General features: G+C 70.2%; 44 protein-coding genes and 3 pseudogenes (1 of these 47 running past the window's edge). 24 read left to right on the top strand and 23 right to left on the bottom strand.

Going from position 1 to position 57,671, the window contains the following annotated elements:
- The 3 genes from ACFY0P_RS38060 to ACFY0P_RS38050 form a co-directional block, all read right to left on the bottom strand.
- Nucleotides 1-5,173 carry the 5' portion of an SDR family NAD(P)-dependent oxidoreductase gene (locus tag ACFY0P_RS38060; RefSeq protein WP_388924066.1) on the bottom strand. The gene continues 1,691 nt to the left of window position 1, outside the view, so the window shows 5,173 of its 6,864 coding nt (coding positions 1-5,173); it begins with the start codon at nucleotides 5,171-5,173; the stop codon falls past the left edge of the window.
- Between the two features lie 528 nt (nucleotides 5,174-5,701).
- Entirely contained in the window at nucleotides 5,702-8,182 is a 2,481-nt protein-coding gene (locus tag ACFY0P_RS38055) for a beta-glucosidase (protein WP_388924064.1), read from the bottom strand.
- 332 nt (nucleotides 8,183-8,514) lie between these two features.
- A complete protein-coding gene (locus tag ACFY0P_RS38050) occupies nucleotides 8,515-9,120 on the bottom strand; it encodes a CGNR zinc finger domain-containing protein (protein WP_388924061.1) in 606 nt (201 codons plus the stop codon).
- A 329-nt stretch (nucleotides 9,121-9,449) separates the two neighbouring features.
- Here ACFY0P_RS38050 and ACFY0P_RS38045 point away from each other — a divergent pair, with 329 nt between their 5' ends.
- Nucleotides 9,450-10,508 (top strand): hypothetical protein, encoded by a 1,059-nt coding sequence (locus ACFY0P_RS38045; RefSeq protein WP_388924058.1) that lies wholly within the window; start codon nucleotides 9,450-9,452, stop codon nucleotides 10,506-10,508.
- 240 nt (nucleotides 10,509-10,748) lie between these two features.
- Here ACFY0P_RS38045 and ACFY0P_RS38040 read toward each other — a convergent pair whose 3' ends face one another.
- Complete coding sequence (locus ACFY0P_RS38040; protein WP_388924055.1) at nucleotides 10,749-11,408, bottom strand: DUF1707 domain-containing protein; 660 nt, start codon at nucleotides 11,406-11,408, stop codon at nucleotides 10,749-10,751.
- A 458-nt stretch (nucleotides 11,409-11,866) separates the two neighbouring features.
- On the bottom strand, nucleotides 11,867-13,744 hold the full coding sequence (locus tag ACFY0P_RS38035) for a ricin-type beta-trefoil lectin domain protein (RefSeq protein WP_388924052.1): 1,878 nt from the start codon (nucleotides 13,742-13,744) through the stop codon (nucleotides 11,867-11,869).
- Nucleotides 13,745-14,156: 412 nt separating this feature from the next.
- Here ACFY0P_RS38035 and galU point away from each other — a divergent pair, with 412 nt between their 5' ends.
- Complete coding sequence (gene galU / locus ACFY0P_RS38030) at nucleotides 14,157-15,107, top strand: UTP--glucose-1-phosphate uridylyltransferase GalU (protein ID WP_388924049.1); 951 nt, start codon at nucleotides 14,157-14,159, stop codon at nucleotides 15,105-15,107.
- Between the two features lie 104 nt (nucleotides 15,108-15,211).
- Here the strand turns inward: galU and ACFY0P_RS38025 are convergent, their stop codons facing one another.
- On the bottom strand, nucleotides 15,212-15,649 hold the full coding sequence (locus tag ACFY0P_RS38025; RefSeq protein WP_089105668.1) for a DUF4442 domain-containing protein: 438 nt from the start codon (nucleotides 15,647-15,649) through the stop codon (nucleotides 15,212-15,214).
- A 176-nt stretch (nucleotides 15,650-15,825) separates the two neighbouring features.
- Between ACFY0P_RS38025 and ACFY0P_RS38020 the strand changes: the two genes are divergently transcribed.
- Nucleotides 15,826-16,842, top strand: coding sequence for a hypothetical protein (locus ACFY0P_RS38020; RefSeq protein WP_388924046.1), 1,017 nt, complete (start codon nucleotides 15,826-15,828; stop codon nucleotides 16,840-16,842).
- Between the two features lie 84 nt (nucleotides 16,843-16,926).
- Nucleotides 16,927-18,255, top strand: a complete 1,329-nt coding sequence (locus ACFY0P_RS38015) for an MFS transporter (protein WP_388924042.1) — start codon at nucleotides 16,927-16,929, stop codon at nucleotides 18,253-18,255.
- Here the strand turns inward: ACFY0P_RS38015 and ACFY0P_RS38010 are convergent.
- Both ACFY0P_RS38010 and tuf read right to left on the bottom strand, forming a co-directional pair.
- A complete protein-coding gene (locus tag ACFY0P_RS38010) occupies nucleotides 18,217-19,062 on the bottom strand; it encodes a spermidine synthase (protein WP_388924039.1) in 846 nt (281 codons plus the stop codon). The genes ACFY0P_RS38015 and ACFY0P_RS38010 overlap by 39 nt on opposite strands.
- A 213-nt stretch (nucleotides 19,063-19,275) precedes the next feature.
- A complete protein-coding gene (gene tuf, locus ACFY0P_RS38005) occupies nucleotides 19,276-20,445 on the bottom strand; it encodes an elongation factor Tu (protein ID WP_351961252.1) in 1,170 nt (389 codons plus the stop codon).
- A 312-nt stretch (nucleotides 20,446-20,757) separates the two neighbouring features.
- Between tuf and ACFY0P_RS38000 the strand changes: the two genes are divergently transcribed.
- Entirely contained in the window at nucleotides 20,758-21,522 is a 765-nt protein-coding gene (locus tag ACFY0P_RS38000; RefSeq protein WP_388924036.1) for a TVP38/TMEM64 family protein, read from the top strand.
- Between the two features lie 111 nt (nucleotides 21,523-21,633).
- Here ACFY0P_RS38000 and ACFY0P_RS37995 read toward each other — a convergent pair whose 3' ends face one another.
- Entirely contained in the window at nucleotides 21,634-22,806 is a 1,173-nt protein-coding gene (locus ACFY0P_RS37995) for a thiolase family protein (RefSeq protein WP_388924033.1), read from the bottom strand.
- Between the two features lie 103 nt (nucleotides 22,807-22,909).
- On the opposite strand from ACFY0P_RS37995, the gene ACFY0P_RS37990 reads away from it, so the two are divergent.
- On the top strand, nucleotides 22,910-23,380 hold the full coding sequence (locus ACFY0P_RS37990; protein ID WP_388924031.1) for a winged helix-turn-helix transcriptional regulator: 471 nt from the start codon (nucleotides 22,910-22,912) through the stop codon (nucleotides 23,378-23,380).
- Nucleotides 23,381-23,400: 20 nt separating this feature from the next.
- On the opposite strand, the gene ACFY0P_RS37985 is transcribed toward ACFY0P_RS37990, so the two are convergent.
- A complete protein-coding gene (locus tag ACFY0P_RS37985) occupies nucleotides 23,401-24,330 on the bottom strand; it encodes a PmoA family protein (protein ID WP_388924028.1) in 930 nt (309 codons plus the stop codon).
- Complete coding sequence (locus ACFY0P_RS37980; protein ID WP_388924025.1) at nucleotides 24,327-25,484, bottom strand: Gfo/Idh/MocA family protein; 1,158 nt, start codon at nucleotides 25,482-25,484, stop codon at nucleotides 24,327-24,329. Before ACFY0P_RS37980 ends, ACFY0P_RS37985 begins: the two co-directional genes overlap by 4 nt.
- A gap of 297 nt (nucleotides 25,485-25,781) precedes the next feature.
- Between ACFY0P_RS37980 and ACFY0P_RS37975 the strand changes: the two genes are divergently transcribed.
- The 3 genes from ACFY0P_RS37975 to ACFY0P_RS37965 all read left to right on the top strand — a co-directional run bounded on the left by ACFY0P_RS37975 (nucleotide 25,782) and on the right by ACFY0P_RS37965 (nucleotide 28,321).
- Nucleotides 25,782-26,657, top strand: coding sequence for an undecaprenyl-diphosphate phosphatase (locus ACFY0P_RS37975; RefSeq protein WP_388924022.1), 876 nt, complete (start codon nucleotides 25,782-25,784; stop codon nucleotides 26,655-26,657).
- Nucleotides 26,658-27,012: 355 nt separating this feature from the next.
- Nucleotides 27,013-27,171 carry a transposase gene (locus ACFY0P_RS37970; protein ID WP_388924020.1) on the top strand — a complete coding sequence of 53 codons (159 nt, stop codon included), beginning with the start codon at nucleotides 27,013-27,015 and terminating at the stop codon, nucleotides 27,169-27,171.
- Nucleotides 27,172-28,156: 985 nt separating this feature from the next.
- A complete protein-coding gene (locus ACFY0P_RS37965) occupies nucleotides 28,157-28,321 on the top strand; it encodes a transposase (RefSeq protein ID WP_388924017.1) in 165 nt (54 codons plus the stop codon).
- Here ACFY0P_RS37965 and ACFY0P_RS37960 read toward each other — a convergent pair.
- From ACFY0P_RS37960 to ACFY0P_RS37950, 3 genes and pseudogenes are all read right to left on the bottom strand, one after another.
- On the bottom strand, nucleotides 28,313-28,792 hold the full coding sequence (locus ACFY0P_RS37960; RefSeq protein WP_388924462.1) for a hypothetical protein: 480 nt from the start codon (nucleotides 28,790-28,792) through the stop codon (nucleotides 28,313-28,315). The genes ACFY0P_RS37965 and ACFY0P_RS37960 overlap by 9 nt on opposite strands.
- Nucleotides 28,793-28,871: 79 nt before the next feature.
- A pseudogene (locus ACFY0P_RS37955) lies at nucleotides 28,872-29,522 on the bottom strand (recombinase family protein); the annotation flags it as partial.
- Nucleotides 29,519-31,354, bottom strand: a complete 1,836-nt coding sequence (locus ACFY0P_RS37950; protein ID WP_388924015.1) for a type I polyketide synthase — start codon at nucleotides 31,352-31,354, stop codon at nucleotides 29,519-29,521. The gene ACFY0P_RS37950 and the pseudogene ACFY0P_RS37955, both read right to left, overlap by 4 nt.
- 338 nt (nucleotides 31,355-31,692) lie before the next feature.
- On the opposite strand from ACFY0P_RS37950, the gene ACFY0P_RS37945 reads away from it, so the two are divergent.
- Entirely contained in the window at nucleotides 31,693-32,121 is a 429-nt protein-coding gene (locus tag ACFY0P_RS37945) for an SRPBCC family protein (RefSeq protein ID WP_388924012.1), read from the top strand.
- Nucleotides 32,122-32,134: 13 nt separating this feature from the next.
- Here the strand turns inward: ACFY0P_RS37945 and ACFY0P_RS37940 are convergent, their stop codons facing one another.
- The 3 genes and pseudogenes from ACFY0P_RS37940 to ACFY0P_RS37930 form a co-directional block, all read right to left on the bottom strand.
- Nucleotides 32,135-32,392, bottom strand: a complete 258-nt coding sequence (locus tag ACFY0P_RS37940) for a hypothetical protein (protein WP_388924009.1) — start codon at nucleotides 32,390-32,392, stop codon at nucleotides 32,135-32,137.
- A gap of 27 nt (nucleotides 32,393-32,419) precedes the next feature.
- Nucleotides 32,420-33,157 carry a PP2C family protein-serine/threonine phosphatase gene (locus ACFY0P_RS37935; protein WP_388924006.1) on the bottom strand — a complete coding sequence of 246 codons (738 nt, stop codon included), beginning with the start codon at nucleotides 33,155-33,157 and terminating at the stop codon, nucleotides 32,420-32,422.
- Nucleotides 33,158-33,780: 623 nt separating this feature from the next.
- Nucleotides 33,781-33,873: pseudogene (locus ACFY0P_RS37930) on the bottom strand (transposase); the annotation flags it as partial.
- A gap of 115 nt (nucleotides 33,874-33,988) precedes the next feature.
- Between ACFY0P_RS37930 and ACFY0P_RS37925 the strand changes: the two are divergent.
- Nucleotides 33,989-34,984 (top strand): GNAT family N-acetyltransferase, encoded by a 996-nt coding sequence (locus ACFY0P_RS37925; RefSeq protein ID WP_388924437.1) that lies wholly within the window; start codon nucleotides 33,989-33,991, stop codon nucleotides 34,982-34,984.
- Between the two features lie 130 nt (nucleotides 34,985-35,114).
- On the opposite strand, the gene ACFY0P_RS37920 is transcribed toward ACFY0P_RS37925, so the two are convergent.
- Nucleotides 35,115-35,606 (bottom strand): hypothetical protein, encoded by a 492-nt coding sequence (locus tag ACFY0P_RS37920; RefSeq protein WP_388924004.1) that lies wholly within the window; start codon nucleotides 35,604-35,606, stop codon nucleotides 35,115-35,117.
- An 87-nt stretch (nucleotides 35,607-35,693) separates the two neighbouring features.
- On the opposite strand from ACFY0P_RS37920, the gene ACFY0P_RS37915 reads away from it, so the two are divergent.
- Nucleotides 35,694-36,020 (top strand): transposase, encoded by a 327-nt coding sequence (locus tag ACFY0P_RS37915; protein WP_388924000.1) that lies wholly within the window; start codon nucleotides 35,694-35,696, stop codon nucleotides 36,018-36,020.
- 137 nt (nucleotides 36,021-36,157) lie between these two features.
- Nucleotides 36,158-36,445: an IS3 family transposase gene (locus tag ACFY0P_RS37910; RefSeq protein WP_388923997.1), complete on the top strand. Its 288-nt coding sequence runs from the start codon at nucleotides 36,158-36,160 to the stop codon at nucleotides 36,443-36,445.
- A gap of 132 nt (nucleotides 36,446-36,577) precedes the next feature.
- Here the strand turns inward: ACFY0P_RS37910 and ACFY0P_RS37905 are convergent.
- Nucleotides 36,578-36,907, bottom strand: a pseudogene (locus ACFY0P_RS37905) (DDE-type integrase/transposase/recombinase); the annotation flags it as partial.
- 502 nt (nucleotides 36,908-37,409) lie between these two features.
- Between ACFY0P_RS37905 and ACFY0P_RS37900 the strand changes: the two are divergent.
- The 4 genes from ACFY0P_RS37900 (at nucleotide 37,410) to ACFY0P_RS37885 (ending at nucleotide 46,078) form a co-directional block, all read left to right on the top strand.
- Nucleotides 37,410-43,664, top strand: a complete 6,255-nt coding sequence (locus ACFY0P_RS37900) for a DNRLRE domain-containing protein (RefSeq protein WP_388923994.1) — start codon at nucleotides 37,410-37,412, stop codon at nucleotides 43,662-43,664.
- 7 nt (nucleotides 43,665-43,671) lie between these two features.
- On the top strand, nucleotides 43,672-43,965 hold the full coding sequence (locus tag ACFY0P_RS37895; RefSeq protein WP_388923991.1) for a hypothetical protein: 294 nt from the start codon (nucleotides 43,672-43,674) through the stop codon (nucleotides 43,963-43,965).
- 284 nt (nucleotides 43,966-44,249) lie between these two features.
- Nucleotides 44,250-44,972 (top strand): RHS repeat-associated core domain-containing protein, encoded by a 723-nt coding sequence (locus tag ACFY0P_RS37890; protein WP_388923988.1) that lies wholly within the window; start codon nucleotides 44,250-44,252, stop codon nucleotides 44,970-44,972.
- Nucleotides 44,969-46,078, top strand: coding sequence for a hypothetical protein (locus ACFY0P_RS37885; protein ID WP_388923985.1), 1,110 nt, complete (start codon nucleotides 44,969-44,971; stop codon nucleotides 46,076-46,078). Before ACFY0P_RS37890 ends, ACFY0P_RS37885 begins: the two co-directional genes overlap by 4 nt.
- A 792-nt stretch (nucleotides 46,079-46,870) precedes the next feature.
- On the opposite strand, the gene ACFY0P_RS37880 is transcribed toward ACFY0P_RS37885, so the two are convergent.
- A complete protein-coding gene (locus ACFY0P_RS37880; protein WP_388923982.1) occupies nucleotides 46,871-47,791 on the bottom strand; it encodes a hypothetical protein in 921 nt (306 codons plus the stop codon).
- 605 nt (nucleotides 47,792-48,396) lie between these two features.
- The gene (locus ACFY0P_RS37875) at nucleotides 48,397-48,795 is read right to left on the bottom strand and encodes a hypothetical protein (RefSeq protein ID WP_388923980.1); all 399 of its coding nucleotides are present in this window, start codon (nucleotides 48,793-48,795) and stop codon (nucleotides 48,397-48,399) included.
- A gap of 171 nt (nucleotides 48,796-48,966) precedes the next feature.
- Here ACFY0P_RS37875 and ACFY0P_RS37870 point away from each other — a divergent pair, with 171 nt between their 5' ends.
- Both ACFY0P_RS37870 and ACFY0P_RS37865 read left to right on the top strand, forming a co-directional pair.
- Nucleotides 48,967-49,641: a response regulator gene (locus ACFY0P_RS37870; RefSeq protein WP_388923977.1), complete on the top strand. Its 675-nt coding sequence runs from the start codon at nucleotides 48,967-48,969 to the stop codon at nucleotides 49,639-49,641.
- On the top strand, nucleotides 49,638-51,539 hold the full coding sequence (locus ACFY0P_RS37865) for a sensor histidine kinase (RefSeq protein ID WP_388923974.1): 1,902 nt from the start codon (nucleotides 49,638-49,640) through the stop codon (nucleotides 51,537-51,539). The genes ACFY0P_RS37870 and ACFY0P_RS37865 overlap by 4 nt, the downstream gene beginning before the upstream one ends.
- Before the next feature lie 35 nt (nucleotides 51,540-51,574).
- Here ACFY0P_RS37865 and ACFY0P_RS37860 read toward each other — a convergent pair.
- A protein-coding gene (locus ACFY0P_RS37860) for an IS5 family transposase (RefSeq protein WP_388923971.1) occupies nucleotides 51,575-52,391 on the bottom strand; the annotation gives its coding sequence in 2 pieces (ribosomal slippage) (nucleotides 51,575-52,048 and nucleotides 52,050-52,391; 816 coding nt in all).
- Nucleotides 52,392-52,474: 83 nt separating this feature from the next.
- Between ACFY0P_RS37860 and ACFY0P_RS37855 the strand changes: the two genes are divergently transcribed.
- Nucleotides 52,475-52,909, top strand: a complete 435-nt coding sequence (locus ACFY0P_RS37855; RefSeq protein ID WP_388923968.1) for a DUF6228 family protein — start codon at nucleotides 52,475-52,477, stop codon at nucleotides 52,907-52,909.
- A 312-nt stretch (nucleotides 52,910-53,221) separates the two neighbouring features.
- Nucleotides 53,222-53,755 (top strand): NUDIX hydrolase, encoded by a 534-nt coding sequence (locus ACFY0P_RS37850; protein WP_388923966.1) that lies wholly within the window; start codon nucleotides 53,222-53,224, stop codon nucleotides 53,753-53,755.
- On the opposite strand, the gene ACFY0P_RS37845 is transcribed toward ACFY0P_RS37850, so the two are convergent.
- Complete coding sequence (locus tag ACFY0P_RS37845; protein WP_388923963.1) at nucleotides 53,733-55,073, bottom strand: hypothetical protein; 1,341 nt, start codon at nucleotides 55,071-55,073, stop codon at nucleotides 53,733-53,735. The two genes, ACFY0P_RS37850 and ACFY0P_RS37845, sit on opposite strands and share 23 nt — an antisense overlap.
- A gap of 113 nt (nucleotides 55,074-55,186) precedes the next feature.
- On the opposite strand from ACFY0P_RS37845, the gene ACFY0P_RS37840 reads away from it, so the two are divergent.
- The 3 genes from ACFY0P_RS37840 to ACFY0P_RS37830 all read left to right on the top strand — a co-directional run bounded on the left by ACFY0P_RS37840 (nucleotide 55,187) and on the right by ACFY0P_RS37830 (nucleotide 56,984).
- Complete coding sequence (locus tag ACFY0P_RS37840) at nucleotides 55,187-55,429, top strand: hypothetical protein (protein ID WP_388923961.1); 243 nt, start codon at nucleotides 55,187-55,189, stop codon at nucleotides 55,427-55,429.
- A 195-nt stretch (nucleotides 55,430-55,624) separates the two neighbouring features.
- Complete coding sequence (locus tag ACFY0P_RS37835) at nucleotides 55,625-56,077, top strand: glycine-rich domain-containing protein (RefSeq protein WP_388923958.1); 453 nt, start codon at nucleotides 55,625-55,627, stop codon at nucleotides 56,075-56,077.
- Nucleotides 56,078-56,147: 70 nt separating this feature from the next.
- A complete protein-coding gene (locus ACFY0P_RS37830; protein WP_388923955.1) occupies nucleotides 56,148-56,984 on the top strand; it encodes a protein kinase in 837 nt (278 codons plus the stop codon).
- Nucleotides 56,985-57,671 lie beyond the last annotated feature (687 nt).

Below are 57,671 nucleotides of genomic sequence, written 5' to 3'. Positions count from 1 at the left end.
CGTCGTCCAGGGTCTCCGCACCGCCCGCGATCCCCAGCCGCTTGGCCAGCTCCCCGGCGATCTCGGCCCGCTTGATCGAGTCGATGCTCAGGTCGGCTTCCAGATCGAGGTCGGGCTCGATCATGTCCACGGGATAACCGGTGCGCTCGCTGATGATCTCCAGGACGACCCGCTCGACGTCGGCCGTCGCCTCGGGCTCGACCGCGGGTGCGGGTGCGAGAGCGGGTGCGGGCTCCGCCGACTGCGGCTGCGGTACGACCGCTTCGGCCGACGGCAGCTGCTGGAGCACCGGCGCGGCCGGGGCCTGCACCTGGGCCGCCCCGAAGTAGGTGAGCAGTACGTCGCGCTGGGCGGCGATCATCTCCCGGCTGGTGCGCAGGAACTCGGAGATCAGCGCGTCCTGGTCGGCGGGGGCGCCGTGCGGCTGGTTCGTCGTCACAGTCGTCGTCTCCACGACTCGTCGGGCCGGTGCGAGGGCACCGGGCAGGAGTTCTCCGGCGGCGGTGCGCACGAGCTGTCCGTCGACCGTCCAGCCCGGCCGTTTCGGCGCGGGAGTCCGCAGCGCGTCCACGGCGTCCCGGCCGCGCAGCAGCCAGGCGGTGCGTACCGGTGCGCCGGCCACGGCCAGCCGGGCCAGCGCGTCGAGCCAGCCGCGCAGTCCGCCGCCCGCACGGGGCTCGCAGGCCACGGTGGTGTGCGGGCGGTCGCCGAGGATCTGCCCGACGAGCCGGGTGAGGACGGTCCCGGGCCCGGCTTCCACGAAGACCCGGGCCCCGGCCTCGTACATCGCCTCGATCTGGGCGGCGAAGGCGACGGGTGAGCCGATCTGGGCGGCGAGTTCGGCGCGAACGGCGTCGGCGTCCGGCCGGTAGGGGGCCGCCGTGCGGTTGGACCACACCGGGAACTCGGGCGGTCGTACGGCCGTGTCCGCGAGGACCTCCGCGAACCGCTCACCCGCCCCGGCGACGACCGGGCTGTGGAAGGCGCAGGCCACCGGGATCCGCTTGGCGCCGAGGCCCGACTCGCGCAACAGCCTTACGGCTTCGGTCACTTCGCCGGTGGGGCCGGAGATGACCGTCTGCCGGGGCGAGTTGTGGTTGGCGACGACCACGGAGGGCGGAGCCCCGGCCGTCCGCAGCGCGCGCTCGACGTCGTCCGCCGTGCCGGACACGGCGGCCATGGTGCCCGGTTCGTCGCCCGCGGCGGCCAGGATCGCGGCCGCGCGTTCGGCGCTCAGCTCCAGGAGGGTCTCGGGAGCGAGCGCGCCGGCCGCGCTGAGGGCGACGAGTTCGCCGTAGCTGTGTCCGGCGGCCATGTCGGGGCGCACGCCGGCCGCCGTCAGGAAGGCGTGGGCGGCGAGGCCGGTGATGCCGAGGGCGGGCTGGGCGGCCCTGGTGTCGGTGAGAGCGGCCCGGCGGCGCTCGCGGGTGTCCTCGTCGAAGGCGGCGGGCGGGTACAGGGTGTCGGCGTGGGCGCGGCCGAGCCGGAGGTAGTGCTGCAGCTCGGGGAAGGCGATGAGGACGTCGGCGAGCATGCCGGGGCGCTGGCTGCCCTGGCCGGGGAAGAGGAAGGCGACCTTGGCGTCGGCGTCCGGCTGCGGGTCGGTCAGGTGGATGCCGGCGGCCGGGTCGTGCTCCCCCGCGAGGACGCGGCGCAGTTGCCCGGCGAGCCCGGTCACGTCGGTCGCGACCACCGCGGCCCGTACCGGCTCGTGCGAGGCGTCCGCGCGGCGGGCCGCGGCGAGCGCCAGGTCGCGCAGCCGCCAGGACCCGCTCCCGGCGGCCCGCAGGATCTCCTCGACGCCCCGGTGGGCGGCCTTCTCGTCCCGCCCCCGGAACACGAACAGCTCGGCGGGCCAGGCGTCCAGCCCCTGCTCGGGCGGTACGGCGCTGTCGTACGCACCCAGCACCACATGGAAGTTGGTCCCGCCGAACCCGAACGCACTGACTCCGGCGACCCGTTCGGCTGGCGGAGCCGCCCAGGGCCGGGCCTCGGTGTGGAAGGCGAACGGGCTGTCCTCCTCCTTCCAGGCGGGGTTGGGGCGGTCGAGGTGCAGGGTGGGCGGCCTGACGCCGGTGTGCAGGGCGAGGGTGGTCTTGATCAGCCCGGCGAGACCCGCGGCACACTTGGTGTGCCCGATCTGGGACTTGACCGACCCGAGGCCGCAACCGCCGTTCGCCGCGCCCGCCTCGGCGAACACCTCGCTGAGGATGGTGAGTTCGGTGCGGTCGCCGACGACGGTGCCGGTGCCGTGCGCCTCCACCAGACCGACCTGCGCCGGGGAGATCCCGGCGTTGCGGTACGCGCGGAGCAGCGCGGCCCGCTGGCCCTCGGGGCGCGGCGCCGTCAGGCCCAGGGAGCGGCCGTCGCTGGACGAACCCAGTCCCTTGATCACGCCGTAGATCCGGTCGCCGTCGCGCTCGGCGTCCGCCAGCCGCTTGAGGACGACGCAGGCCACGCCCTCGCCGAGGGCGATGCCGTCGGCGGAGCCGTCGAAGGCGCGGGAGCGGCCGGTCGGGGACAGGGCGTGCACCGAGGAGAAGAGGACGTAGTCGTTGATGCCGTTGTGCAGGTCGGCGCCGCCGCAGAGGACGACGTCGCTGGTGCCGGCGGTGAGTTCCTTGCAGGCGACGTCGACGGCGGCCAGTGAGGAGGCGCAGGCCGCGTCCACGGTGTAGTTGGCGCCGCCCAGGTCGAGGCGGTTCGCGATCCGCCCCGAGATGACGTTGGCCAGCATGCCCGGGAAGGAGTCCTCGGTGAGCCGGGGCAGCTGGTCCTCGAGGCCGTCGGGGACCTTGCCGTAGTAGGAGGGCAGTACGGCACGCAGGGTGGCCGCGTTGGAGAGGTCGCTGCCGGCCTCGGCGCCGAAGACGACGGAGGTACGCGACCGGTCGAACTCCCGTCCCTGTGCGCCGTATCCGGCGTCGTCCAGGGCGCGCCTGGCGGCCTCCAGGGCGAGCAGCTGGACGGGCTCGATGTGGCCGAGGGAGGCGGGCGGGATGCCGTAGCCCAGCGGGTCGAAGGGGATCGGTGGCAGGAAGCCGCCCCACTTCGAGGTGGTGCTGCCGTCGGCGTGGTGCACGGCCGGGTCCCAGCGCTCCACCGGCACCTCGGTCACCGCGTCGTGTCCGGCGACCACGTTCGCCCAGAAGGTGGCGAGGTCGGGGGCCTCGGGGAACATGCAGGCCATGCCGACGATCGCGATGTCGAGCGGGGCGGGGGCGGGAGGCTGGACCGGCCGCGCCACCGCCGTCGTCCGCCGCGCCAGGAAGTCGGCGGCTCCGCCGGTCACGGCGTGGTGCAGGGCGGCCACCGTGGTGGTCGCCGAGCGCAGGACGGCGACCTCTCCGGCCATGAACATGCCTTCGGAGAACTGGCGTTGCTCATCCACGGGCGCCAACGCGCCGTCGGCCGACCGGTCGACGGCCTTGCTGGCGATGCGCAGCCGGCCGACGTTGAGCCGCTCCAGCTCCTCCCACACCTGCCGGTCGGACGCCCCGCTGTCCCGCAACTCGGCCTCGCGTTCACGGTAGTTGAAGGTGAACGGGCTGGGCACACAGCGGGTGGCGTGGCCGGGTGCGGTCTCCAGGAGGGCCGTGGAGGCGGCCGCCACGACCTGGCGCTGGAAGAGCGGCTGGATCGCGCCCCGGTCCACGGCCTCCTCGGTGAAGAGGTAGGCGGTGCCCATGAGCAGGCCGACGGCGGCGCCCCGGGCGGTGAGCGGCGCGGCGAGCGCGGCGACCATCGCCGCCGAGCGTTCGTCGTGGATGCCGCCCGCGAAGAACACCTCAAGACCCTCGGCGTCCGGGAAGTCCTCGAGGACGGCGAGCTGGGCCTCCCAGAGCGGGAAGCTCGCGCGCGGTCCGACGTGGCCGCCGCACTCGGAGCCCTCGAACACGAACTTCCGGGCCCCGGCCTCCAGGAACTGCCGCAGCAGCCCGGGCGAGGGCACGTGCAGGAAGGTGCTGATCCCGGCCCGCTCCAGCGCCTCGGCCTGCGCGGGCCGGCCGCCGGCGACGACGGCGTGGCTGGGCCGCAGTTCCCGGACCGCTTCGAGCTGGGCGTTCCTGAGCTCCTCGGGCGCGAAGCCCAGGACGCCGACGCCCCAGGGCCGTCCGTCGAGCGCGGCCTTGGCCTCGGTCAGCATCTCGCGGGTGCGGGCGCCGTCGGCGAGGGCCAGCGCCAGGAAGGGCAGCGCCCCGTCGTCGGCGACGGCGGCGGCGAAGGCGGCCCGGTCGCTCACCCGGGTCATCGGGCCCTGCGCGACGGGCAGCCGGGTGCCGAGGGCACGGCTCATGGCGGAGGTTCCGGGGCGCAGTGCCCCGCAGGCGTCCGCGTCCACGCGTATCGCCGCCGTCAACTCCCTCACGGTCCGCCGCACATCGCCCCACCGCTCGGCGAACCGTGCGGCGAGGAAGCCGTCCTGGCCCACCGGGAGCAGCTGGGTGCGCAGGTCCTCGGCGCCGAGCAGCGCGGCCGGATCGCCGGCGGGCGGGCGCACGGCGTCCGGGCCGCGGCGGTGCAGGACCCGGTGTCCGGCCACGACGGCCGTCTCGGAGCCGTCCAGGGAGCGCAGTGCGGCCGCCGTCGCCTCGGGGAGCCGGGACTCGGCGAGCAGGGCCAGTTGGCTGTCGAGGACCACCCCGGCCGCGCCGCCGGCCACCGCGGCCGCCGCCGTGTGCGGTCCGATGCCGCCGGCGGCCCAGACCGGCACGTCCAACTCGGTTGCGCCGAGCAGCTGCTGGAGAAGCACGAAGGTGCTCAGTTCGCCGACCCGGCCGCCGCTCTCGGCGCCCCGGGCGACCAGTCCGTGCGCTCCGGCCGCGACCGCCGCGCGCGCTTCGGCCAGATCGGTCACCTCGGCCAGCACGCGTGTGTGCGGGGCGAGTTCGGCGATGGTCCAGGGTGCGTCGGGGGCCCGCACCACGGTGTCGGGCGCCGGGCCGAGCTCGTCCCGGGTGAGGGCGCAGCCGGCGGCGACCCGCACGCCGTACGGTCCCGGGGCGGCCCGTCTCAGCCGGGCCAGCGCCTCCCGGGCTCTTCGGTCGCCGCGGCCCAGGTCGAGGACGCCGAGTCCGCCGGCGGCACAGACCGCTGTGGCGAGCCTGACATCGGGTTGTCCGAAAGGGGTGATGCACATGATCAGGTCGACGGCACGCACAGGGGACGTCATGACGCTCCGAATAATCGGGAGGACAGCACGGTGGGGGAGGTGTGCGGCGGAAAGCTCGTGGTGAGGCCACCGGAAACTAGCGAGTTCATTACTCGCGGGTCAATAACGGAGGGGACCCGTCACGTCCGGTAGTATTGATTCGGCCAGCGGGAGGAATTCACCGCAAGAGCCGAAAACCCTGGCAATCCACTGCGGATCGGCGGCCGTTCAGCAGCCGGATCACTGGCGGCACACCATCACAAGCCCGTCAAAGCACCCTGGCGATTCACCCGGCACTCACCACGACGCAACGCGCCGTGCGGCCGCGCCGAGCTCTGTAAATTCGGGATGACTTCGGTCCGCTGGCTCGATCGTGGCACACCGGAAACCCGCGGCGAACGCCGCTGCGTCAGCCCTCACCCAATCCTGACAAAAACCTGTCGTCAACCACATCACTTCAAATGAAACACACGGCGGGGAAAATTCTTGTAAACCCTTGAAGTAAACGGCCGGAAAGCCCTTGCTCGCCGGCCGTTCATTGACAGGAATTCAGCGGTGGCCGCCGCCTACCCGCGCGCCGGTGCGCAGCCTGAGGTCGCCCGCCGAGGCGCCGACCCAGACCGTCCGCCGCCCGGTGCCGAGCGTCCAGCGATGGTGCCGCGCGTCCCAGGACGACAGGGTGCGCGCGGAGACCCGCACGGTCACCCGTCGCCGCTCCCCGGACCGCAGCTCCAGTCGCCGGTAGCCGCCCAACACCCGTACCGCCTGGTCGAGCCGGAGATCCGGCGAGGGCCCGACGTACACCTGCGGCACCGCGATCCCGGCGCGACGCCCGGTGTTGCGCACGGTGAACGCGACCTCCAGTCCGCCGCGTGTCCACCGCGCCTCCGGGTCGGAGTACGCGAAGGAGGTGTACGACAGCCCGTGCCCGAAGGGGAACAGGGGCCGCACGCCCTGCGCGTCGTACCAGCGGTAGCCGGCGTGGATGCCCTCCGAGTACTCCTCCACCCCGTCGACGCCGGGGTAGCGGCGTGGGTCGCCGGCGACGGGGTGGTGGTCGTCGTCGGCCGGGAAGGACTGGGTGAGACGTCCGCCCGGGTCGCTGTCGCCGAAGAGGACCGCGGCGGTGGCGGCCGCGCCCTCCTGACCGGGGTAGTACATCTGCAGCACGGCTCCGGTCCCCGCCAGCCACGGCATCGAGGTGCATGACGAGGTGTTGAGGACGACGGTGGTGCGCGGGTTGGCCGCCGTCACCGCGCGGATCAGCTGTTCCTGGTGGCCGGGCAGGGCGACGGTGGTGCGGTCGAGGCCCTCGGTGGCGTCCTCGTAGGCGAACAGCACGGCGTGCCGGGCGGCCCGGGCGGCGGCCACCGCCTCGGTGACGTCCTGGGCGCGGGTCGCGCCGGTGATGCGGCGCAGCCGGAACAGCAGACCGGAGTCGCCGCCGTCCGCGGAGATCTTCAACGTGTGGGCGCCGCGGGCGAGTCGGAGTGTCTTGCGGCGGACGCCCAGGCCGTCGGGGGCCGCGGCGACCAGGCCGCCGGAGAAGTACTCGCCGTATCCGGCCGCGAGCGGGAAGAGCTCCTCGCCGTCGAGCAGGACCTTGGGGCGGGCGGTGGCCGCGGAGGAGAAGTGGAGTACGAAGGTCCACTCGTCGTCCTCGGCGACGGTGAGCGTGCCGTCGTACGCCCACGGCTTTCCGGCGCCCACCTGCTGTCCCTCGCTGGTGAAGCCGGGGCTGAGGGCGTCGGCGGGCAGGGCCTTGCCGAACAGGTCCTCGCCGAGGGTGTAGGTGACCGGGCCGCGGATCCGGGCCTTGATGGCGTCGAGGGGACTGTCGGCGTGGTCGGGGACGACATGGGCGCTGCCGCCGCCGCTGACGAAGGGCAGCGAGCCGGTCGGTCCGATCACCGCGACGCTGCCGCCGTCCAGGGGCAGGGTGCCGTGCTCGTTGCGCAGCAGGGTGGCGCCGGCCCTGGCGACCTCCAGCGCCACGGCGGCGCCCGCCGCGGCATCACGACCCGGGCGGGGCGGGGCACTGCCGTCGAGGAGGCCGAAGCGGTCCATCACCGCGAGGATCCGCCGTACCGCCCGGTCGACGTACCGCTCGGGCACGCCGCCGTTCTGCACCGCCGACTTGAGGGCCGCCCCGAAGTACGTGCCGTCGGGCATCTCCATGTCGAGGCCGGCGGTGATCGCGGCGACGGTGCTGTGGGCGGCGAACCAGTCGGTCATCACCCAGCCCGCGAAGCCCCACTGGCCGCGGAGGATGTCGGTGAGCAGGGTCTTGTTCTCGCAGGCGAAGGTGGAGTTGACCCGGTTGTAGGAGCCCATGACCGCGCCGGTGCCGGCGTCCACCGCCGCCTCGAAGCCGCGCAGTTCGAGTTCGTGCATGGTCTGTTCGCCGGCGTGCACGTCGATCGTGTTGCGGTCCTGCTCCTGGTTGTTGAGGGCGAAGTGCTTGACGGTCGCGATCAGGCCCTCGCCCTGGATGCCGCGGATCTCGGCGGCGACCAGGTCGGAGGCGAGCAGCGGGTCCTCGCTGAACGTCTCGAAGTTGCGGCCCGCGTAGGGGGTGCGGATGAGGTTGACCATCGGGGAGAGCAGCACGTCCTGACCGAGGGCGCGGCCCTCGCGGCCGATCACCTGGCCGTAGCGGCGGGCCAGTTCGGGATCGAAGGCGGAGGCGAGCAGGACGGGGGCGGGCAGCGCGGTGGCGTGCTCGGTGATCCGGACGCCGGCCGGGCCGTCGGCGAGTCTGAGGGGCGGGATGTTCAGGCGAGGGACGCCGGGCAGGTAGCCGGCCTGGCCGAGCGAGCCGGGGTCGTCGGCCCCGTGCAGCAGGGAGATCTTCTCGTCGAGCGTGAGACGGGCGAGCAGCCTCTCGACGCGGGGACCCGCCCCGGCCTCGGGTCTGTCCGCCGCCGCGGCGGCCGTGAGCGGGATGAGTCCGCCGGTGGCCGCGGCGGCGACCGCGACGGCACCGGCCGTGAGGCGCAGGGCGGATCGTCGGGAGACGGTTTCGGGCATGAGCCGTCACTCCTTCGGTGTGCGGGCACGACGATGTGGACCGCGAAGACGCCGAAGGCGACTGCGGAGCGCGTTCGGCCTGTGAACGCATCAACCGCCACAGGACCTTGACGAGCCGTCAGTCGTACCACCGGCGCGTCGGAAACGTAGATCCGGTGGTGACTCGTGTCAACGATCTGAACAAGAAAAGGGCCCGACGCCGACAAGAACCGAAAACAGCGGGCTGATCCTCCGGGACCGGGGCGCTCGGCCGTCCGCCGGGACGAGACCGTGGCGCTCGGCCGTCCGCCGGGGCGGGCTGGGCCGAGGACGGTTCGTGGGGGCTGCGGCCGTCAGGCCCGGTCCGCGCCCGCCCGCTTGCGCGCACGGTAGTTGCGCAGGTTGGCCGCGTTGCCGCAGACGTGGACGTCGTGCCAGACGCCGCTGTTGTTGCGGGAGCGGTCGTAGAAGGCGGTCTGGCAGCGGGTGTTGCGGCAGGACTTCAGGCGGCGCAGCGTGTCGGTGCACTGCGCCTGGTAGACCTCCGTCAGGGCGAGTGAGGCCACCTGCCGCCAGCCCGTGCCGCGGGGCTCGGCGTGCACGACACCGTGCTCGTCCAGCCGCAGGGCCGTGGGCAGGGTCAGCACCGAAGCCCCCGGGCGGGGCTCCGCCGCCGGGTCGCCGTGCCGGGCGTGGAGGCTCTGAACCAGGTCATGACGGAAGCCGCGGAGGCCCTCCACGTCCTCTGCCGTCAGTTCGATGCCCGGTGCGGGCCGGTGGGTGACGCCGCTCCAGCTCCGCAACGCCTGGTCGAGCCAGGCACGGGCGTCGTCGGCGGTCTGCAGCAGGTCGAGCTCGCGCGGCTTGCCGGCGGACAGCGTGTTCAGCAGGTCCTGCACGAAGGCGAGCCCGCCCGGTGCGGGCTCCAGGCCGTATCGGGCCGTGGCGGTCCAGGACATCGGCGAACCCCTCTCGATGAGCGGCGCCGGGCGGCAGATCCTCGGTCTCGACCGGGGATCGACGACGCTACGCGAACACTTCAGTAAATGACACAGCCAAATGATATATGCCCATGTCGTGAAAGTGACACTCATCCCGCCCCCCGGCAGTATCCACATGGCTGCGGCGGCGTCCACCACCAACGGCCGAGGTCAGCGTCACACCAGGGCGAAACAACCGACGGGCATACACTTCTGTCGTGTGGGCGTTATGTCCGACGGCAGATGTTCGACACCGCCACGCAAGTGCCGCCGCCGTCGATCCACCACCAGTCATGGAGAAACCCGGAGTGCATCCCCAGCCCCGCCCCCCGCATCACCGGCGCCGCCGTCCCGTCCGTGTGTGGCTGCAGCCGTTCCTGATCGGCCTGGTCATCGTCTCGGCATTCGTCAGCTGCTACGTCGGGCTCATGCGCGATCCCCAGCCCCACCGGATCCCCGTGGCGGTCACCGGCGCGAAGCTGGCGGACGAGGTCCAGCAGGCCCTCGGCGACTCGGTCGACGTCCGGCGCGCCCACTCCGCCGCCGAGGCACGCGACGCGCTGCGCCACCGCGACGTCGTGGCCGTACTCGGCAGCGGCCCGCACGCCCCTCACGCCCCTCACGCCCCTCACGCCCCTCACGCCAAAAGCCTCGAACTCGACGTCGCCAGCGCGAACGGCCTGTCGACGACGACCGCGGTCACCAAGCTCGCCACGGCGTACGCCCACGGCGCCGACCGGCACCTCAGCGTCTCCGACATCGTGCCGCTCGACCGGTACGACGCCCGCGGCCTGGCCGGGTTCTACGTCTCCTTCGGAGTGACCCTCTCGGGCTTCGCCCTCGCACAGAACGTCGTGGGGCTCAGCGGCCTGCTCCGGCTGCGGCACCGCTTCACCCTGATGGCCGCGTTCGCCGCGGCGTCCGGCCTTGTCGCGGCCGCCCTCGCCGGCCCCGTCCTCGGAGCCGTCCCCGCACCGTATCTCCCCCTCGCCTTCGTCCTGGCCCTGCTGGCCGCCGCCGCGGCCTTCGCCACGAAGATGCTGGCCACCTACATCGGCCCCCTCGGCATCCCGCTCGCCACCCTGTTGCTGCTGACCGTCGGCAACTCCACCAGCGGCGCGACCATCGGCACCAACCTGATGCCCGGCGCAGCGCGGCCCCTGTCGGAGCTGCTGCCCCCCGGTGCCGCGGTGCGCGCCATCGCCGACCTCAGCTACTTCCGGGGCTCCCACGTCCTCGGCCCGCTGGCGACACTCGTCCTGTGGGCCGCGGGTTCCGCAGTCCTGCTGGCCTTCCGCACCACCGAGCAGAGCCCGGCCGCCTCCCCCGCCGCACTCGACGATCCCGTCCGAGGCGCGAGCTCGTAGCGGACCGCGACTCCGAACGTCGTGGCGGACGGCGACACTGATCTACTTCCGGGCAACGGTCCGCTCAGCGAAGAACCGAGTTCGACGAACTGGAACGCCGCGGAATCGATCCGTGGGAGGACGAGATCCCTGCGAGTTCCGCGACGACCGCCGGCCGACCCGGGCAGGCCGGGGCCAGCCGGGAAGGGGCGGATCGCCCGCTCCGCGGTGCGTGAACGGCTGCGGTTCACGACGATGGGGTCAAGCACCCTCGGGACGGGCCGTGGGCCTGCGCAGCAGCCACTGCGCGAAGGTCCGTCGCGCGGGCCGCACCACCACGCGGCCGTGGGCCTTCTGGCCGACCAGTTCCACGCGCAGAGTGGGCGGCGTTGCCGGACTCGCCGGCGCCTGACGGTACTTGACCTTGGTGTGCACCAGGTGCAGACCGTCGGTATCGACCACGATGCCCGGCCTCGTGATCAGCGTCAGCGCCTTCCCCGTCATGGCGACGTCGATCCGCAGGGTGTCGTGCGTGATCACCGCGTCCGTGAAGTCGAGCGTCACCTCGCAGTACGTCACCGCGAGCTCCAGCCTGCGCGGTACCACCCAGCGCCCCACGCGCTCGACCGCCCCGCTGTGGACCTGCTCGATCCGGACCACGTCCTTGACTTCCGCCCCAACCGCCCCCACCGCGGTCGAGATGGGCGGCAAGTCGGAGGTGAGCGTGGCCAGTTCGCCCAGAGTCCGTGCCGACAGGGCGGCTTCCAGGCGCTCGTCCAACTCGTCCGCGGTCAGCAGGCCGTCCCCTGCCGCGATACGCAGCACGTCCACCACCCGGTCCCGGTCGGCGTGCGAGGCCCGCAGCGCGGGCGGCGAGCCGGGACCGGAGCCCTTCCCGGTCGGCGACAACTCTCCCGGCATGGTTCCCGTCCTGGTCCTGTCGAACGTGTCCGCGCGACGCGGGCAGCGGCGCGAGTAGCAGACTGACGCTGTACCGCGACACCGATCCCGCCCTGGACCCGCCGCGAGGGAGGGTCGGTCAGTCGGCGATGTCACGGTGACGCAGGGGTGCGGCATCCATCATGCCGAGGCCCGGCAAGTGCAACAACCGCTTCCCAGCGGCTGGTTGCTGCGGCGGCCGCCCCCGAGCCCGGCCCCGAGGGGACCACGAGAGGACGGTTTCGAGCTGCCGGGTGGGGTCGTCGTCCCGCTCTCGTCGTCCCGCTCTCGCCTTCCTCGCTCATGACACTCCAGGGCACGTGCCCTGGACCTGCGGCTCACCTCCAGGCCACGGTGCCGGATGGTTCCGCCGGCCTACGGCCAGGTCGCCACCGACCGCCGACGCTTCGCCACGCCCGACCGACCGATCCCACCCGGCGTCAGCCGAGCAGCACGCCCACCCCGCTCGCGACGTCCGGAACGGAGTCCAGCGTGTCCGTCACGGTGGCCGGTACGGAGTCCAATGTGTCCGTCACGGTGGCCGGTACGGAGTCCAGGACATCACCGACCGCGCCGACGACCGGTCCCGAGTCCGTGCCCACGGGCTCTCGGGGCGCGGCCGGTGTGACGGCGACGGGACCTCGGCGCGCCCCGGCCTGCGCGACCCGCGTGCCGTACGGCTCCCGCGGCTCGCCGGACCGCTCCCGCGGAACGGGCGGAGGCGCGGGGATCCCCGTCGGCTCGCCCTTCCCCGGCGCGGCCGGCTCGGAGGGCGTGGTCACCGGCGTCACCGCACCGCCGTTCCCTGACTCCAGTTCCCACCGCTGCCGCACCGACCCGTTCCGCCCGGCCACGACCACACGCGTGCCGTCCGCGGCCAGCGCGAGGTCCTTGTCCCAGCGGAGCAGGAGCTCGCCGCGCACCGTCAGGTCGTACGACACCTCCCCCGCGTGCACCAGGCAGCCGGCGACCAGGACACTGCGCGCACCGGGGTCGGCGGCGAGGCAGAGGGTGGGGTCGAGCGCGCTGCGCACCATGCCGTCCTCCTGGTACGACCACTGCTGGGACCCGGCGTCCGAACACCGGCCGAGCCGCAGTTCCGCCCCGGTCCGCACCCGGCCCCCGCGCACGTCGACGCAGCGCCCGGAGTCGGGGCTGCGCAGTCTGCCGTGGGCGATCTCGACGGGCTCGCCCACGGAGGCCGGTGACGGGGAACCCGTTGCGGGCGGGAGCGTGGCGGGGCCGGACCGGGTGGCGTCGCCGCTGGGGGCTCCCCAGGTGGTGGTGCCGGTGCGGGGCAGACCGTTGTCCTCGGACCAGCTCCTGGCCACGAGCACCGTGGCGAGGAGGGCGAGGGAGACCAGGCCGGCGCCGGCCAGTACGGCCTTGCGCCGTCCGCTCCCGGTCGCGATGCGGTGGCGTCCGCCGGGCACCGCCGCGGGGCCCGCGGGTGCGTCTCCGGCCGGCCATGCCTCGACGACCGCGCCGTGTCCGGGCCGCGAGTCGAGATAGCGGCGGGCGCCCCAGCCGAGCACGGTCTCGGCGAGCAGCACCTCCAGGCCGCCGTCGAAATGGCTGAGTTGTTCGGCGGCGTGCCGGCAGTACCGGCACTCGGTCAGATGCCGCTGCACATCGGGGAGCAGACCGCCGCCCCGGCGCATGGGGACGTCGAGGAGCCGGTTGTAGAAGCGGCATTCCTTCGAGGGCGCGAGTTCCCGGTGGGCGCGCACCAATCCGGTCCTGAATTGTTCGCGTGCCTGGTCGAGGGCGGCGGTCGCGGTAGCGGTGTCGACACCCAGCAGACCAGCGGGTATGTTTATGGGTTCGGCCTCGACCTCGGTGTGCCAGAGGAGGCATTGCGAGGCTCCCGGAAGGGCCTGGAAAGCACGTTCGGCGAGTTGCCGCCTTTCGGGGGTGCCGGGTCTTGCGGCGCTGAGTCCGCGACCGCCGGTGGTCTTGCGCAGTTCCGGTGCGACCACCGAAATGGCTTCGTCGGCGGCCCACGCGCGGACGGTCTCCCGAACCGCCACGAGCAGCTGGGGACGCAGAGCGCCGCCCACCGCGCCGCCGGCCAGCCGGCCGAGGACCCGCTCGAAGGCGGCGCTGGCGACGAGCTGGGCGGTGGGCGTGACGGAGGCGAGGCAGACCACGGCGTAGTCGCAGGTGGCGCGCCAGTGCCGGGCCAGCAGCAGGGCGACGGCATGATGTCTGGCCGCAGGCGGACCGGTGAGCTGGGCGATGAGATTGCGGTCGGACTCCCCCGGGGTCGAACCGGGGCGAGGCGGGTAGGGCGGGCGTGGGGGGTAGGGGGATTGCACTGAACCATTTCCTTCCGGGCCGCAGGACGGCACGCGAAATGGCGCCCTGACGGAATGCAGTGCTGATTGGTGCGTACCTTTTGGGGTCCATAACGGCCGGCCTGTCGGCCGTACCGATCTGTGGGCCCTCCCGCGGGGTGGCTCACCTTTGCACACAGGCCTCACAGGAAACAAGAAGTTGAGGTGACTCAAGTTCAAAGAGGCGGGAATTCAGATAAGTTACCGGCGGTATCGGCAGTCGGCCCGGATTCAGCGGTCGCACAGGTTCAACTTGTGTCCGCCGCGGACCCGATGGCACACGAAATCTTCAACTCCGGACGGTCGCGGTCCCCATGGCGGAACGCCGAGTTCCACAGCCGCCTCCCACGGTTCTCCCGGCCCCCTCTCATCCCGGTGGGCCAGCATGTGCCGCATGATCGCCCCCCACTCCTCCCCCGTCCCCCCGTCCCCCCGGCCGGTCCGCAAGGCAGTCGTCCCGGCCGCCGGGCTCGGTACCCGGTTCCTGCCCGCCACCAAGGCGACACCGAAGGAGATGCTGCCGGTCGTCGACAAGCCGGCCATCCAGTACGTCGTGGAGGAGGCCGCCAAGGCCGGGCTCGACGACATCCTCATGGTCACCGGCCGGCACAAGCGGGCCATCGAGGACCACTTCGACAACGCCTTCGAGCTGGAGCAGGCACTGGCCGCCAAGGGCGACACCGTGCGCCTGGACGCCGTACGCGATCCCGCACGGCTCGCCGACATCCACCACATCCGCCAGGGCGACCCCCTCGGCCTCGGCCACGCGGTGCTGTGCGCCAAGCACCACGTGGGCGACCAGCCCTTCGCGGTGCTCCTGGGCGACGACCTGATCGACGCCCGGGAGACCCTGCTCAGCCAGATGCTGGACGTCCGTGACCGCTACCGGGGCAGTGTCGTCGCGCTGATGGAGGTCGACCCGTCACAGGTCCACCTCTACGGCTGTGCCGCCGTCGAGCCGACCGGCGAGGACGGCGTGGTGAGGGTGACCGGCCTGGTGGAGAAGCCGTCCCCGGACAAGGCCCCCAGCAACTACGCGGTCATCGGGCGCTACGTCCTCGACCCGGAGGTGTTCGACGTCCTGGAACAGACCGCGCCCGGCCGCGGCGGCGAGATCCAACTGACGGACGCGCTGCAGGACCTGGCCGCGGCAGGCACGGTCCACGGGGTGGTCTTCGACGGACTGCGCTACGACACCGGCGACAAGGCCGACTACCTGCGCACGGTGGTCCGGCTCGCCTGCGAACGCCCGGATCTGGGGCCGGAGTTCACGGCGTGGCTCAGGGAGTTCGTGACGGCCCTGGAGGAAACGGCGGCCGGGCGCGAGGAGAGCCGCGCCGCCTGAGCGGCCCCCGGCACAGGACGGGGTGCGGGCCCAGCGGCCCGCACCCCGTCCGACGTGTGACGCCGACGTCCGACACCGGTGGATGACGGTGTCGGGCCGGTCGGTCAGCCGTTGGGGCGCAGCGTCCAGACGACCGTCATCTCACCGGTGACCGCGCCGTCCTCGCGCGTGATGGCGACGGCGACCGGGAACTCGGGGCGCTTGCCCTCGTCGAGTTCGGCGACGACGTCGGCGATCGGGCGCCCCAGGGTCGCGGTGGCCTTGACCGGGCCGAGGGCGACCTTCTTGTAGGCGATCTCGGCGCTGACGGCGAGCGGCACGGCCCGGGAGAGCTGGTCGCCGAAGGCGGCGAGCACGATCGCGCCGCTCGCGGACTCGGCGAGGGTGAACATCGCACCCGCGTGCGGGCCGCCGATGTGGTTGTGGAAGTCGCCCTGGTCCGGCAGGGACAGGACGGCCCGCTCCGGAGTGGTCTCCAGGTACTCCAGGTTGAGGGTCCGCACCATCGGGACCGTGGCGGCGAGCATCTCGCCGATCGACATCTGGTCAGTGCTCATGACGGACATGTTACTCGCGAGTAGCCGAACCTGACCAGGGCGCTGCGGTGATCCTTGCCACCGGGTGGCCCCGCGGGACCCCCGCGGGCGGCGGAACAGCCGCCGCCGATCAGGACCGGCCCCGTCACCTCGTACCCCGGCCGGCACTAGGGTTACGAGCCATGTGGCCAGAACAGCAGCCGCCAGGGGGCGAGCAGTACCCGCAGCACAACCCGTATCAGCAACCGGGTTACCAGCAGCCGAATCCGTATCAGCAGCCCGGCTACCAGCAGTATCCGCAGCAGGGCGGGTACGGGCAGCAGCCGCAGTGGGGCCCGCCCGGGCCCGCCGGCGCACCGCAGGCACCGCAGGGCGGGGGTGGTGGCGGCGATCGCACGAAGCTGGTCGCGATCATCGCGGCGACGGCTGTCGTGGTGGCGGCCGGGGTGACCGGGTTCCTGGTCCTCGGCGGCAAGCAGGACGACAAGGCGGACACCGGCAAGAACCAGCAGGTGAGCCACTCGCCCACCGTCACCACCTCCACCTCCGCCGCTGCCTCCGCGTCCACGGACGACAACCCGCGCGGTGACGACGAGACCGAGAAGCCGACGATCGCGGGCTGGAAGACCGTCGTGAACCCCAAGTGGGGCACGGCCTTCGACGTGCCGGCCGACTGGGAGGTCCTCACCTCGGGGACGTCCGTCGGCTTCGAGGACAAGGACGGCAAGCCGATCATCACGATGTCGGCGCCCGCCCAGTACAAGTCGAAGTGGTGCACGAGCGACGACGACAAGGACGGCAGGACCGAGGACACGGCCCTGGCGGCGGTGGGCACCAAGGGCGAGAGCGGCGCGAAGACCCCGGGCGACGCGGCCGTCCGGGAGGTCCCCTGGTGGGTGTACGGCGGCTACACGTACCCGGACAAGAAGACCATCACCTACGACAAGAAGGCCACCGCTTACACCACCGCGTCCGGCCTCAAGGGCGCCTACGCCTGGGCGCGTTCGACGAAGAGCCCGCAGAAGGGCAAGTGCGCGAGCGACGGCAAGGCGATCACCTTCGGCTTCGAGAACTCGGCCGGCGACCTGGTGTCGTGGGACTTCTACGGCGCCGAGGGAGTGAACGGCGAGGTCCCGACGGCGACGATCATGAAGATCCTCAGCACGGTCCGGCTGCACGGCACCCCGACCGGGGGCTGACCGCGGCCAGGGACCGGATGCCCGGGCATCGGGTGCCCGGGAATCCGGTTGGCAGGGCGGGCTCCCGGCGGGGATAGTCGGGCGGTGACCTCCGCCTCCGACTCCCCCGGCCCCTCCGACACCCCCGGCGCCGCCGCCCGCCTGCGCAGACCCGCCTGGGCGGGCCGCAACTACAGCCTGCTGACCGCGGCGACGATCGTGACGAGCCTGGGCGCCAACGGCTCCCTGATCGCCGCCGCGTTCGCGGTGCTGGACGCGGGCGGCGACGCCGGGGACGTCGGTCTGGTGGCAGCCGCCCGCACCTTCCCGCTGGTGCTGTTCCTGCTCGTCGGCGGCGCGGTCGCGGATCGTTTCCCCCGCCACCGCGTGATGGTCGCGGCCAACACCCTCAACTTCCTCTCCCAGGGCGCCTTCGCCGTCCTCGTACTCACCGGCGACCCCCGCCTGTGGCAGATGATGCTGCTCACCGCGCTGGGCGGCACCGGTCAGGCGTTCTTCAGCCCGGCGGCGGAGGGCATGCTGCTGTCCTCGGTGAGCGGCGAACAGGCGGGCCGTGCGTTCGCCGTGTTCCGGATGGCGATGCAGAGCGCCGCCCTCGGGGGCGCGGCTCTCGGCGGCGCGCTGGTGGCGGCGGTGGGGCCCGGCTGGGTGCTGGCGGTGGACGCGGCGGCGTTCGCGGTCGCCGGTACGCTGCGTTCGTTCCTCGACGTCAGCCATATCCCGCCGCGCGTCCCGGGCGGCGGGATGCTGGCCGATCTGCGGGAGGGCTGGCGGGAGTTCACGAGCCGTCCCTGGCTGTGGGGGATCGTCGTGCAGTTCTCGATCGCGAACGCTGTGGTGGGCGCCGCCGACTCGGTCTACGGCCCGCTGGTCGCCCGTGACAGCCTGGGCGGAGCCGGCCCCTGGGGCCTGGCACTGGCCGCGTTCGGCGCGGGTACGGTGGCCGGCGCCCTGATGATGACCCGCTGGAAACCCCGGCGGCTCCTCTTCGTCGGCACCCTCTGCATCTTCCCGCTCGCGCTCCCCTCCGCGGCCCTCGCGGTGCCCGCCCCCGTGGGGGTCCTCTGCGCGGTGATGTTCGTGGCGGGCACGACGGTCGAGGTCTTCGGCGTCTCCTGGATGACCGCGCTGCACCAGGAGATCCCCGAGGAGAAGCTCTCCCGGGTCTCGGCGTACGACTGGTTCGGCTCCGTCTCCCTGCTGCCCCTGGCGATGGCGCTGGCGGGCCCCGCCGAGCAGGCCTTCGGCCGGAGCGCGGCCCTGTGGGGCTGCGCCGGCCTGGTCGTCGCCGTGACGGCCGCGGTGCTCCTCGTCCCTGACGTGCGCAACCTCACCCGCCGTACGATCCCGGTCGCCACCCAGCCGTCGGCCCCCTCACCCGATCCCGAACGCTCCCCCGGGGGGCTCGGGTGACGGCACGGCGTCCGCGTCCCCGACCGGCCGGGCCGCACCGACGAACTCGCGCAGCGCGGGCCCGTGTTCGACCCGCGCCGGGAAGGCGTCGGCGGCCGTACGACGGGCCAGCGCGCCGGCGTCGATCGGCCGGTGCGAGGCGATGAGCACCGCGTTCCCGAACCGCCGCCCACGCAGCACCCCCGGCTCGGCGATGAGCGCCAGCTCCTCGAAGACGGCGGCGAACGTGGCGAGTTGAGAACGCAGGAAGCCGAAGGGCGCCGAGTCCGCGAGGTTGGCCAGGTAGACCCCGTCGCCCCTGAGCACCCGCTCGGCCTCCCGCGCGTAGCCCAGCGAGGTCAGATGCGCGGGGATCCGGGACCCGCCGAAGACATCGGCGACGATCACGTCGGCCGAGTCCCCGGGCGCCGCTTCCAGCCAGCCCCGCGCATCGGCGGCGTGCAGGACGATGCCGGTGCCGTCCGCCAGCGGCAGATGCTCGGTGACCAGCTCCAGCAGCTCCCGGTCGGCGTCCACGACATCCTGCCGGGACCCGGGCCGGGTCGCCGCCACATACCGGGGAAGCGTGCAGGCACCGCCACCGAGATGCAGCACGTCCAGAGGCACGCCGGCCTCCGCCACGGCGTCCAGCACATACCCGAGCCGCCGGGCGTACTCGAACTCGAGATGCGTCGGCTCGTCGAGATCCACATACGACTGCGGCGCCCCGTCGACGGTAAGCAACCAGGCCCGTTCCCGATCGACATCGGGCATCAGCTTGGCGGTCCCGCGCTCGGTGACCCGGACGACGGGTATGGATTCGTTCACTTCTCCATTGTGCGACGCCGATGCCTGCCCAGGGGCGCGGGCGCCGCCGGCGACACCCACGCCCGCTCTCACGCCAACGGTGACACCCGCGCCCCGAAAGGGCCGCTGGGGGTACCCCCGGCCGAAGGCTGGGGGAGGAACTGCGCGACCGGCCCCACCGGCCCGCAGTCCCCCACACACCGCAACCTCACTCCACGGAGGTCACGGCCCCCCTCACTCCACGGAGGTCACGGTCCCCGCCCCCACGGTCCGGCCGCCCTCACGGATGGCGAACCCCAGCCCCGCCTCCAGCGGAACGTCCCGCCCCAGCTCCACGGTCATCTCCACCGTGTCCCCGGGCCGGGCGACCGCCGTCTCGCCGAGGTCGACGTCCCCGACCACATCCGCCGTACGGATGTAGAACTGCGGCCGGTACCCCGTCGAGACCGGAGTCGTACGACCCCCTTCGCGCCCCGACAGGACGTACACCCGCGCCGAGAACCGCCGGGCCGGCACCACACTCCCCGGCGCCGCCACCACGTGCCCCCGCCGCACCGCGTCCCGGGGCACGCCCCGCAGCAGCAGCGCCACGTTGTCCCCGGCCTGCGCCTCGTCCATCGGCTTCCCGAAGGTCTCCAGGCCGGTGACCACCGTCTCGACGTCCGCGCCGAGCACCTCGACCCGGTCCCCGACCCGCACGGTCCCCCTCTCGACCGCACCGGTCACGACGGTCCCGCGCCCGGTGATCGTGAGCACGTTCTCCACCGGCAGCAGGAACGGCGCGTCCAGATACCGCTCCGGCATCGGCACGTACGTGTCCACCGCGTCGAGGAGCGCCTCGATCGACGCCGTCCAACGCGGGTCGCCTTCCAGCGCCTTGAGCCCGGAGACCCGTACCACGGGCACGGAGTCACCGCCGTAGCCGTGCGCGCTGAGCAGCTCGCGGACCTCCAGCTCGACGAGTTCGACCAGCTCCTCGTCGGCCGAGTCCGCCTTGTTCAGCGCGACCACCACGTGGTCGACGCCCACCTGCCGGGCGAGCAGCACGTGTTCGGCGGTCTGCGGCATGATCCCGTCGAGCGCGGAGACCACGAGGATCGCGCCGTCCAGCTGCGCGGCCCCGGTGACCATGTTCTTGACGTAGTCGGCGTGGCCCGGCATGTCCACATGGGCGTAATGCCGGGTGTCGGTCTCGTACTCGACGTGCGCGATGTTGATGGTGATGCCGCGGGCGGCCTCCTCGGGGGCCCGGTCGATGCGGTCGAACGGCACGAACGTGCCGGTGCCGCGCTCGGCGAGGACCTTGGTGATGGCGGCGGTCAGGGTGGTCTTGCCGTGGTCGACGTGGCCCATCGTGCCGATGTTGAGGTGCGGTTTGGTGCGGACGTATGCCGTCTTGGGCATGGCTGTACCTCGAAGCTTGTCCGTAGAAGAGCGGGGACCCCGGGCAGCTGGCCGACCCTCCCCCTGCGGGGTCCGCCGGACTTTCCGGGGAGGGTCAGCTTCGGGCGCCGTCGACAGCGGCCGCGAGAACGGGAACGGCAGCCTTCGGCGCATCCGCGACTGCGGATGCTGCGACGAGGAAGGCGAACCGGAACATGACACAGATCATGTCCGACGCGTCGCCCCACGTCGAACGGTTTTCCACGGCCCCGATTCACTCAAGGGACGGGAACCATACGGCGATCACACATCCGCTTCGGTTAGTGTCGCCGAATGCTCGATGCCAACCGCTCTGGCACCGCCACGGCCTCTCCCCGGGTCGCCGCCAAGGAGCTGACGATCACCGCGCCCGCTCCGATCGGCTTCGGCGCACGCTGCACACGCGTGCTGCTGTCGCCGTGGTCCCGGCTGTCCCTGCTCGTCGCCCTGCTGGCGGCAGCCGGCGCGTCGGTGCTGCTCTTCGAGCCCCAGAAGCTGATGACACAGGGCTGGCCGCCCCACGTGGCGGGCACCACCGCGGTGGTGGTCTTCGCCGTGGCGTACGGCCTGATCACGGTGGCGTTCGTGCCCCGGCCGATCCTGAACCTCGCGGCCGGCGCGCTGTTCGGTTCGGCACTGGGCATGGGCGCGGCCATGGCCGGCACCGTGCTCGGGGCGTGGCTCTCCTTCGCGCTCGGCCGGATGCTCGGCCAGGAGGCCCTGCGCCCGCTGCTGCGCGGCCGGCTGCTGAAGGCGGCCGACAACCAGTTCAGCAAGCACGGCTTCCGCTCGATGCTGGCGGTACGCCTGTTCCCCGGCGTCCCGTTCTGGGCCGCGAACTACGCGGCCGCCGTCTCCCGCATGCGCTGCACCCCGTTCCTGGTGGCCACGGCCCTGGGCTCGATCCCGAACGTCGCCGCCTACGTCGTCGCAGGCGCCCGCGCCTCGACCCCGACGTCCCCGGTGTTCCTGATCTCGGTGGCGGCGATCGTCATCCCGGCGGTGGCCGGAGCAGTGGTGGCCTGGAGAAAACGCCACCACCTACGCCCCAAGCGCTAGCGCCCGATCACTGCAGCGCCCCGCCAGGGGCGCGGGGAACTGCGCGACCAGCCCCAACGGCGCCGCAGCCGCCCACCAACACCACGCGGCACCCCATTAGGCACCCGCTCCTTACCTCACCGCTTCCAGAATCATCGCGTTGGCCAACCCACCCGCCTCGCACATGGTCTGCAACCCGTACCGCGCCCCACGCTCCCGCATGGCATGCACCAGCGTCGTCGTCAGCCGAGTCCCGCTCGCCCCCAGCGGATGCCCCAGCGCGATGGCCCCGCCGTTCACGTTCACCTTCGCCAGATCGGCCCCGGTCTCCTGCCGCCAGGCCAGCACCACGCTGGAGAACGCCTCGTTCACCTCGAACAGGTCGATGTCCTCGATGCCGAGCCCGGCCCGCCGCAGCACCTTCTCCGTCGCCGGGATCACGCCGGTCAGCATGAGCAACGGATCGGAGCCGGTGACGGCGAACTCGTGCAGGCGGGCCAGCGGCCGCAACCCGAGCCTCGCCGCGGTCTCACCGGAGGTGATGAGCACCGCGGACGCACCGTCGTTGATCGGGCTCGCGTTGCCCGCCGTGACGTTCCACTCGATCTGCGGGAAGCGCTCGGCGAACCCGGGGTCGTAGTAGGCGGGCTTGAGCCCGCCGAGGATCTCGGCGGTGGTGCCGGGCCGTACCGACTCGTCGCGGGCGACGCCGTCCAGCGGAGCGACCTGCGCGTCGAACAGCCCCGCTTCCCACGCGGCCGCCGCCTTCTGGTGTGAGGAGACCGCGAAGGCGTCCATCTCCGCGCGGCTGATCGACCACTTCGCGGCGATGAGCTCGGCGCTGATGCCCTGCGGGACCAGGCCCTCCGGGTAGCGCGCGGCGACTCCGGGCCCGAAGGGGTCCTTGCCGGCCGGCACGTTGGACCACATCGGCACCCGGCTCATCGACTCGACACCGCAGGCGATCACGATGTCGTAGGCCCCGGACATGACGCCCTGCGCGGCGAAGTGCACGGCCTGCTGGGAGGAACCGCACTGGCGGTCCACGGTGGTCGCCGGGACCGTCTCGGGAAGGCCGGCGGACAGGACGGCGTACCGGGTGGTGTTCATGGCCTGCTCGCCGACCTGGTCGACGGTGCCGCCGATCACGTCGTCGATGAGCGCGGGGTCGACGCCGGAGCGCTCGACGAGGGTGCGCAGGGTGTGGGCGAGGAGCTCGACGGGGTGGACGTGAGCCAGGGACCCGTTCGGCTTGCCCTTGCCGACGGGGGTGCGTACGGCTTCGACGATGACTGCGTCACGCATCTCGGGGACCTCGATTGCCAGTCTTGATTACCGGTGAGTAGGAAATCCGAACCCACCATAACTCCGTGAGTTTGAAAATCCAACCCTCCACTAGACTGACCCCATGGCCGCCCCCAAACAGCCCCGCCCATGCTCGATCGCCGACGCCCTGGCGCTGGTCGGCGAGAAGTACTCCCTGCTGGTCCTGCGGGAGGTGTGCCTGGGCAACGGCCGCTTCGACCAGCTGGTGCGCAACATCGGCGCACCCCGCGACATCCTGGCCACCCGGCTGCGCCGTCTCGTCGACGCCGGGATCCTCACCAAGCGCGTCTACAGCGAGCGGCCGCAGCGCTTCGAGTACCGGGCCACGCAGGCGGGCCTCGAACTGGAGCCGGTCCTGTTGACCCTGATGGCCTGGGGCGACCGCCACCTCCATCCGGACGGCGACCGCCCGATGGTGATCGAGCACGGCTGCGGGAAGACCCTCACCCCCGTCGTCACGTGCGCGGCCTGCGGCGACCCGGTGCGGCACGGGGACTCGACGGCCCATCCGCAGGCACCGGGCTGGACCGTCACCGGACCGGAAGCCGCCTGAGCGGGGCTACTCCCCCTCGCTCACCACGGGTGCGTCTCCAGGTACTTGGCGATCTCCGCGCGCTCCCAGGCGCCGTCGGCCACGACGACCCGGTAGCGGCGCCGGAGGGTGTCGCCGGGGGCCAGTTCCAGCTCGTCGTGGAAGGCCCAGGAGGGGGCGATGCCGGCGAACGGGTCGTTGCGCACGAACCAGTGGGCGGGGTGGCCGCCGTGAGCGCCCAAGTGGTCGTTCTCCGGCGCGTGTTCGAAGACGACGGTGGCATGGCCGTCGGCGCCGTCGTGCTCGCCGGACAGGGCCAGCCAGGGGGACTGGGAGCCCATGGACTCCGGGCCCTCCCCCTCGGGGCCGACGATCCGGCCGTCCCGGAAGGCGCGGGGGCCGCGCCAGAACAGGCCGGTGTAGCCCGCCAGTTCACGCCCGGCCGTGGTCGGGCTGCCGAACAGCAGCGGTTCGGCACGGCGGTTGGTGATCGCGCTGGTCCAGGTGAGCGCCCAGGAACGCGCCCCGGGGTCCACGTCGTGGACCTCGATGCGGCGCCGCTCCTCCGCCCACAGCGTCCCGTCGTACGGATGCCAGGTCAGCCGTTCCGCGACGACCAGGCGGCCGTCGGCCGACGACAGCTCGTCGAACCCGGCGTGCCGCATCGAGCCGACGCGCTCCGGAAGCGCCACGTAACCCTGGCCGTGGACATAGGAGTTGCCGCCCCACAGGTTCGCGCCCGACAGGTGCGAGGCGGTCAGGGAGATGCCCTTGTGCCAGCGGTGGTCGTTGGGCCGGTAGTCCGTGACGACGTCCCCGGCGAGGGTGCGCACCGGGTGGAGGTAGGGCCTCGGCGCCTCCCAGGCCGCCTCGGGCCGGTAGACGTACGAGAAGAGCTGCACCCCGGTGACCGGCTCGGTCACGGTGACCCGGTCGCCGTGGGTGTGCGTGATCCGCAGCTCGCCGCTCACGCGGACACCTCCTCGCGCGCGGCCGGCGCCCAGCCCGGGGCTCCCCCGTGCAGGGCCGTGTAATAGGGATCACCCGGACCGATCTCGCCCGCGCGGACGGTCGTGTCGGTGAACGCCGCCTTGTACAGGGCGGTGATCAGCTCCAGGCTGGTGCGCCCGTCGGCGCCACTGCTGCGCGGCCGCTCCCCGGCCCGCATGGTGGCGATCAGCTCGCGCAGCTGGGCCAGGTGCGAGCTGGGCACGTCCGGGCCGAAGTCCCGCCAGGCCGCCGCCTCGCCGGCGGGGACGTCCGGGGCCGGGGTGATGCGCCAGTTGTCGTTGGCGTGACCGTAGAGATGGGTCAGTTCGACCGTCGCGCGCTCGCAGTCGATGCGGATGCGGCTCACCTCGTCGGGGCTGAGCACGCTGTTCACGATGGTGGCCAGGGCGCCGTTGGCGAACCGGACCAGGGCGGTGGAGACGTCCTCGGTCTCCACGTCGTGCACCAGCCGGCCGGCCATCGCCCGCACCTCGCTCCACGGCCCGAGCAGGTCGAGGAGCAGATCCATCTGGTGGATGCCGTGGCCCATCGCCGGGCCGCCGCCCTCGGTCGCCCAGCGGCCCCGCCAGGGCACCGCGTAGTAAGCGGTGTCCCGGTACCAGGTGGTCTGGCAGTGGGCGACCAGCGGGCGCCCCAGCGCCCCCTCAGCCAGCAGCCTCCGTACCTGGGTGGAGGCGGAGCCGAACCGGTGCTGGAAGACGATCGAGGCGTACGGCCCGCCGTCCGTCCCCTCCTCCGCCTCGACCGCGTCGAAGTCGGCGAGGCTCGGCACGGGCGGCTTCTCGCACCACACCCAGGCGCCGGCCCGCAGCGCGGCCACCGTCTGGTCCCGGTGCAGGGTCGGCGGGGTGCCGATGGTGACCAGGTCGGGCCGCTGTTCGGCCAGCATCCGGTCCAGGTCGGTGTAGGCGTGCGGGATGCCGGCCTCCGCGCAGAACGCCTCGACCGCGCCGGCATCGATGTCGACGGCGGCGACGACCTCGGTCTCGCCCTCCGCGGCCAGCTGGGCGAGGGCGGGCAGATGGGAGCCGCGCCCGATGGCGCCGGCGCCGACGACGGCGGCCCGGATGCGGCGGCCGGCGAAGGGGGCCGTGGAGCGGGGGGAGCGGGGCATGGACGTGATCAGCACTCCTCGGGCGTGTACCGACGATGGGCGAACTCCCGCCCGAAGCGCGCCGCACACGCACCCCGATGTGCGGAGCAAGCGCTTTCTCCTGCAGAAACGTAAGCGGCGGCACCTTGACCGGTCAACACCCCGTAGCCGCCCGTCCACCTGCCGAACCCCTGTGCCCCCGCTGCCACCCCGGCCCGCTACGCTGCGGTTGCACGCGCATGATCATGTGCGCCCGTGTGCTCACGGGCGCCCACGCGACCGCCAGCCCCTTCCTCACCCCTGGGACGCCGTACCTTCATGTCTTGGTTTGAATCGCTGGTCCTCGGCCTCGTCCAGGGGCTGACCGAGTTCCTGCCCGTCTCCTCCAGCGCGCATCTGCGACTGACCGCGGCCTTCTCCGGCTGGAAGGACCCGGGGGCCGCCTTCACGGCGATCACCCAGATCGGCACGGAGACCGCGGTGCTGATCTACTTCCGCAAGGACATCGGGCGGATCGTCTCGGCCTGGTTCCGCTCGCTGTTCGACAAGGCGATGCGACGGAACCACGACGCCCAGATGGGCTGGCTGGTGATCGTCGGCTCGATCCCGATCGGCCTGCTGGGCGTGACGTTGAAGGACCAGATCGAGGGCCCGTTCCGCGACCTCCGCATCACCGCGACCATGCTCGTCGTCGTGGGCATCGTCATCGGCATCGCCGACCGGCTCGCCGCCCGTGACGAGACGGGCGGCAAGCACCGCGCCCCCAAGCAGCGCAAGACCCTCGAGAACCTCGGCATCAAGGACGGCCTGATCTACGGCCTCTGCCAGGCCTGCGCTCTGATCCCCGGCGTCTCCCGTTCGGGCGCCACCATCAGCGGCGGCCTGTTCATGGGCTACAAGCGCGAAGCGGCGGCCCGCTACTCCTTCCTGCTCGCCATCCCGGCGGTGCTGGCCTCCGGCGCCTTCGAGGTCAAGGACTCGGTGGGCGAGGGCCAGGTGGCCTGGGGCCCGACCCTGTTCGCGACGGTGATCGCGTTCGCGTCGGGTTACGCGGTGATCGCGTGGTTCATGAAGTGGATCTCCAACAAGAGCTTCATGCCGTTCGTCTGGTACCGCATCGCCCTGGGTATCGTCATCATCGCCCTGGTCAGCGCAGATGTGTTGAGTCCTCATGCTGCCGAATCGGCGAGCTAGGCGCTGCGCTGGGGAGGCGGGAGAGCGGCGCCATCGAGCATTTCCTAGCGCCTGAATGCATCACCACGCCATGATCATCTCCCACTCGTCTCCCACCCGGGAGCCGGGACGCACCCGCCTATGAGGTCGATGGAGATCTTGGGTTCTGGCCCTGCCGCGTCAGCGGCAGGGCCAGACTCGTCATGTGGCGATGAGTGAGGGGTCGGCGGGATGGTCGGGCCGGGATGTATGGGAAGACGTGTCGGGATCTGATCCCGGCAGGGAGTGTGTTCGCGTTCCTGGCCGAGCATCGCGCCGAGCTGTTCCCGGCTGGGATGTTCGCGGACATGTACCCCTCGGCGAACGGGCGGCCAGCTTGCCGCCGCAGATCCTGGCCACGGCGGTCACGCTACAGGCGCTGCACGGACTGTCGGCCTTCGAGACGGTCCAGGAACTGCGGTGCGACCTGAGGTGGAAGGCCGCCTGCGGGCGGGGCCTTCACGACACGGCCTTCGACCCGTCACTGCTCGCCTGATTTCGCCGTCGGCTGGCCCGTTCCGCCCGCCCGAACCGGGCGTTCGAGGCCGTGCGCGAGGTGGTGAAAGCCACCGGCGTCCTCAAGGACAGTCACCGCCGGGCGCTGGACCCCACCGTGCTGGACGATGCGGTCACCACCCACGACACCGTCACCCAGATCGTCAACGGAAGTGGTGAACGCCACACCCCAGCGGCAGCGCGATGCTGCCAGGCGTCAGGGCCATGCACATGCACGGACCGGTAGGGCCAACCCACACGGACATACCTTGCCGTACTCACAGCGCCTTCGCAGCTCAGACACTTGGAGGTACAGCCGCAGGCCGAACAGTCGGCGCATTTCATCTGGTCGTACTCCCCCGCACAGCTGCCCATTCCCGCTGGTGTCGAACCCCGGCCAAGTCCGCGACTCTTGCCGAGGACGAGTCAGTCGGTCCGTGCGGCACCCTGCCGGCCACACCAAGTCGACGGGGGCCGGCGTCGCGTGCCTCCAGGACGGTGTCCGCGGCGCCTCCCCTGCGTGACGGCGGCTCGCCATTCCACACGGCGACCAGGCGCTCGGCGAGCTGGAGCATGGCGCGGTTGGCGTCCTCATAGGCGGCCCGGTTCGCCGTCTCGTTGTCGAGAGTGAGGACCTTGTCTGCGGCGTCGATGAGCCGGCCGAGGAACGCGTCAGCCGCCCAGGACGCCGTCGACGTAGTCCTGCACCGGCCCGTACAGGCCGCGCGGAACCAGCACGCGGACCATCGCCCTGCGAGGCCCAGACGACCCCTGCGACTTCCCTGACGCTCACCGGGGCGTTTCCGTGTGTGCGCCCAGGTCGGCGCAGGACGCCTGTGTCGTCGTCTGTCCGTTCGGGGATGCACCGCGCAGCCTGACCCTCATCGGTGGAGAAGGTTCCAGGGAGCCGTTCCGGGGACGTACGCATCTACGGGCGGCCTTTGAAGATCACCGGGTGTTGGATCATGGTGGGGTGATACGCCGTCATGAACTCACTGACCAGAAGTGGGAGTTACTCGCTCCCTCACATACCGCGAGCGGCGACGGGCTGGCCGCGAGTGTCGGACCGGCAGATTATCCACGGGGTGGTCTACAGGATCCGGACCGGGATCTCCTGGCGTGACCTGCCCGAACGCTACGGCTCATGGTAGGCGGTCTGCACCCGCTTCCGCCCCTACGCCCTGAACGGCGTGTTCACCCGGGCACGCCAGCAGATCCAGGCCCGCACGGACGCGGCCGGCTACCGTGGCCAGCGTCTCGACCACCGCGGGCTGCCGGTCCAGCATCAGATCCTCCCAGGCCTTGGCACAATCTTCGGCGGTCACGATGTCCACCAGGATGCGCGCCCGCTGCAGGCACGCCATCTGCGCCTCGACGTCAGCCAGCCGGGCCTTGATCCTGCGGGTAGCGGCCTTGAATCCGGCGGCGTCCGCATCGTCGTCATCCGCGAACGCGTCGGTCAGAACCCTGATTCGGGACCGCAAGGCAACGGCCTTCGCCCGCAGCTCCTCCGTCCTCGGTGCACTCTCGTCGACGAGGAGATCGACGGCGTCGGGGCGCGACAGGCGCCGGATCACGTACTCCTCGACGGTGAGGTCGATCGGTTCCGTACCGCGCGCCAAGCGCTTCGTCTTCCCGGTGCAGCTCACCGCGGTACTGACGCAGCCCTGCGTAGCGCTCGTTCAGGAGTACGCCGCGGATGGCCTTGTGTGACCAGGGTTTGCCGTTGCGGTTGAGGATGCCCCGCTCATTGAGGCCGGCGGCCATGCCGGACAGGCTCGCTCCGGCGAGCAGCGCGTGAAAGCAACCCTTGACCTCGGCGGCCTCGTCTTCGACGAGCTCCGCGCCGTCTGCGGTGTACCCGAAGCAACGCGGCCCGGACGGCGGCAGGCCGCGCTCGACGCGCTGGCGCATCTCCCGCTGCTCCCGCTCCGACATCTGCTCGACCTCGAACGTGTCGACCTCGCCGAGGAGGCCGGCGAGGAGGCGGCCAGCGGCCGTCGTGAGGTCCAACTCGGGGCCCTTGACGCACAGCACGGACACCTCGCGCTTGCGGAGGATCTCGATTCCCGCGGCCCGTTCGCGCCGGCTCCGCCAGAGCCCGCCGAGCATGTAGACGATGATGACGTCGACTTCGCCGCGCTGTACGGCAGCCATGAGGAGTTCGTACTGGGGGCGGTGCTTGCCGTGGGTGGCCGACTTGTCGTTGTCCCGGAAGCGGCGCCCCTGGAGGGGGATTCCGCGCCGTTCGGCCAACTCCGCGGTGTCCTCGCCTTGACGGATGACACCGTCTTCGTCGCCCTCATCTGCCTTGCTGATGCGCTCGTATGACGCATCCTTCGTGTACTTCACCAGGCCGTACTCAAGGTGCCGCCCGCGGCAGGGACCCCGGCCGTCGAGCCCGACGGAGAGATCCGTGACGGGGCCTGGTCCTTGAACAGCAACTGCTTGAGCGGCACGAGAAGTTCGGGGTCGAGCAGTTCGGCGCACCGGTCGAGGGCTTCGGCGAAGGCCGGTTCGGTGCCGTACAACTCGCGGGCCATGCCGGGGTACTGGGCGCCCTGGCCGGTGAAGACGAAGGCGGTTTTGGCGGGTTTCGCCGGGTGGCCGCTGGTGACCGACGGGGAGGTGCGTCGGGTCCGCCACAGTCGCAGGTCGTTGGCGAGTTCGATGCCGCCGCGTCCGGTCACCGCGAGGCGGTGGCGGTGGGCGGCGCGTCCGGCGGCGACGGTGAAGACGGCGGCGGGCAGGGTCTCCCGGTCGGTGCGGGACAGGTACTCCGCCCAGTGCTCGGCCAGCGTGTCCAGGCTCTCCGGGGACTTGGCGGACAGCACCAGGAGTTCGGCCGGGCGCGGCTTCCCGGATCCGGTCGCGGGGTTCGGGCACGGGGCCTCGCGGAGGATCGCGTGGGCGTTGGTGCCGCTGTAGCCGAAGGAGTTGACGGCGGCCAGGCGCGGGACGTCCGTCCGGGGCCAGGGCACGGTCTCGGTGGGGACCTCCACCGTGGCGCCGTCGAGCCGGATCTTGGGGTTCAGCCGGTCCAGGTGGAGGCTGGGATAGATGGTCTCGCGGTGCAGCGAGAGGGCGGCCTTGGCGACGCCGAGCAGTCCGGCGGCGGCCTTGGTGTGGCCGAAGTTGCTCTTCACCGAACCGACGAACAGTGGCCGGTCCTCGGTGTGGGAACCACCGTAGGCACTGGCGATGGCACCCATCTCGATGGGGTCGCCGACCGGGGTGCCGGTGCCGTGCGCCTCGACGTAGTCGACCTCGGCCGGGTCGACGCCGCTGCGGGCGAGCGCGGTGCGCATCACCTGCTCCTGGGTGCGGCCGTTGGGGGCGGTCAGCGCGGGGGTGTGTCCGTCGTGGTTGATCGCGGTGCCGACGATGCTCGCGAGGATCGGGTCACCGCGTTCCTCGGCGAGGGACTGGCGGCGCAGTAGTACGGCCACACAGCCCTCGCTGCGGACGTAGCCGTCGGCCTTGGCGTCGAACGCCCGGCACTGTCCGCTGGGTGAGAACAGCCCTAGTTTGCAGAAGGCGACATGGACATCCGGGTTGAGGATCAGGTTGACGCCGACGACGATCGCCGAGTCGCACTCCCCGGTGAGGATGGACTGCCGGGCCAGGTGCAGGGCGACCAGCGAGCCGGAACAGGCGGTGTCGACCGCGAAGCACGGCCCCTTCAGGTCGAGGAAGTGTGCGATACGGCCGGCGCTGATGCTGTTCGCGTCGCTCATCGCGTCATAGGCCGTGACACCCTTCAGCCCCTCGATCGCGTGCTTGAGGAAGGAGTAGTTGTTGGCGTTCATCAGCGCTGCGAAGACGCCGGTGTCGGTGCCCCGCAGTTCGGCGGGGTCCTGCCCGGCGTTTTCGAGGGCGTGCCAGACGGTCTGCAGGAGCAGCCGGTGCTGCGGGTCCATCCGGACCGCTTCCGCGTCCGAGATCCCGAAGAACGCCGCGTCGAAGCGGTCGACGTCGTCCACGAATCCGCCGTGGCGGATGTAGGTCTTGCCCGGGGCCAGCGGATCGGGATCATAGAACTGATCGACATCCCAGCGGCTGGCCGGGTTCTCCTCGACGCAGTCCCGTCCTTCCCGCAGCACTGTGTACAGGTCGTCCAGCCCGTGCACTCGACCGGGGAAGGTGCACCCGATCCCTACCAATGCGATGGGCTCAGCATCCACGCCGGTTTTCTCCTTCGGAAGACGGGGAACGGCGCTGTCGTAGCGCCGGAGACAGGTGCGCCGCCGGTACGGCCACAGGGTGCGGAGCGACTCACGAACCGGCGTCAGGACTCTTCTCGTCCTCGCCGAACCGGGGCTCCGCACGCGGGTATTGGCCACGTTCCGTCTGGGCTCACTCGGGTAAGGCTAGGCACGCGGCCGATAAGCGGACAACCAGCGCTTTTAGGGCGGGCGACGTCCCCGGGGGCGCGCGGGACCCGGGGGCGCATGACGGCGGGCGTCGTGTGCACACTGGGAGCAGAGGGCCATGCGCCACGAGCTGCACATGGAGGTGAGCCATGAGCACTCTCGAACTGCACATCGACGTCGGGGTCCCGGCCGACACGGCCTGGGAGACCCTTCATCAGGTGGAGACCTATCCGCGCTTCGTGGACGGAGTGCGGGGTGCGCGTACCGAGGCGGGGGGCCGGGCGCATCTGGAGGTCGAGGCGAGCGGCGGGGCCCGGGAGGTCGAGGCCGAGGTCACCGACCGTCGTGGTGAACGCGTGATGGAGTGGCTCACCACGGGCACTCCCGAGCTGACGGGTTCCTTCACGGTCCAGCCGATCGACCGTGATCACACCCGGATCCAGGCACGCGTCGAGTACGACCCCGACACGGTCCGTGACATCTTCGGCGGGCCGAAGGGGTTCGCCCAGACCAACGCGATCGAACGGCTCGTCCGGGGCGATCTGGACCACTTCAAGGAGTACGTGGAACGAGGCTGAGCGGCGGAGCCGGTCAGACCTCCATCACGGCATCGCAGTCGGGGCAGACCACCGAGGCGTGTTCCTCGGGGTACCAGGGCGCGCCGGGCTGCTCGGCGGGCCGCCGACCGGCCGTCTCCATGGCGAAGGTGTCCTTGCCGCAGAGGGTCCGCGGTCCCGCGACGGTGTGCGATCCCGGGGCCGCGGGGGCCATGTGCACCCTGCGGACCCGCCGCTCCGGGCCGCCCGGCGCGGCCGGTTTGTCGAGTTCGTAGACGACGATCTCGGTCATGTCCCCACCGTAGGCGCGCTCGATATGTCAGGTGTCCGCGACGCGTACGACCGCCAGCGTGACGTTGTCCGGGCCGCCCGCCGCGATGGCGGCCTTCCACAGTTCGAAGGCCGCCCGGCCGTCGTCGTGCTCCCGCAGCACGTCGTCGCAGACGTCCTCCGGCACGGCGTCGGTCAGCCCGTCGGTGCAGACGAGGTAGCGGTCGCCGGGAGACAGGGGCATGGCCGTCACATGGGGCAGAACGGCACGATACGTCGGGGTGCCGCCCAGACACTGGGTGACCAGGTGCGTGGTGCGCCGGCCGGGTGCGAGGGGTGGGCTGTCGTCGACGCTCAGCCGGCGCAGCTCGTCCCGACCGGCCGCGAAGACCCTGCTGTCCCCCACGTTGAACACCACCAGCGAGCCGGGCCGCACGACGATCCCGGCGACCGTCGTGCCCATGGTCGCGAGATCCCCGGCACCGGCCTCGTACACCGCGCGATTGCAGCCGTTCAGCGCGTCGCGGACCGCGTCCTTGCCGCTCAGGGCCGGGCCGATCGAGGCGATCCGGTGGACCACCAGGGCGCTGGCCACCTCGCCGCCGGGCTGCCCGCCGAGCCCGTCGGCGACGGCCACCGCGAGGGGCGACCCGAGCGGGAAGTACAGGGTCTGCGGGCTCTCGGTCACCGTGGCGCACAGGGTCCACGGCCCGGCCACGAGGCTGTCCTCGTTCCGCTCGCGCACCAGACCGGGATGACTGAGCGCGCTCACCGCCACGTACTCCATGAAGAGCCACCGCCTTCCCGCACACGGCGACACTCCCACCCTCCCACGCTCAGGCCTTGACGGCCCCGGAGAGCATGGGCCCGAGATGAAGTGACGTTGCAGGAAGACGTACAGCGGCGAGCCGGTCGCGCCCAGCGTCGGTCGGGTGACGGCGGAGGCGCGGCGGTCGGCGGGGGCGACCACGCGGGCGACCAGCCCCGCATGATCATCTGGCTGGCCGTCGTAGCCGGCGGACCGGTTACCCCTCGCATTAGCCCATACCAAAATCCGGCACACCCGTGCGAGCCCCGCACTCGTCCCCCACATCGGGCCCGTTTCCCTGTCCACCAAACGACCAGACCGACGGCTGACGCGCGCAAACCCTTCGAGGCCAGCCCCTCCTGCGGGCCTCTCGCGCATCTCGCCGCCGAGCGGCCGGACCAGGGGCCGCCGCCGACGGTGCCGATCCCGTTCTGGAAAGGGAGCAGTTTCTCCGCGTCACTGCATGTTGGTGTGGCGGGCGTGCATCTGCGCGTAGGCCGTCACCGTCGTCAGCGGCGAGTTCCATCACGACGGCATCGAGAATGAGCAGGGCTCCCAGTTCGAACCAGCTGTCGCCGAACCGGTCGGTCGCCACCTTCGACCGTTCTCCATGGTCCGAAGCGTTCGGGCAGGTCACGCCACTGCACCCAGGTCCGTGCCCGATACAGGATGCCGTCGATCATCTGGCGGTGGTCCGTCAAGTCCCCGCGAACGGTCATGCTGCGGAAAACGAGTTCTGCCGTCTGATCGGCACGGCCTACGCTTCCGTGATCGATGACACCGCTTATCCAACGTGACGGGGGTCTTGGTGTGGGCGTGAACAGTGGCAGCGGCCTTGCATCGCGGGAACGGGTGCCTGGCTACGTCTTCCGGCCCTATTGCGGCCGCCACGACCATGGCGCGATGGCCGCTGTGCGGCTGGGCTGTGCACAGCGGGATCGGATCGACGCCCGCTCGGTCGTGGAGGGGCTTCCGACGGCAGCCGAGATCGCCGAATCCTGCGCCAGTCTGGACGACCCATCCGAGAACCAGGTCTTGGTGGAGCACGACGGTGGTGTCGTCGGCTACTCGACGATCAAGTGGTGGCAGGAGCGAGACGGGACGTGGTTGTACCTGCACCGCGGCTACCTGCTGCCCGAGCACCGCGGCCAGGGCATCGGCTCAGCCATGCTCAACTGGGCAGAATGCCGTATCCGCCAGCTCGTGCAGCAGCACGGAACCACACAGACGGCTGTGATCGGCGCGAACGCCATGACCTCTGAACAGGATGCAACGACGCTGCTGCTCGAAACGGGATACCGGCGTGTCTTCAGCCTGGTAGAGCTGGAGCTGGCCGACCTCCGACAACTCCCCGACGGCAAGCCGTTGCCGGCCGGCATCCGAGTCGGTGCCGTCGATCCGAGCAGCTACCGCGCGGCCTGGAAGACGGTCGTCGATTCGTATGCGGATGCCGACTTCACCCAGAGGTGGACGTTCGAGAGCTTCCTTGCCACGGCCGACCCGACTTGCTGGCGGGCTGCTTGGGACGGGGAAAACATGGCCGGGGTCGTCCTGTGCTCCATCCGTCGGCACGACCCCACTGTGGGCGAAGTCGAAGAACTGAGCGTCCGGGCCGAGTCGAGGCGTCTGGGACTTGGGCAGGCCCTGCTGCTGAACGGGTTGCGGTGTCTTCGCAAGCACGGCTCGCAGACCGCCCGACTGTACACCGGGACTGCGAATCCGCACCGGTCCTACGACCTCTACGAGAGCGTAGGGTTCCGGCGCCAGAACGAGTACGTCCGCTACCGCAAGCCGATCGCCGTCTGATCCGACAGAGGTGCCCCGTAGTCCCTGGGCGGTGCGGATTCCCGAAGACTGAGCCCGGCTTGATCGACCGGACAGGTCCTGAACAGTCGTGGGGTCCTTACGCGTCAGGGGCGCGGGTGCGTGCCTGTGATCACCGGTGGCTGGAGACGAATCTGTCGTCGATGTCTGGGATCCAGAAGCACATCTCCAACGTCTTCAGGCGGTCCCAGTGCCGCACACGACGCCCGTGTCTGATTGCGGCAGTGAGGCTTACGAGTAGCAGTGCCGCACAGCCTCCTGCCAGCACACGATCGGGTTCCGCGACGAGTTCGATCACCGCGACGACGAGCGCGAACATCAGGGCGAGGGCCGAGTTCCGCAGCATCAACGCGACGCCTTGCAGCCGAGTGATTTCGCCCGCTGCCTCCTTGTCGTGGAGTTCCACCGCAGCCAACAGCAGAGACACATCAGTGCGCACGAAGGCTCGGTCCCGGGCCTCGGGCACTCTGGCCACGAAATCAAGGCGAGCGTTCTCGTCACTCCAGTTCCAACGCGGAGCCACCTTGTCCAAGAGGGCGCCCAGAGGATAGGCGAGATGCCCCAGCAGGTAACTGGCAACAGCGGCTCCGACCACCTGCAGCACTGACGGTGCCGAGGCCAGACTTGCGAGATCGATGATGTGAACCGCCCCGTGTCAGGTAGAGACTCGATTCCGTGAACGGATTGAGTCATGGCACGACCCTCCCGTTACCCGCTTGAGCTGCGCCGTCACGCGGTGCGCATGGTCGCCGAAGTGCGCGACGGCTACCCGAACGAGACGGCCGCCCTGCAGGCAGTGGCGGACAAGCTCGACATCGGTTCCCGCGAGACGCTGCGGAACTGGGTGAAGCAGCACGAGATCGACGCGGGGCAGCGTCCAGGGACGACGACGGAGGAGTCCGCCCAGCTCAAGGCGTTGAAGAAGGAGAACGCCGAGCTGAAGCGGGCGAACGAGATCCTGAAGGCCGCGGCCAGTTTCTTCGCGGCCGAGCTCGACCGGCCACACACGCGCTTGTAGGGTTCATCGACGAGCACCGGGACCGCTTCGGCGGGGTCGAGCCGATCTGCAGAACGCTCACCGCACACGACTGCCAGATCGCCCCTTCCACGTACTACGCCCATAAGAAACGCCTCGAAACCCCCTCTGCACGTTCCGTGCGCGACGAGGAGCTCAAGGAGAGGATCCACGAGGTCTACACGTCCAACTACCGTGTCTACGGAGCGAGGAAGATCTGGCGCGAGATGAACCGGCAGGGGCATGCGGTGGCCCGCTGCACCGTCGAGCGCCTGATGCGCGAGCTCGGCATCCAGGGCGCGGTGCGCGGCAAACGCGTCATCACCACGATCTCCGGCGGGCAGGCTGAGCGGGCCCCCGATCTTGTCGACCGCGACTTCGTCGCCCGCGTCCCGAACCGCTGCTGGGTAGCCGACTTCACGACGTGAAGACCTTCGCCGGCGTCGTCTATGTCGCGTTCGTCGTGGACACCTTCTCGCGCCGGATCGTGGGCTGGTCGGCCGCCACCGTGAAGGAGACGGTGTGTTGGGGCGTGGTGGGGTCCGGCTTCGAGTCCCGAGTCAGAGTGTGGCGGGCCGGCCGACCGCGCCGGTGATGTGGTCCCAGAGGGTGAAGCGGAGGGTCATCTCGAAGCGGTACCGAGTGGCGGTCAGGAGATTCCGTCGGGGCCGGAAATGAGGCGAGATGCCGCTGAACGCGGACAGGAACCGCTGGGCCGCGCCGGGTGAGCGGAAGTACTTCATCGCGCGTTCGCGCTGTCGCGTCGGCTGGTGGCTGTTCTCGGCCCGGTTGTTCAGCCCCTTGTGGGAGCGGTGCTCGACCGAGGCCATGAGCTCCCGATGGGCAACCCCGTAACTCTTCAGCTTGTCGGTGACGTCTCGGTGCTGGGTGCGCCTGCCCGTAGAGGCGGAGTCATCAACACAGCGAAGACGGGGTGTTCCTCCCGCTGTTGTCACCGCACCGCGTGTCCTGCTCCCCCATAGCGGCAGTGGTGGCTGGATTTGACACACACTCAAGGAAGATAGATCACATATTATTGATCATTTTTCCTTTCGGGTTGATCTTCCGTAAAGCCTTGATCAAGGTCGCGTCTGCAGCGGAGACGTAACCGAATGTGATCGCCCAGTCAGTTTGGGTGAAGTGTCTATTTTTGCGCTCCGTGTCACAGGTCTCGACTGCAAATCATTCAAGGCTTCCCATCGGCCACCTTTACTTTCTCTTGGCGATATGTGCAGCGATCGCAAAGGAGTCATGTGTGGGCGATGTAAAGATCTGCCCGCCATAGCTTCACCAGCAGAAAGATCACGGGGGTTGTCCGTGCGTAGCAGATCCCGGTCCGGCAGACTCGGCAGAGCCGGTCGACCGAGAAGTTTCGGCCACTCCCCGACGCGCATGCGCGCGATAGGCCTGGTGGCCGCCGTCGTCTTGGTCGCCGAAGCCGCCCTGACCCTTGCCGATACCGGTGCGGCGGTGGCTCTCCCCGACGACGCCACCGCCTCGGCCGCGACGTCTACCGCTTCGACGGAGACCCATTACGGTGCCGCCGAGGCCAAGGACGCCACTTCTGCCCTCCTGATGGCCCGGTTGCAGGACCGGAAGATTGAGGTGCTGGCGGAGCGCACGGGCGCCTCGACGACCTACGCGCTGCCCGATGGCAGCATGCAGACCGAGGACTACGCCGGCCCGGTCCGGGTGAAGCAGGACGGCTCCTGGCACGACATCGACACCGACCTCTCCGACACCGGCCCGGACCTTGAGCCGCAGGTGGCCGCAGCTGACATCGCGGTGTCGGACGGCGGTGACACCACCCTCGCCTCGGTCACCAAGGGGTCCGATTCCTTTGGACTGGGCTGGGCGGACAAGCTCCCCACCCCGACCGTGAAGGACGACACCGCCTCCTACGACCTGGGCGGCGGGCAGACCCTGTCGGCGACCGCGCTCGCACAGGGCTTCTCCGAGAACATCACCCTGGACAGCCGGCCGTCCGACCAGGCGGTCAGCTACCGCATCCCGCTGCGCCTCAAGGGTCTGACCCTGTCCCAGGCAGACTCGGGCCACCTGCTGCTGAAGGACGACGACGGCAAGCTGGTCGCCGAGGCGCCCGCGCCGATGATGTGGGACGCGAGCAAGGACCCGGCCTCCGGTGAGTCCGCGCACGAGGAGCAGGTCTCGACGAAGGTCGAGACCGCCGACGACGGCTCCCAGACCCTCGTCCTGACCCCGGACGCCGACTTCCTCGACACGGCCACCTACCCGGTCACCGTCGACCCCACCTCCACCCTCGCCGTCACCACCGACACCTGGGTGCAGACCCCGGACTACCCCGACTCCCAGGTCTCCTCGCAGGAGCTGAAGTCGGGCACGTACGACAGCGGTACCGATGTGGCCCGCGCCTACCTGAAGTTCGACGTCTCGAAGTTCACCGGCACGCACATCACCTCGGCGACGATGAAGCTGTACAACTACTACTCCTCCACCTGCTCTACCTCGGGTGCCGCGACCCAGGCCCGCCGGATCACCTCCACCTGGTCCTCGACCTCGGTCACCTGGTCAGCTCAGCCGTCCACCACCACGACGGGCATGGCGACCAACACCGGCCACTGGGGCTACTCCTCGTCCTGCCCGGCCGCCTGGTCGAACTGGAACATGCAGTCCATCGTGCAGGCGTGGGCGGACGGCTCGACGAACTACGGCATCCAGCTGCGCAGCGCCGACGAGACCGATGCGACGACCTGGCGCCGTTTCCGGTCGGCGAACTACACCACCTCCGGGTATGCCCCGCAGCTGGTCGTCACCTACAACTCCTACCCGGCGAAGCCGACCTCGGCCGCGGTGTCGCCGTCCGCCGTCAACGCCTACAACGGCAAGCGGTACGTGACGACGTACACCCCGACGCTGTCCGCGAAGGTCTCCGACCCGGACGGCTCCACGGTCAAGGCCCAGTTCGAGATCACCAACGACCCGGCCTACTCGGGCGAGACGTCGTACTCCTACACCGCGACCTCGTCCTCCGTCTCCTCCGGCAGCACCGCGACCCTGGCCATCCCGAGCGCGAGCCAGCTGGCCGCCTCGCATCTGCGGCTTCGGGTGCGCGGCTACGACGGCACGGACTACGGCGCCTGGTCGTCGTACCTGTACTTCGTGCCGAACGTGGCCAAGCCGAACGCGCCGACGATCTCCTGCTCCCCCTACTCCTCCGGCAGCTGGACGGATAAGTCGAGCAGCGGTGCGACCTGCACGCTGAGCACGACCTCCACCGACGGTGCCGGCTACCAGTGGGGTCTGGACGACAAGACCGTCCCCAACAGCGCGCTGGACACCATCGACGGCAGCGGCGGCCAGTCCCAGACGATCACCGTGAAGCCGGGCAACGGCTGGCACACCCTCTACGCGCGGACCATCGACTCCGGCGGCAACATCTCCACCTCCACCACCTCCTACGCCTTCGGCGTCGGCAAGGCGGGCCTGTCCTCCCCGGTCACCGGTGACACCACAGACGACGACGTGACCCTGTCGGCCACCCAGTCCGGGGCGTTCACCGGGGTCACCTATCAGTACCGGATCGGCGACAGCGTCGCCTGGCAGCCGATCCCGGTGAGTGACGTGACCAAGGCGGACGGGTCGGCGCTCTCCTCCTGGCCGTTCACCTTCTCCGCCACCTCGAACCCCGACGACCTCACCTGGACGGCGACCAGCCAGCTCACCGACGACGGACCCGTGCAGGTGCGGGCGCTGTTCACGGACGGCACCAACACCTACGGCACCGACGTATCCACCGTCACCATCGACCGCAAGGCCGACAACGCAACCGTGAGCGCCATCGGCCCAGGCACGGTCAACCTGCTCACCGGTGACTTCTCTCTGGATGCCACGGACGCCGGCGCGTTCGGCGCCACCGTCACTCGCACCTCCTCCTCCCGCGATCCGCTCGCGGGGGCGGAACAGCCCGGCCAGGTGGCCATCTTCGGCCCCAACTGGACGTCCGGGATCACCGCGTCAACCTCGGACTGGACGTATATCCGCGAGACCTCGACGGCCTCGGTCGCCGTGACGGACTCCAGCGGCGGCCAGACCGGCTTCACCCTCAACGCCTCCGGGGGCTGGACCCCCGAGCCGGGCGCCGAGAACCTCACCCTGACCCTGGCCGGCGACACGTACACGCTGAAGGACTCGGGCGGCAGCGTCACCACCTTCGCCAAGGTGTCCAGCACCGCTTCGACGTGGCAGGTGAAGACCTCGTACACGGTGAACGACTCCTCCGCGAACACCACCACGGTGTTCTCGCGGGCGGTCAACCTCTCCGACGGCAGGGTCCTCGCCGAGCCGCAGTACGTGATCGCGCCCACCAGCGCGGTCAGTGCCGCGGACTGCATATCCAATCCTTCCAAGGCCTACTGTCGGGTGCTGGAGTTCGTCTACGCTTCCGACACCACGGCGACCTCCTCCGCGTTCGGCACCTACGCGGGCCAGGTGAAGCAGATCAAGCTGTGGGCTACCGCGCCCGGCGGGTCGGCCTCGACGTCGACGCCCATCGCCCAGTACGCCTACGACACCTCGGGCCGCCTCCGTGAGGCCTGGGACCCGCGCCTGGACACCCCGCTGAAGACGGCGTACACCTACGACAGCGCGGGCCGGGTCGCCACCGAGACGGACCCGGGCGAGCTGCCCTGGACCTTCTCCTACGACAAGGTCGGCACCGGCGGTGACGCGGGCGACGGCATGCTGCTGTCCGCTTCCCGCCCGACCCTGAAGCCCGGCACTGCCGGGACCACCGATGGCACCGCGATCACCAGCGTCGTCTACGACGTTCCCGTCTCCGGTACGTCCGCGCCGAACCAGCTGGACGCGGCCACCACAGCCACCTGGGACCAGCACGACAACCCGGTCTACGGTGCCGCCGTCTTCCCCGCCTCCGCCACCGTTCTGTCCTCCCACAACGGCGCCGACCTTGGCTCCGGCGCCTACACCACGGCGACGATCAGCTACCTCGACGCCAACGGCCGTGAGGTCAACAGCGCTGTGCCCGGCGGGCACATCGCCACCACGGAGTACAACGCCGACGGCACCGTGAGCCGTGAGCTCACCGCCGGAAACAGGGAATTGGCACTGGGTACGACCACCAGCTCCGACCCCCTGTTGGCCGGAGCCATCGCGAGCGCAAGCAACACCGCGAGCGCAGCCGACCTGCTCTCCACGACCACCGCGTACGCCACCGGCGGCGACGGGGCTGCCCTCGCCTCCGACGTCTACGAGCCGCTGCACACGGTCACGCTTCAGCACGCCCTCTCCGGCGGCACCAGTGCTGCCGACCTGGCTGCCGGCACCGAGACCCTGGCCCGCGCACATACCGCCTACGCCTACGACGCAGGCCGCCCCAGCGACGCCAAGGTCTCCGACCTGCTGACCTCGGCGACGGTGGGCGCGAGCGTCACCGGCTACCCGTCCGACGGCGACACCTCGAAGAACATGAGCACCTACGACTGGTCGACGGGCCTCAAGCTGACCTCGGTCACCGATCCCTCCGGTCTGGCCCTCGCCACGACCTACAGCTACGACAGCGACGGCAATCTGCTGTCCACTACCGGCCCGAACAAGAACTCGACCACCGAGACTGTCACCACCTACTGGTCGGCGACCGGCTCCGGCACCTGTCAGGGCCGACCTGAGTGGGCCGGCCTCACCTGCCAGACAGCGCCCGGCGCCACCATCACCGGCGGTGGCTCCAACCCCTCTGAGCTGGTCACCAAGTCCTACGCCTACGACCGTTTCGGCGAGCCCACGAGCGTCACCGAGACGGCGAACGGATCCACCCGCACCACGGCCTACACCCGTGACACGGCCGGCCGGGTCATCAACAAGGCGATCAGCGGCGGCAAGGGCACGGACACCCCGGCCACGGCATACACCTACGACACGGCCACCGGCCTACTCGCCACCCAGACCAGCAACTCCCAGACCATCACACACACCTACGACAGCCTCGGCCGACAGATCTCCTACGCCGACGGCTCCGGCAACACCACAACCACGGCGTACGACGCGCTGAACCGACCCGTCACGGTCACGGACTCGGTGCCGTCGACGACCACGTACACCTACGACAGCACCACCGGCTACCCGGCCAAGACCACCGACTCCGTCGCCGGCACTTTCACGGCCACGGCCTACGACGCCGACGGCAACATCACCACCGAGACCCTGCCCGGCGGCTACACCCTCACCCAGACCTACAACACCATCGGAGCCCCCACCGGCCGCACCTACACCGACTCCTCCAACGCCACCGTCCTCGACGACCAGGCCGACTACACGATCCTGGGCACCGAGTCCGGCCACGCCGAGAACAACGGAGCCTCCACCAGCACCGGCTACACCTACGATGCAGCGGGCCGCCTCACCCAGGCCCAGGACGACACAGGCGCCACCTGCACCACACGCGCCTACACGTTCGCGTCGAGCACCAGCTGGGACCGCACCAAACTCACGACGGACACCAGCACGACGGACTGCGCCGACACGACGACGACTACCACCTCAACGGCCACCCACACCTACGACAGCGCAGACCGCATCACGGACACCGGCTACACCTACGACGCGTACGGCCGCACCCTGACCACCCCCGACGCGACCCTCACCTACTACACGAACGACCTGGCCCGCAGCGAAGCGACCGGCACCGCCAAACAGACCTGGACCCTGGACGCCGACCACCGCCAGGCCGTCACCACCAACGCCACCAGCACTGACGGTGGCACCACCTGGACCGACGGCACGACGGCGACCAACCACTACGCCGACGACACCGACAGCCCGACCTGGAGCGCCGACTCCTCCGGCACGATCACCCGCTCGGTCCTGGACACGGGCGGCGCCCTGGGCGCAACAACGTCCGCGAGCGGAGCCGTCACCCTCCAACTCGCAGACCTGCACGGCGACATCGCGGTCACCCTGGCCACCGCCACCACAACTGCGACCGCCTACTCCTACGACGAGTACGGCAACACGACCAACACGTCACGCTACGGCTGGCAGGGAAGCTCCCAGCGGGCCAGCGACACCCCCACCGGCCTCACTGTGATGGGCCTGCGTCTGTACAGCCCCACCATCGGCCGTTACCTCCAGACTGACCCGATCCAGGGCGGCAGCGCCACCGCATACGACTACTGCAACGACGACCCGGTCAACTGCGCCGACACAAATGGCCAGTGCCCGTCCTGGCGTCATCCGGTCGCAGAGACAGCGTGCTATATCGCTACCGGTATCGTGGAGGGTGCGATCGACGTGGTCGGCGAAGCCTTCTGCGGGGCCGTCGCCACCGCTGTCCTCCCGTTGTGCAGTGCCGTCGTCATGGGTCTCGGGGCCGCTGTCTCGTACTATGTGGAGACTCTCTGGGACGGTGGTTACTCCTGGCAGGAGGCGGTCAGTCGGTTCGCGACCGCCGCCTTCAGGGGCGGGGTGCTCGGCGCCGGGGCCAAGAGGTTCCTGAAAACCTCGCCAGGCCGGTCCTTCCTGCGCGGGCTTAGGAAGTTCGTGGTCAAGGCTGCGGAGTATGTCGAGAGAAAACTGGCGAGGGTCCATGTCCATCTGCACCTTTCGACCCTGATCACCCACCTCACCAACGTGATAAACAACAGGCTGGGCTAGGAACGCCATGAGGAAGAAAGAAGAAGGCGAAGAGACCGTGACGGACGTCAACAAGGCGCGCGAAGACCGCAAGAGCTGGCGGGACGTCCCACTGGGATTCCTGGCCTTCATGCTCCTGGGCTACGCAGTCCTGAATTTCGTGACCGCCCTGTTCTCCCTCGTTACTGGCTTCTCCGCTGAGAAACTGATGGACGCCCTGCTGCACCTGGGCGTGCGCGTGGCAATCTCGCTCCTCCTGCTCTGGCTCTTCGCCCGCCTGAGGTCATGGAAGATCCGGAAGTCGCCGGAGGCGCGGGGATAGCCGACCGTACGGATCCGGGCGGCGATGACGCGACGGTGAGCGTCGCGTCATCGCCGCCCTGCATGCGGCTGTGAACCGGGGGGCAGCGGCACCTCCAGACGCAACGCTGGCGTTGGCCGCCAACCGTCTCCTCTCCGGCGGCAGCAAGCTGGGCCGGCGACCCGGCGCCCACTGCGTCCCTGTAGCCCCACGACCAACGCAGTGAGGCCTCGTCCGTCCAAGTCCCGCGTTCCCTGTCCTGAGCTCGCCGGACGGTACGACCCCGGACGGGTAGGGCAGCATCTGTGCAGCCGTCGCCTGACCATGAGGGGCGCTATGGCGACGACACCGACAACCCGTCCTGGACCGTCGACTCCTCGGGGTCGGTCAGCCGGGCGGTCACCGACGTGGCCGGCGTCCTGGGCGCGACCACCTCGGCGAGCGGTTCCGTCACTCTCCAGCTGGCCGACCTGCACGGCGACATCGCAGTGACCCTGGCCACGGCCACCACAACTGCGACCGCCTACTCCTACGACGAGTACGGCAACACCACCAACACCTCGCGCTACGGCTGGCTCGGCACCGCCCAGCGGGCCAGTGACACTCCCACCGGCATCACCCTGATGGGTCAGCGTCTCTACAACCCGATGACCGGCCGCTTCCTCCAGACGGACCCCGTCCAAAACGGCAGCGCCACCGCATACGATTACTGCAACGGTGACCCGGTCAACTGCACCGACATCAACGGCCTCTGCCCCTCCGGCTGGATCTCAGGAACGGCCTGCGAGATCGCCGTGCAGGCGGTCACCTACGGCGTCGGCGTTGCCGGCGACGCCGTCTGTGCCGCAGTCAGCGGCCCCGGATACCTCATCTGCGCAGCCGCCATGGGGGGCGTCGGAGAGGTCGCAGGGTATTTCGTCGAAACGAGGTTCGACGGTGGATGGAGTTGGAAGACAGCCAGTCACAAGTTCATTCGGCGATTCGGCTCGCCTCGGTTCAGGGCGGGCATCAACTGCAGGATCCGATGACGGTGGTTCGCGGGGTTGGAAGGCACCTGATCCGCCGGCTTCGCCGCCGAAGCCGCGGCAACGACATCACACACACCCAGCTCAACGTCGTCCGCCAGCACCTCCGGGCCGCCGTCTATCTCCTGGACTGGCTCACGGACCAGGGCCTGACCATGGCCAGCTGTCGGCAGAGCGACCTCGAACGCTGGATGACCCGCGACGAGACCCAACTGCGAAAAGAGGCAGGCCACTTCGTACGCTGGACCGTTGCTCAGAGGATCGCTCGGGACCTCAGCTTCCCGGCGGTGAAGTGGAACGGTCCCTCCCAGGCGATGGACGACGACGCCCGTTGGGCCACCGCCCGCCGGTTGCTGAACGACGACACCATCCGGACCGAATACCGCCTGGCCGGCCTGCTGTTGCTCCTCTATGCCCAGTGGCCGGCGGCAATCTCCCGGCTGACCACCGCACACATCGAGAAGACGGACGAGGCCGTCCGCATCCGCCTCGGCGACGTCGCGGTCACCTTGCCCAGCCCCGTCGCCGAGCTGGCCCTGGAGCAATCCGCCGCTCGTCGCAGCCACGCGGTCCTCGCCCAGACCGACTCTCCCTGGCTCTTCCCCGGCGGCCAGCCCGGCCGACCGATCAGCGCCTGGGCAATGGGCGAACGACTCCGCAAGCTCGGCATCCGGCTCGCCGAGACCCGCTCCACCGCCCTGTTCCAGCTCGCCACCGAGCTGCCCTCCGCGATCCTCGCCCGCACCCCTGCCCCGGCCGCGAGCACGACACTGCTGGTGCTCAGCGTCGGCGGCAAGGGGATCGTGATGCGCCCGGGGCACCTGCGGGAGGCGACGCGGAAGGCCGCCCAGCGGGCGACGCGCACGTTCCGCAGCCGTCTGTCCGCCGGGGAGAAGACCTGCCGCAAGCGGATGGCCACCCTCGCCGTGGTCCACGACGCGGACCCGGCCGTGCGCCGGCCGCACGACATCATCGCACCGCCCGGCGCATCCGCCGCCAGTGCCGCGACCGGCACGACGACGAGCAGAACACGGCCGTCGTCTTCGCCGACGGCATCCGCGGACCACCGCACCTCCGGCACAACCGCGGCCCAGTGGCATCGTCCGTGATCACGACCAGCCGCAGCCGGGGAACCCCGTCCCTGCCCATACGGTCACCGTACGACCGGCAACCATCCGCCTCAACGAGACTGCTCCGCTACCGCCGGTCGTCTCCCGGTCCGCCGCCGTCGACCTCGCGCAACAAGGCTTGGAGCTTCCCACGGACCGCGCTCCGGACCTCTGCGGCGTCGGCTCCTGTTGCCGATATCGATGCGCCATTCGGAAGCGTGATCGTAATGGAGTCCGGGGTGTAGGAAACTGACTCGCTCAGCCGGAGCGGGCCAAAGCTGAATTCGGTCGTCCGGGTGGTCGCCGTGTACCCCGCTGGTACTCCTGTCTGTGAGATCCCTGGGCCGACGAACCAGTCGAGAAGGCCGCGGACCACGGCTTGGAGCACGCCCTCCTGCTGGACACGCGGGGCAACCGGAAGTGGCGTGGGGCGAACGGAAAGGGGTCGCGGTTCGCCGGCATCAGCGGGCATGCTGCCGAGCCGCAGCGGCTGGAGGCCAGTGATGCGGTATGCAGGCATGTTCTGCGGGGCTCCGTCCCTGCCGACCCTGGTCAGGTCCGGCAGGGACGCGATGGTCGGAGTCAGCCGCCGTGCGGGTAGAGCGCGCAGTCCGACACGGGGAAGGGGGTTGAGCCTTGGAGCACACTCGGCGCACTGGCAAGGTGAAGGATGCATCTGACTTCCCTTCGGATGACCGGCTGTGACACGGCCCGATACCGGGAGAAACGCACAGTTGTCAGCTTTAGTTCCCTCTTGAACCGCTCCGGGTCTGCTGGAGGCTCCGGAACGTTTCAGGGACGCTTGGCCCAGTAGATGGTGTAGTCGTCACCAATGCCCCGCCAGGCCATGAACAATTGACCGTTCCAGACCGCGATGGATGGTCCGACTGCGGTGCCTCGTCCCGGGATGGGGGTTTGGTCGGTTGGCGGGGTGCCGTTCTTCATCGACGTGACCCAGATGTTGTTGTCGCTGCCGCTGCCCCTCCAGGCAAGGACGATATCGCCGTTGTAGTCGGCTGCAGTGGGGCCGAAGGTGGTGCCTACGAAGTCGATGCGTGTCTGGGGCTGCCAGGGCAGCGCTTGGCCTCCGGGCTGGGACCAGGAGTAGTAGATGGTGTGGTCGCCATCGATGCCCTTCCAGAACATGTAGAGGCGGTCGCCCACGGCGAGCAAGGATGGGCTGGAGCTGGTGCCGACACCGGGGATCGGACGGGGATCCATCACCCAGTCTTCATTCGGGGCTCGCGATGCTTGCCAGATCCTCTGGTCGCCCGGCACTCCCTTCCAGACCGCGTAAACGCGCCCGTTCGCGTAAGCGGCTGAGGGACCGTGGCTGCTACCGGCGCCCGGGATGGTGTTCTGGAACCACTGCTCTTCGGGGTGGCCGAAGGCCCACCAAATCTGGTGATCACCGGGTTCGATGCCACGCCAGACGAGAAGCGGTACGTTCTCGTTGCCGCTGCGGACCTGGCAACCAGAGGGACGGCAATTGGAGCCGACTCCGTTGATGACTCGCTGCGGTGACCAATGGCCGGTTCCGTCGTACTGCGACCAGAACAGGCGCTGATCCTCTCGCAGGCCCCGCCAGAACATGTACAGGCGGGCGTCCGAGGCAGGTGATGCGTAGGCGGACGGAATGGCTACGAGGGTGGGCAGGTCGTTGGTGGCGCCAGCGTAAGTACTCTGCGATGTCCACAGTTGGGCGTAATTCATTACGTTCCCCCCTTGAGTGATGCGTCTGGCGTACGTGCGCTGCGGCTCACACAGAGCGAGGTCAAGCCCCGTCCCGGGAGCTTCACATAGCGTGAAGACGTGTCTTCATACGTTGAATGAGCGTTTTCCAACCTGCTGTCAATGCTGGTCACACGCCTTCGCGGCGTGGTGTGCGTCGCCCTGGGCGCTTGGCTGACCTGCGCTCCTGATGGTCACCTTGGTGATGGGGCGACCGCCCTCGGAGAGCCCGACCCTCCCGTTCCGGCAGGTTGGAAAGGGCTCAATGTATGACTTTTGGAATCCGGGGTGCCACGCGTGCGGGCGAGATCGGTGGCGGCTGGCCATCGCCGGTTCATGGCGCGATTCTGCAGTTGCATGCGGTCGCATGCAGCCCCTGTCGTACAGTAACGAACTGCCAACCCTTGGAGCGGCACTCGGCAGGACCATGCTGTGCCCTGCTGCGCGGCCTGCTGTCCCTGCCATCCCGGTTACATCGTGTCTCCTCCTTATGCTGTTCCGTCCACTGAGTGATCGCGGACGTCGTGGATTTCTGCGCTTCACGACGTGAGGCTGTGACCTGCGGAAACAATTTCGGCGTCCGCCGCTTACAGCGCCGCGGGTTCTGGCGCCGGGCGGGACAGGACGAGGGCGATGACGACGACGCTGACGATCACGAAGACCGCGACCGCGAGCACCACCCAGGACGCGACGCCGCTGACGAACAACGCCGGAAGGGCCGTGACCACGTCGATGATCCGCGCACCGGCCACAACGCGGGATCCTGTCCGGCTACCCCTGCGCCACGTGATGACGACCGCGACCAAGGTGATTAACCCAAGAACGATGTCGCCGATCAGGACACCGGTCGGGGGACCCGCAGTGCCGCCATCGTCCGCCGGGATGTCAAAGACATTGCCCAGGTCCAACAGGCCGAGGACCGCGGCGAGAGCGAGGCCCACCTTGTTCTTGCGGTTGAGGGAGGGCGCGGCTGCCAGCTTGCTCATGTCCATCCGCCTGTCGTTGTGGGGCGCCAACACGGCTATCCGTGCACCGAGCATGGGGTAGGGGGCGCCTGGGAGGCGAGGGCTGTGTGTCCCGGGCGCCCGGGAGGATTTCCCGTACGTACCGGGACACATAGCTCCCCGTCTGCGACGACTGTCGGCCATCATCGGGACATGAGCCCAACCACGCGCCCAATCCGCGTACTTGTCGCCGACGACCACCCCGTCGTACGCCGCGGGATGACGGCCCTGTTGGCCTCGCTGGACGGTGTCGAGGTGGTCGGCGAGGCGGCCACTGGGCAGGAGGCGGTGCGCGAGGCGCAGTTGAACAGCCCCGACGTCGTGGTGATGGACATCCAGATGCCGGCGATGGACGGTGTGGAGGCCACGCGACGGCTAACCGCCCTGTTGCCAGACGTCGCGGTACTGGTGGTCACCATGTTCGAGGACGACGAGACAGTGGTGTCCGCGATGCGCGCCGGCGCCCGCGGCTATCTCCTCAAGGGGGCACAGCAGGAGGAGATCCTCACCACCATCCGCTCGGTCGCGGCCGGCCAGTTCGTCATAGGTCCCGGAGTCGCGGCCCGCCTGCTTGGGCACCTGGACCCGGCGCCCCTGCCCGCCGTCCCGTTCCCCGACCTCACCACGCGCGAGCGCGAGGTACTCGAACGGATCGCCCAAGGGCACAGCAACACCCAGGTCGCGGCCGATCTGGCGCTGGCCGCCAAGACTGTCCGCAACCACCTCTCGGCCATCGTCACCAAGCTGGGGGTGCGCGACAGGACCGCAGCAGTGATCCTGGCCCGGGAGCAGGGCCTCGGCGGCGGCACCCCGGGCTCGGGCCCGTGACGGCGCGGATCCGGCTCGGCGCCTGCCGGGGCCGCCCGGTTGCGCTGTGGGCCGTACTCGCCCTGCTGACCGGTACGGCGGTCGCCTCCCTGTGGTTCGCGCCTCCGCCGACGTCGGACCAGTGGGTGACCTGGGCTGTGATGGCCGGCGGCGGCCTGGCGGTGTCCTGTGGCATGGTCACCCCGCGCCGTCCGGCCGCGCCGGTGTCCCGGCTGCTCGCCGTGTCCGCGGTCATGCTGCTGAGCGCTCCTCTGCTGCTTGGCGCCGGGGTCCGGGACATCGCCCTGGGGCTGGCCGTGCTCGCCTCCACAGCCGTCGTGCCACTGGCCGCGCTCCGGGTCGTCGAGGCGCGTCCGGTCACCCGGATGCTGCGCTGGGCGGACGGGTGCCTCCTCGTCACCGGGGCCGGGTGCGCTGTAGCGGCGGCGCAAGGCGCCCAGGCTCCGTTGGTGGCGGCGGGCCTGGCCTCGGGTGTCGCGATGTGCGCGGGCACTTGGGTGCTCTTCGAGGTCACCTTGGGGGACGACCGGCGCCGGGTGCTGTGGCTGGTGCTGGGGGCGGCCGCGGCAACCCTCGGCGGCATGGTGTACTTCGCGGCGCAGAACTCCCTGCCCATGAGCTCCGTCGACAACGTGGTCGGCGAGGGACTCCTCTCACTGTTCTTCCCGGTGGCGATCACCGTCGCGATCGTCGCCCCGCGGCGGGTCGATGTGCGGGTGGTGATCCGCGGCGCGACCGTGCTCATCGTCATGCTCGCGCTCAGCGCCGCTGTCTACGAAGGCTTCGCGGCGCTGTGGGAAATGGTGGTGGGCTCGCGGCCGGGCAAGGGGGTGCCGGCGTTGCTCGCGGCCGTGATCGCTTCCGGCTACAGGCCCGTACAGCAGTGGGTGGAGGCGAGCATGGACGAGATGCTGTTCGGCAGATCCGCCGACCCGGTCGAGACCCTGACCCGGCTCGGCACGGACCTCACCGCCGGTGCCCCACCGCCTGACTGGCTGCACACCCTCCGCTCGACCCTCGGCGTGCCCGGGATCGCGCTGCGCCAGGACGGCGTCACCATCGCCACGGCGGGAACCAAGGACGGCGCCTACACCACGGTCACCGCCCTGCAGGCAGGCCGAGAGCACGTGGGCGACTTGGTGGTCTGTCTCCCGCCCGGGCATCTGCGGCTCCCGCGGGCGGCGGCCGCGGTGGTCGAGCTGGTGGCGGTGCCGCTGGCCCAGGCGCTGCACGCGGCCCGGCTGAGCGAGCAACTACGCGCCTCGCGGGGCCGGGTGGTGACCGCGCTGGAGGAGGAGCGCCGCCGCATGCGCCGGGACCTGCACGACGGGCTCGGCCCGACCCTGACCGGCATCGCCTACAACGTGGACGCGGCCGTCAACCTCATCGGCACCGACCCGGACGCCGCGGCGCGGACACTGCGAGGGCTGCGCGCCGACGTCGGCGACGCGATCACCGAGATCCGCCGTATCGTCTACGGCCTCAGGCCCCGAGCCCTCGACGAGTTCGGCCTCGTCGACGCCGTCCGCCAACGTGTCACCCAACTGCGTCTCGCCGACGGCCGACCGCTGGACATCACCCTCCACGCGCCGGACCGGTTGCCCCAGCTCCCCGCGGCCGTGGAGGTCGCCGCCTACCGGGTCGCGGTGGAGGCAGTGACCAACATCGCCCGGCACTCCGCGGGCGCCACGGCCAGGCTCACCCTGACCCTGTCGGACGACGCCATGCTCCGCGTCACCATCGCGGACACCGGCCGCTGCACCGAGCCCTGGACGTTCGGGGTCGGGATCCAGTCCATGCACGAACGCGTCGAGCAGATCGGCGGAACCCTCACCATTCAGGCCACGCCGCAGGGAGCCACCGTCACCGCGGACCTGCCCCTTGTTCTTCCCGCCTGAACCGAGATGGGTGTAGCCCTCGCTAAGAAGGTGTCTCACGTGGCGAGTTTCGCGAGCTTCTTGTAGCAGGTCAGGGCGGCGGCCAGGCCGAGGAAAGCGAGGAAGTGGGAGCCTTTCCGCTCGTATCGGATGGTGAGCCGGCGGTAGCCGAAGAGCCAGGCGATGGACCGCTCGATCTTCCAGCGGTGCCGGCCGAGTCTCTCGCCGGACTCGATGCCTGGGCGTGCGATGCGCGGGATGAGTCCTCGTGAGCGGAGCCAGGCGAGGTGTTCGGCGGAGAAGTACGCCTTGTCGGCGCGAACCTTGACCGGTCGCCGTCGTCGTGGCCCGCGCCGGGAGCGTATGGAGGGAATGCCCAGGAGCAGCGGCTTGAACGCCTGGCTGTCGTGCACGTTCGCGCCGGAGACTGCGACGGCCAGCGGGATGCCCTGGGCTTCGGACAGCACATGCAGTTTGCTGCCCTTCTTGCCACGATCGACCGGGTTCGGTCCAGTCAGCGGGCCCCCCTTTCGCGCGGACGGACGCGGCGTCGATGATCGCTGAGGCCCAGTCCAGCTTGCCCTTGGCACCGAGTTCGTCCAGGACGGCCCGGTGCAGCCGACGCCACAGACCGGCCTTGGTCCACGCCGTGAACCGGCGATGCGCGGTGGCGGGCGAGGTGCCGAACGTCGGCGGCAGGTAGCGCCAGGCGCAACCGCTGGCCAGCACGTACACCACTGCGGTGAACACCTTTCGATCCGCCACCGGCACCGTCCCCCCACCCTGCTGTCTGGGCCGGCACGGCGGTATCAGCGGCGCGGCTATCTTCCACAGCCCATCGGGGACCAGGTCCCGCGCGAGATCCACAGCCATGGCGGACGATCATGCCCCAAGTGGCCACTGCGGTGCGGGGATAGCGGTTGGTCAGCGACTCTCACGACTTCTAACCTGCTCGAATGATCGAAGATGGCGCAGTGGTACGCGTGGGAGACCCCGGACCGCGACCGGTCCACCTGCTCTTCTCCGAGCCGACAAGACCGTTCGGGGGTGATCCCACACTCGACTTCCTTGTGAAAGCTCGCGGGCAATGGGTGAGCGTCGAGACCGTGGTGCGGACGTGGGACGGTGACGGCATCGACACATTCCTCTCGACGCTGGCCGAGGACTTCCGCGGCTGGGACGGGGCGCGCACCTGGCGCTCCCTGGAACACGACCTGACAATCTCGGCGGAACACCGCCCCGGCGGCTACGTCCACCTCACGTGGGGCATCCACGACCGGCCTCCGTCCGAGGAGTGGCACTTCGAGACCACCACCGTGCACACGGCCGCCGAGGACATGCGAAACCTCGCCGCCGAGATCCACACGTTCCTCACGAGCACGGTCGAGTAGCTGGAGCACCACGTGAGACAGCCTCTTGATGTCACACACCGGCAGCATCCCGAATGACTTGGTGCTACTGCCGTACCTCTACTGGCTACACGGCCTCGCCGACCCACAGATTCTGCGTCGCACCCTATCTCCGCGCCAGTGAGCCAGCGAGATCGTGTCAACAGTTGACGGGCGCGACAGCCCAGCCGCGCACCTTCGTTCGGAGCAGTACCGTGAGCCATCTCGTCAGACTGACGTGAAGAGACCTCAAGCGGTATCCGCTGCTCCGTCGGTCTGAGATCCTGGAGACCGATCGCGAGAGGGGCCGCAGGTATGGAGTGGAAAACCCACGGTGAGCGTCAGATCTACACCAACAAGTGGGTGAACCTGTGTCTAGTCGATGTCCAACAGCCGGACGGGCGCAGGTGGGAGTACCACGTTGTTCGCCTCCGGCACCTGGCCGTGGCTGCCGTGGTCAACGACCGCAAAGAGGTCCTGATGATGTGGCGGCATCGCTTCATCACCGAATCGTGGGCATGGGAGCTGCCCATGGGCTTGGTTGAGGAAGGCGAGACGCCAGAAGAGGCGGCAGGCCGCGAAGTCCTGGAGGAGACCGGTTGGCGCCCCGGTCCCATCAAGCCCCTGATCTACGCCGAGCCAGCCAACGGGATTACCGACTCGCAGCACCACGTCTTCCGGATCGACGGCGCGACCTACGCCGGGCCGCCGACGGAGAAGAACGAGTCTGACCGCATCGAGTGGATTCCTCTCTCGGAGGTGCGGGGCATGATCGACCGCCGGGAGGTCGTGAGCAGTGGCTCGCTGGTCGGCCTGCTGTACCTGCTCATGGACGAAGCGATCCGCTGACCGGTGGGAGGAGTTCCCGTAGTCGCGCCTCGAAGGCCAGGGCTACGGGCTCCTGCCTGTGTGGGGCCAACTGGTCGTAGAAATCCCTGAGATGACCTGACACGCGCTCGGACGCCACTGCCGACGCCGGTTCCAGCGCTTGCGTGGCGGTGTGGCAAGCCTGGTCGAGCTTGCCCTGGTCCAACTGCGTACGGGCAAGCCAGAACGAGTGAAACGCTCGGCCGCGCTGGTTGGTGCGGGCCTCTCGCCGCAACGCGTCCGCGATCAAGGGTTCGGCGGTAGCCGCTTCACCCAACCGCCCGTGAGCGATCCCCGTGTCCACGATCAACTTCGTCTCATCGAAGTACGTTACCCAGGAGGGGTCCGGATCGCTCACCCGAATCCGCTCGAAATGGCGGTGCGCCTCCCCGATCGCCTGGTGAGTGGAGTCCCGGTTGCCCAGTGTGGCGTGAGCGAAGGCTTCGCGCATCGACAGCATGGACAGGACCCGTGGGGTGGTGTCGACGGCTGAGCGGGCCTGGTCCTGGGCGGCCGTCACGAAGGCCAGCGAGTCAGCGGGCTTGTCCTGGTAGGTGCCCTGCAAGCTCATGCAGGCGAGGACGTTGGCCATGAACTGGCGGTCATCGATTTCCTTGGCCAGTTGCAGGGCCTCGGTGAAGTACGCGCGGGCCTGGTTGTACTGGCGGGAGTCGAAGTAGGTCCAGCCGGTGAGGCGTGCCAGCTCGGCGGCGATTCCGTACAGGCCGTTTTGGATAGACGGCGGTCGGTTCTCCTTCAAGAGACCGACGACATGGCGGAGCTGGCCGACGATGGCCGGCCGCAGTGCCTCGCCTCCGTGTTGGTCGTCCCGTCGCCAGTAGTCCTCGATGGAGGATCGGAAGGCTTCAAGTGTGGCCGCGTTCAGGCTCGTTCGCGTGGCCAGAGCCAGGATGCTGTCCACATCGGGGCCAGGTAGAGCCGCGGGAGTCTGCGGCTCGGGCTCCGGCTCCTGCGGTGCCTCTCGCTCGGTGACCACAAGGGCTTGAGGTGTCTCCCACACCCGGCGGGCGAGACCGAGCATGTGGCCTGGGATGCGCAGGCCGTCCGCGATGCGCTCGATGACGTCCATATGCAGCAACTGGCGCTGCCCAGCGATGACTTCGCCGACACGGCTGGGAGTCAGCTCACAGCGTCTGGCGATCATGGATGGGTAGATACCCGCCTTCGTCTTCACCAGCCGGAAGACCCTGGCGAAGTCCCGCACTCGACACGCGTCGATCATCTCGGGATCAGTGAGCAGCCTGGCTGGCAGTTCCTGCGGCCGGTCTGCGTCGGGCATCGGCAAGCTCCCACACCGCGAGGGCTACGCAACGTCGCTGGTTCTCTACTTGCCGCGATATTACCCAAGTTGGGTAATCAGCCTGACCTTTTGGCAAGGGTCCCCGGATCGCGATGCTCCTTTCCATGGCGAGCAACCAGCAGACCAGACCAGGCATCGGTGAACTGGCGAAGGACAGCGCCCGAGACCGGATCGGCGTCGTCATGGGTGCGGTCGGCGGTCGAGTGCAGATAAGGCCGATCGGCGGCGGCACGGAATGGGATGCCATCCCGGACAACGTGGTGGCGCCGAGTCCACGCGAGGAACTGAGCGCCCGCCTGTCGATCAAGAACCGCAACAGTCGGGGTGGGCTGTGATGCGCGCTGTCGGCCGGTACGCGGGAGTCCTGTTCGTGATCATGATCAGCGGCTCGTGCGGCCTGGTGATCGGCATGGCTCTCGCCATGGGCAAGTAGACGGGCCGCCCCGGACGGGTGCCAACTCCCCGGCTCCCCCTTTCCCGTTCGGGGTCGGCCATCCAACCACGCAGCGCCACACACAAGGAGTACTCGCATGACGGCAACGGTGAACGATCTGAAGACCGGTCGCGCGGTGGCTGGCGAGGAGCTGTTCGAGAGCCTCGCCCACTTCGTGGTCGTCCACAACGGGCAGTCGCCCGAGCGCGCCGAGCGGATCGCAGACCAGGCGGTCGCCTTCCTGGTCACCGCAGCCACGGCCAACGTCCCCATGGTCCCGTCCGATGAGGTGGACCTCGGCCTGCACGCGCTGATCCTGCACACGAAGGAATACGCGAGGCTGTGCGACCGGTACGCGGGCCGCTTCCTGCACCACAACCCGAAGCCGGGCGGCGGGCCCCGCGACCTGCTGATGGTCATCACTGCGGCACGCGCCATGAAGGCGGCTGGGTTCAAGGTCTTCGACGACCTGTGGACCGTGGACGGCACGAACCTCGCGCAGTGCGACTCGGACTGCGGCCGTCCGTACGGTCAGGACTATCAGGAGTAGGACGCGACAGCAGCGACGCGGCCGGCCTCGACTGGTGGTCGGCCGCGTTCGCCCGGAAGGAGAACAGACGTTGCCCGGGTCACCCCCTGAACTGCCGATCGTGGTGCTCGACGCGCTCATGCCCACGTCCCAGCGCCTGGTCCTCGACCGCCGGGGCTCCATGGTGTGGGAGGTGGAAAGCCATCGAGGCCACTACGCCGTGAAAGTCGGCTACCCGATCGAGGCCACGGCCGAATGGGCCTCCCAGCCCTGGACCGCCCTCGCCCCCGCACGCGAAGGGGCCGTGCTGCTGCGCCTCGGCCTGGTCGACCTCGCATACGGCGAATGGGAGCGCGGTACCTGGAACTTCCAGCCGTGGCACGAAGGGCCGGACCTATACCAGCTCTGGGAGCCCTGCCGTAGGCCGGACTCGTCCATCGCACCACACACCAGCGTGGCGCTGGGCTGCGTCGAGGCACTGGCCGAACTCCACGCCAAAGGCTGGGCACACGGTGACGTACAGCCCGCCCACTTCATCATCGGCCCGGAACGAACGCACCTCATCGACCTCGCCCTTGCCCAGGGCGGCAACGTGCCTGAGGGGTACGACTTCCCGTTCCGCGGCTGCCTCGTCCACTACGAGGCACCGGAGATCGCCCGCAGCGTGCTCGACACCGGAGAAGCCGAGCCGACGCAGGAAGCCGACGTGTACGCGCTCGGGGCTTCCCTGCTGATCTCCGCTACCGGTTGGCGGGCGATGGAGTACCCGGACGACGCTCCGCGCTCGGTGCAGAGAGAGGCCGTGGCGGACGGTCGTCGCCGGCCCGTGAAGGCGCCTGGTGAGCTAGGCGAGTTGATCGACGCGATGCTCAGCCACGCACCAGGGGACCGGCCCACCATCTACGAGGTGGGCAAGGCTCTGAGCTGATTCCGAAGCGCCGGTTCGTCGGCGCCGCTCGCACGGCTACGGCTGACAGCCAAAAGACCGGACCACCCCTCAGCCTGGACAGCATTCCGGGTGGTCCGGTCACGGAAGCCCTGATCAGGACCCCGGTGCCGATGGTACCGGGGTGGTTGGCGTGCTCGAACGTGGGTGCGGCTGCAACCCCGGCTTCGCGATGTCGAGTTGGAGAGGGTTCTGAGCTGAGCCAGCGAAAGTCAGCCACGACGGCGGGTACGCCGACTGAGCACCCGTCACGTGTGTTTCCAGCAACCCCGCGCCGTCCTCAGCCACCCTTCTTCCATCGTCACGGGCCGCACCTCGCTCGGACCTGGACGTTGCCGACGCGGCCCGCCCTCTGGGCTCGGACTGCGGATCTGTGGGCCATGCGGCGTCGATCGGTGGGCGGTTGGTGGCGTGGGCACTCTTGGTCGGCGGCGGCCTGGTCCTGGTGCTGGTGCTCGGAACGGTCGAGTTTCTTCCTGCTCTGGTCGTCCGCCTTGGCACGGCTGCGCGCTGAGCGGGTGGGGGCCGCCGGAGCGGTGGCGGAGACAAGGAGCGGCGGGGGCCCCTGGCCGCCCGCCCGCCCCGGGCCCCCCGGGCGCGGGCCCCCCGGGGTATAAACAGAAACAAGAAAACACCCCCGGCCCGGGGGGGGGGGAGCAAGGTGATTGT

This window comes from Streptomyces sp. NPDC001714 (assembly GCF_042892755.1).
Taxonomy (GTDB): Bacteria; Actinomycetota; Actinomycetes; order Streptomycetales; family Streptomycetaceae; genus Streptomyces.
Note: the sequence above shows the minus strand (reverse complement) of the source record. Positions and strands in the feature narration are given on the sequence as shown.

Excerpts from the sequence above, each read along its gene's own strand:
- ACFY0P_RS38020 (WP_388924046.1), top strand. The coding sequence starts at position 15,826 with ATGTGGCCAGAACAGCAGCCGCCAGGGGGCGAGCAGTACCCGCAGCAC.
- ACFY0P_RS37845 (WP_388923963.1), bottom strand. The coding sequence starts at position 55,073 with ATGCCCGACGCAGACCGGCCGCAGGAACTGCCAGCCAGGCTGCTCACT.
- ACFY0P_RS37840 (WP_388923961.1), top strand. The coding sequence starts at position 55,187 with ATGCTCCTTTCCATGGCGAGCAACCAGCAGACCAGACCAGGCATCGGT.
- ACFY0P_RS37995 (WP_388924033.1), bottom strand. The coding sequence starts at position 22,806 with ATGCGTGACGCAGTCATCGTCGAAGCCGTACGCACCCCCGTCGGCAAG.
- ACFY0P_RS37850 (WP_388923966.1), top strand. The coding sequence starts at position 53,222 with ATGGAGTGGAAAACCCACGGTGAGCGTCAGATCTACACCAACAAGTGG.
- ACFY0P_RS37940 (WP_388924009.1), bottom strand. The coding sequence starts at position 32,392 with ATGACCGAGATCGTCGTCTACGAACTCGACAAACCGGCCGCGCCGGGC.
- ACFY0P_RS38000 (WP_388924036.1), top strand. The coding sequence starts at position 20,758 with ATGCTCGATGCCAACCGCTCTGGCACCGCCACGGCCTCTCCCCGGGTC.
- ACFY0P_RS37875 (WP_388923980.1), bottom strand. The coding sequence starts at position 48,795 with ATGAGCAAGCTGGCAGCCGCGCCCTCCCTCAACCGCAAGAACAAGGTG.
- ACFY0P_RS37990 (WP_388924031.1), top strand. The coding sequence starts at position 22,910 with ATGGCCGCCCCCAAACAGCCCCGCCCATGCTCGATCGCCGACGCCCTG.
- ACFY0P_RS37945 (WP_388924012.1), top strand. The coding sequence starts at position 31,693 with ATGAGCACTCTCGAACTGCACATCGACGTCGGGGTCCCGGCCGACACG.
- ACFY0P_RS37965 (WP_388924017.1), top strand. The coding sequence starts at position 28,157 with ATGAACTCACTGACCAGAAGTGGGAGTTACTCGCTCCCTCACATACCG.
- ACFY0P_RS38040 (WP_388924055.1), bottom strand. The coding sequence starts at position 11,408 with ATGCCGGGAGAGTTGTCGCCGACCGGGAAGGGCTCCGGTCCCGGCTCG.
- ACFY0P_RS37855 (WP_388923968.1), top strand. The coding sequence starts at position 52,475 with ATGATCGAAGATGGCGCAGTGGTACGCGTGGGAGACCCCGGACCGCGA.
- ACFY0P_RS37935 (WP_388924006.1), bottom strand. The coding sequence starts at position 33,157 with ATGGAGTACGTGGCGGTGAGCGCGCTCAGTCATCCCGGTCTGGTGCGC.
- ACFY0P_RS38050 (WP_388924061.1), bottom strand. The coding sequence starts at position 9,120 with ATGTCCTGGACCGCCACGGCCCGATACGGCCTGGAGCCCGCACCGGGC.
- ACFY0P_RS37870 (WP_388923977.1), top strand. The coding sequence starts at position 48,967 with ATGAGCCCAACCACGCGCCCAATCCGCGTACTTGTCGCCGACGACCAC.
- ACFY0P_RS37895 (WP_388923991.1), top strand. The coding sequence starts at position 43,672 with ATGAGGAAGAAAGAAGAAGGCGAAGAGACCGTGACGGACGTCAACAAG.
- ACFY0P_RS37980 (WP_388924025.1), bottom strand. The coding sequence starts at position 25,484 with ATGCCCCGCTCCCCCCGCTCCACGGCCCCCTTCGCCGGCCGCCGCATC.
- ACFY0P_RS37835 (WP_388923958.1), top strand. The coding sequence starts at position 55,625 with ATGACGGCAACGGTGAACGATCTGAAGACCGGTCGCGCGGTGGCTGGC.
- ACFY0P_RS38025 (WP_089105668.1), bottom strand. The coding sequence starts at position 15,649 with ATGTCGATCGGCGAGATGCTCGCCGCCACGGTCCCGATGGTGCGGACC.
- ACFY0P_RS37880 (WP_388923982.1), bottom strand. The coding sequence starts at position 47,791 with ATGAATTACGCCCAACTGTGGACATCGCAGAGTACTTACGCTGGCGCC.
- ACFY0P_RS37975 (WP_388924022.1), top strand. The coding sequence starts at position 25,782 with ATGTCTTGGTTTGAATCGCTGGTCCTCGGCCTCGTCCAGGGGCTGACC.
- galU (WP_388924049.1), top strand. The coding sequence starts at position 14,157 with ATGATCGCCCCCCACTCCTCCCCCGTCCCCCCGTCCCCCCGGCCGGTC.
- ACFY0P_RS37915 (WP_388924000.1), top strand. The coding sequence starts at position 35,694 with ATGGCACGACCCTCCCGTTACCCGCTTGAGCTGCGCCGTCACGCGGTG.
- ACFY0P_RS38055 (WP_388924064.1), bottom strand. The coding sequence starts at position 8,182 with ATGCCCGAAACCGTCTCCCGACGATCCGCCCTGCGCCTCACGGCCGGT.
- ACFY0P_RS37885 (WP_388923985.1), top strand. The coding sequence starts at position 44,969 with ATGACGGTGGTTCGCGGGGTTGGAAGGCACCTGATCCGCCGGCTTCGC.
- ACFY0P_RS37900 (WP_388923994.1), top strand. The coding sequence starts at position 37,410 with ATGCGCGCGATAGGCCTGGTGGCCGCCGTCGTCTTGGTCGCCGAAGCC.
- tuf (WP_351961252.1), bottom strand. The coding sequence starts at position 20,445 with ATGCCCAAGACGGCATACGTCCGCACCAAACCGCACCTCAACATCGGC.